Annotated in this window: 58 protein-coding genes and 1 pseudogene (1 of these 59 cut by a window edge); 30 read left to right on the top strand and 29 right to left on the bottom strand. The window is 34.6% G+C overall.

Annotated features, from left to right (window positions below):
* Both CRO00_RS04970 and CRO00_RS04965 read right to left on the bottom strand, forming a co-directional pair.
* Positions 1-848 carry the 5' end (the start) of an McrB family protein gene (locus tag CRO00_RS04970; RefSeq protein WP_097072564.1) on the bottom strand. 1,138 nt of this gene lie to the left of the window's left edge, so 848 of the gene's 1,986 nt are visible here — the first part of the coding sequence; its start codon is at positions 846-848; the stop codon falls past the left edge of the window.
* 1 nt (position 849) lies between these two features.
* Entirely contained in the window at positions 850-1,974 is a 1,125-nt protein-coding gene (locus CRO00_RS04965; RefSeq protein WP_097072563.1) for a hypothetical protein, read from the bottom strand.
* A gap of 196 nt (positions 1,975-2,170) precedes the next feature.
* Between CRO00_RS04965 and CRO00_RS04960 the strand changes: the two genes are divergently transcribed.
* From CRO00_RS04960 to CRO00_RS04950, 3 genes are read left to right on the top strand one after another with little or no spacing between them, the layout of a single operon-like run.
* Positions 2,171-2,785 (top strand): TetR/AcrR family transcriptional regulator, encoded by a 615-nt coding sequence (locus tag CRO00_RS04960; protein WP_097072562.1) that lies wholly within the window; start codon positions 2,171-2,173, stop codon positions 2,783-2,785.
* Between the two features lie 16 nt (positions 2,786-2,801).
* The gene (locus CRO00_RS04955; RefSeq protein WP_097072561.1) at positions 2,802-3,626 is read left to right on the top strand and encodes a CPBP family intramembrane glutamic endopeptidase; all 825 of its coding nucleotides are present in this window, start codon (positions 2,802-2,804) and stop codon (positions 3,624-3,626) included.
* Between the two features lie 50 nt (positions 3,627-3,676).
* Positions 3,677-4,552 carry an alpha/beta fold hydrolase gene (locus tag CRO00_RS04950; RefSeq protein ID WP_161946616.1) on the top strand — a complete coding sequence of 292 codons (876 nt, stop codon included), beginning with the start codon at positions 3,677-3,679 and terminating at the stop codon, positions 4,550-4,552.
* A 39-nt stretch (positions 4,553-4,591) separates the two neighbouring features.
* Here the strand turns inward: CRO00_RS04950 and phoU are convergent, their stop codons facing one another.
* The 5 genes from phoU to CRO00_RS04925 form a co-directional block, all read right to left on the bottom strand.
* Positions 4,592-5,251 carry a phosphate signaling complex protein PhoU gene (gene phoU / locus CRO00_RS04945; RefSeq protein WP_097072559.1) on the bottom strand — a complete coding sequence of 220 codons (660 nt, stop codon included), beginning with the start codon at positions 5,249-5,251 and terminating at the stop codon, positions 4,592-4,594.
* A gap of 14 nt (positions 5,252-5,265) precedes the next feature.
* Positions 5,266-6,039 (bottom strand): phosphate ABC transporter ATP-binding protein PstB, encoded by a 774-nt coding sequence (pstB, locus tag CRO00_RS04940; protein ID WP_237658335.1) that lies wholly within the window; start codon positions 6,037-6,039, stop codon positions 5,266-5,268.
* 86 nt (positions 6,040-6,125) lie between these two features.
* Complete coding sequence (gene pstA, locus CRO00_RS04935; RefSeq protein ID WP_097072558.1) at positions 6,126-6,953, bottom strand: phosphate ABC transporter permease PstA; 828 nt, start codon at positions 6,951-6,953, stop codon at positions 6,126-6,128.
* 1 nt (position 6,954) lies between these two features.
* Entirely contained in the window at positions 6,955-7,860 is a 906-nt protein-coding gene (pstC, locus tag CRO00_RS04930; protein WP_097072557.1) for a phosphate ABC transporter permease subunit PstC, read from the bottom strand.
* 43 nt (positions 7,861-7,903) lie between these two features.
* The gene (locus tag CRO00_RS04925) at positions 7,904-8,746 is read right to left on the bottom strand and encodes a phosphate ABC transporter substrate-binding protein (protein WP_097072556.1); all 843 of its coding nucleotides are present in this window, start codon (positions 8,744-8,746) and stop codon (positions 7,904-7,906) included.
* 363 nt (positions 8,747-9,109) lie between these two features.
* Between CRO00_RS04925 and CRO00_RS04920 the strand changes: the two genes are divergently transcribed.
* From CRO00_RS04920 to CRO00_RS04900, 5 genes are all read left to right on the top strand, one after another.
* A complete protein-coding gene (locus CRO00_RS04920) occupies positions 9,110-9,610 on the top strand; it encodes an Lrp/AsnC family transcriptional regulator (RefSeq protein WP_097072555.1) in 501 nt (166 codons plus the stop codon).
* Positions 9,610-10,779, top strand: a complete 1,170-nt coding sequence (locus tag CRO00_RS04915) for an aminotransferase (RefSeq protein WP_097072554.1) — start codon at positions 9,610-9,612, stop codon at positions 10,777-10,779. The genes CRO00_RS04920 and CRO00_RS04915 overlap by 1 nt, the downstream gene beginning before the upstream one ends.
* A gap of 189 nt (positions 10,780-10,968) precedes the next feature.
* Complete coding sequence (sstT, locus tag CRO00_RS04910; RefSeq protein WP_097072553.1) at positions 10,969-12,183, top strand: serine/threonine transporter SstT; 1,215 nt, start codon at positions 10,969-10,971, stop codon at positions 12,181-12,183.
* A gap of 122 nt (positions 12,184-12,305) precedes the next feature.
* Positions 12,306-12,842: a ribonuclease H-like YkuK family protein gene (locus CRO00_RS04905; protein ID WP_097072552.1), complete on the top strand. Its 537-nt coding sequence runs from the start codon at positions 12,306-12,308 to the stop codon at positions 12,840-12,842.
* Between the two features lie 71 nt (positions 12,843-12,913).
* On the top strand, positions 12,914-14,158 hold the full coding sequence (locus CRO00_RS04900; RefSeq protein WP_097072551.1) for an aminopeptidase: 1,245 nt from the start codon (positions 12,914-12,916) through the stop codon (positions 14,156-14,158).
* A 46-nt stretch (positions 14,159-14,204) separates the two neighbouring features.
* On the opposite strand, the gene CRO00_RS04895 is transcribed toward CRO00_RS04900, so the two are convergent.
* From CRO00_RS04895 to CRO00_RS04885, 3 genes are all read right to left on the bottom strand, one after another.
* The gene (locus tag CRO00_RS04895) at positions 14,205-14,936 is read right to left on the bottom strand and encodes an alpha/beta fold hydrolase (RefSeq protein ID WP_097072550.1); all 732 of its coding nucleotides are present in this window, start codon (positions 14,934-14,936) and stop codon (positions 14,205-14,207) included.
* An 86-nt stretch (positions 14,937-15,022) separates the two neighbouring features.
* Entirely contained in the window at positions 15,023-15,373 is a 351-nt protein-coding gene (locus CRO00_RS04890) for a hypothetical protein (protein ID WP_097072549.1), read from the bottom strand.
* Positions 15,374-15,564: 191 nt separating this feature from the next.
* Complete coding sequence (locus CRO00_RS04885) at positions 15,565-15,960, bottom strand: VOC family protein (RefSeq protein ID WP_097072548.1); 396 nt, start codon at positions 15,958-15,960, stop codon at positions 15,565-15,567.
* 198 nt (positions 15,961-16,158) lie between these two features.
* On the opposite strand from CRO00_RS04885, the gene CRO00_RS20085 reads away from it, so the two are divergent.
* The 5 genes from CRO00_RS20085 (at position 16,159) to CRO00_RS04865 (ending at position 19,773) form a co-directional block, all read left to right on the top strand.
* Positions 16,159-16,314, top strand: coding sequence for a hypothetical protein (locus CRO00_RS20085; RefSeq protein ID WP_161946615.1), 156 nt, complete (start codon positions 16,159-16,161; stop codon positions 16,312-16,314).
* A gap of 14 nt (positions 16,315-16,328) precedes the next feature.
* A complete protein-coding gene (locus tag CRO00_RS04880) occupies positions 16,329-16,796 on the top strand; it encodes a cytochrome c oxidase subunit II (protein ID WP_097072547.1) in 468 nt (155 codons plus the stop codon).
* An 18-nt stretch (positions 16,797-16,814) separates the two neighbouring features.
* Positions 16,815-18,512: a cbb3-type cytochrome c oxidase subunit I gene (locus CRO00_RS04875; RefSeq protein WP_097072546.1), complete on the top strand. Its 1,698-nt coding sequence runs from the start codon at positions 16,815-16,817 to the stop codon at positions 18,510-18,512.
* Between the two features lie 71 nt (positions 18,513-18,583).
* On the top strand, positions 18,584-19,216 hold the full coding sequence (locus CRO00_RS04870) for an SCO family protein (RefSeq protein ID WP_097072545.1): 633 nt from the start codon (positions 18,584-18,586) through the stop codon (positions 19,214-19,216).
* A complete protein-coding gene (locus CRO00_RS04865; RefSeq protein WP_097072544.1) occupies positions 19,216-19,773 on the top strand; it encodes a hypothetical protein in 558 nt (185 codons plus the stop codon). Before CRO00_RS04870 ends, CRO00_RS04865 begins: the two co-directional genes overlap by 1 nt.
* Before the next feature lie 30 nt (positions 19,774-19,803).
* Here the strand turns inward: CRO00_RS04865 and CRO00_RS04860 are convergent, their stop codons facing one another.
* Positions 19,804-20,496 (bottom strand): Crp/Fnr family transcriptional regulator, encoded by a 693-nt coding sequence (locus CRO00_RS04860; RefSeq protein ID WP_202615621.1) that lies wholly within the window; start codon positions 20,494-20,496, stop codon positions 19,804-19,806.
* Positions 20,497-20,628: 132 nt separating this feature from the next.
* Here CRO00_RS04860 and CRO00_RS04855 point away from each other — a divergent pair, with 132 nt between their 5' ends.
* Complete coding sequence (locus tag CRO00_RS04855) at positions 20,629-20,856, top strand: DUF2249 domain-containing protein (RefSeq protein ID WP_097072543.1); 228 nt, start codon at positions 20,629-20,631, stop codon at positions 20,854-20,856.
* A 157-nt stretch (positions 20,857-21,013) separates the two neighbouring features.
* On the top strand, positions 21,014-21,748 hold the full coding sequence (locus tag CRO00_RS04850) for a nuclease-related domain-containing protein (RefSeq protein ID WP_161946614.1): 735 nt from the start codon (positions 21,014-21,016) through the stop codon (positions 21,746-21,748).
* 574 nt (positions 21,749-22,322) lie between these two features.
* Here CRO00_RS04850 and CRO00_RS04845 read toward each other — a convergent pair.
* Both CRO00_RS04845 and CRO00_RS04840 read right to left on the bottom strand, forming a co-directional pair.
* Positions 22,323-23,942, bottom strand: coding sequence for a flavin-containing monooxygenase (locus tag CRO00_RS04845; RefSeq protein WP_097072541.1), 1,620 nt, complete (start codon positions 23,940-23,942; stop codon positions 22,323-22,325).
* Between the two features lie 14 nt (positions 23,943-23,956).
* Positions 23,957-24,889, bottom strand: coding sequence for an alpha/beta hydrolase (locus tag CRO00_RS04840; RefSeq protein ID WP_237658327.1), 933 nt, complete (start codon positions 24,887-24,889; stop codon positions 23,957-23,959).
* A gap of 182 nt (positions 24,890-25,071) precedes the next feature.
* Between CRO00_RS04840 and CRO00_RS04835 the strand changes: the two genes are divergently transcribed.
* Complete coding sequence (locus CRO00_RS04835) at positions 25,072-25,761, top strand: response regulator transcription factor (RefSeq protein WP_097072539.1); 690 nt, start codon at positions 25,072-25,074, stop codon at positions 25,759-25,761.
* Between the two features lie 231 nt (positions 25,762-25,992).
* Here CRO00_RS04835 and CRO00_RS04830 read toward each other — a convergent pair whose 3' ends face one another.
* From CRO00_RS04830 to CRO00_RS04810, 5 genes and pseudogenes are all read right to left on the bottom strand, one after another.
* Positions 25,993-26,418 (bottom strand): alpha/beta hydrolase fold domain-containing protein, encoded by a 426-nt coding sequence (locus CRO00_RS04830; RefSeq protein ID WP_237658326.1) that lies wholly within the window; start codon positions 26,416-26,418, stop codon positions 25,993-25,995.
* 154 nt (positions 26,419-26,572) lie between these two features.
* Positions 26,573-27,328 carry a GntR family transcriptional regulator gene (locus CRO00_RS04825; RefSeq protein WP_097072538.1) on the bottom strand — a complete coding sequence of 252 codons (756 nt, stop codon included), beginning with the start codon at positions 27,326-27,328 and terminating at the stop codon, positions 26,573-26,575.
* Positions 27,325-27,917: pseudogene (locus CRO00_RS04820) on the bottom strand (CoA-transferase). Before CRO00_RS04820 ends, CRO00_RS04825 begins: the two are co-directional and overlap by 4 nt.
* Positions 27,918-28,548: 631 nt before the next feature.
* Positions 28,549-29,073: a YehS family protein gene (locus CRO00_RS04815; RefSeq protein WP_097072537.1), complete on the bottom strand. Its 525-nt coding sequence runs from the start codon at positions 29,071-29,073 to the stop codon at positions 28,549-28,551.
* Between the two features lie 208 nt (positions 29,074-29,281).
* On the bottom strand, positions 29,282-30,838 hold the full coding sequence (locus CRO00_RS04810) for a sensor domain-containing diguanylate cyclase (RefSeq protein ID WP_097072536.1): 1,557 nt from the start codon (positions 30,836-30,838) through the stop codon (positions 29,282-29,284).
* 318 nt (positions 30,839-31,156) lie between these two features.
* Between CRO00_RS04810 and CRO00_RS04805 the strand changes: the two genes are divergently transcribed.
* From CRO00_RS04805 to CRO00_RS04780, 6 genes are read left to right on the top strand one after another with little or no spacing between them, the layout of a single operon-like run.
* Positions 31,157-32,155 carry a beta-ketoacyl-ACP synthase III gene (locus tag CRO00_RS04805; protein WP_097072535.1) on the top strand — a complete coding sequence of 333 codons (999 nt, stop codon included), beginning with the start codon at positions 31,157-31,159 and terminating at the stop codon, positions 32,153-32,155.
* Positions 32,145-33,284 (top strand): ATP-grasp domain-containing protein, encoded by a 1,140-nt coding sequence (locus CRO00_RS04800; RefSeq protein ID WP_161946613.1) that lies wholly within the window; start codon positions 32,145-32,147, stop codon positions 33,282-33,284. The genes CRO00_RS04805 and CRO00_RS04800 overlap by 11 nt, the downstream gene beginning before the upstream one ends.
* Position 33,285: 1 nt before the next feature.
* Positions 33,286-34,272 carry an NAD-dependent epimerase/dehydratase family protein gene (locus CRO00_RS04795; protein ID WP_097072689.1) on the top strand — a complete coding sequence of 329 codons (987 nt, stop codon included), beginning with the start codon at positions 33,286-33,288 and terminating at the stop codon, positions 34,270-34,272.
* Positions 34,269-35,117, top strand: a complete 849-nt coding sequence (locus CRO00_RS04790) for an MBL fold metallo-hydrolase (protein WP_161946612.1) — start codon at positions 34,269-34,271, stop codon at positions 35,115-35,117. Before CRO00_RS04795 ends, CRO00_RS04790 begins: the two co-directional genes overlap by 4 nt.
* Position 35,118: 1 nt before the next feature.
* Entirely contained in the window at positions 35,119-36,432 is a 1,314-nt protein-coding gene (locus CRO00_RS04785; protein ID WP_097072532.1) for a F390 synthetase-related protein, read from the top strand.
* Positions 36,422-37,570 carry a hypothetical protein gene (locus tag CRO00_RS04780; RefSeq protein WP_097072531.1) on the top strand — a complete coding sequence of 383 codons (1,149 nt, stop codon included), beginning with the start codon at positions 36,422-36,424 and terminating at the stop codon, positions 37,568-37,570. Before CRO00_RS04785 ends, CRO00_RS04780 begins: the two co-directional genes overlap by 11 nt.
* A gap of 31 nt (positions 37,571-37,601) precedes the next feature.
* Here CRO00_RS04780 and CRO00_RS04775 read toward each other — a convergent pair whose 3' ends face one another.
* Positions 37,602-38,498: a fumarylacetoacetate hydrolase family protein gene (locus CRO00_RS04775; protein WP_097072530.1), complete on the bottom strand. Its 897-nt coding sequence runs from the start codon at positions 38,496-38,498 to the stop codon at positions 37,602-37,604.
* Positions 38,499-38,691: 193 nt separating this feature from the next.
* Here CRO00_RS04775 and CRO00_RS04770 point away from each other — a divergent pair, with 193 nt between their 5' ends.
* The gene (locus CRO00_RS04770) at positions 38,692-40,119 is read left to right on the top strand and encodes an anion permease (protein WP_097072529.1); all 1,428 of its coding nucleotides are present in this window, start codon (positions 38,692-38,694) and stop codon (positions 40,117-40,119) included.
* 45 nt (positions 40,120-40,164) lie between these two features.
* On the opposite strand, the gene CRO00_RS04765 is transcribed toward CRO00_RS04770, so the two are convergent.
* A complete protein-coding gene (locus CRO00_RS04765; RefSeq protein WP_097072528.1) occupies positions 40,165-40,380 on the bottom strand; it encodes a YdbC family protein in 216 nt (71 codons plus the stop codon).
* A gap of 190 nt (positions 40,381-40,570) precedes the next feature.
* On the opposite strand from CRO00_RS04765, the gene CRO00_RS04760 reads away from it, so the two are divergent.
* Both CRO00_RS04760 and CRO00_RS20410 read left to right on the top strand, forming a co-directional pair.
* Positions 40,571-41,452 carry an ADP-ribosylglycohydrolase family protein gene (locus CRO00_RS04760; RefSeq protein ID WP_097072527.1) on the top strand — a complete coding sequence of 294 codons (882 nt, stop codon included), beginning with the start codon at positions 40,571-40,573 and terminating at the stop codon, positions 41,450-41,452.
* Between the two features lie 204 nt (positions 41,453-41,656).
* Positions 41,657-42,115 (top strand): hypothetical protein, encoded by a 459-nt coding sequence (locus CRO00_RS20410; protein WP_237658325.1) that lies wholly within the window; start codon positions 41,657-41,659, stop codon positions 42,113-42,115.
* A 399-nt stretch (positions 42,116-42,514) separates the two neighbouring features.
* Here CRO00_RS20410 and CRO00_RS04750 read toward each other — a convergent pair whose 3' ends face one another.
* A complete protein-coding gene (locus tag CRO00_RS04750) occupies positions 42,515-43,078 on the bottom strand; it encodes a DUF4256 domain-containing protein (RefSeq protein ID WP_097072526.1) in 564 nt (187 codons plus the stop codon).
* Between the two features lie 116 nt (positions 43,079-43,194).
* Here CRO00_RS04750 and CRO00_RS04745 point away from each other — a divergent pair, with 116 nt between their 5' ends.
* Entirely contained in the window at positions 43,195-43,821 is a 627-nt protein-coding gene (locus tag CRO00_RS04745) for a TetR/AcrR family transcriptional regulator (RefSeq protein ID WP_097072525.1), read from the top strand.
* A 33-nt stretch (positions 43,822-43,854) separates the two neighbouring features.
* Here the strand turns inward: CRO00_RS04745 and CRO00_RS04740 are convergent, their stop codons facing one another.
* The 3 genes from CRO00_RS04740 to ltaS form a co-directional block, all read right to left on the bottom strand.
* Complete coding sequence (locus CRO00_RS04740; RefSeq protein WP_097072524.1) at positions 43,855-44,307, bottom strand: SRPBCC family protein; 453 nt, start codon at positions 44,305-44,307, stop codon at positions 43,855-43,857.
* A 25-nt stretch (positions 44,308-44,332) separates the two neighbouring features.
* Positions 44,333-46,063, bottom strand: coding sequence for an FAD-dependent oxidoreductase (locus CRO00_RS04735; RefSeq protein ID WP_161946611.1), 1,731 nt, complete (start codon positions 46,061-46,063; stop codon positions 44,333-44,335).
* Between the two features lie 133 nt (positions 46,064-46,196).
* Positions 46,197-48,149 carry a lipoteichoic acid synthase gene (gene ltaS / locus CRO00_RS04730; RefSeq protein WP_097072522.1) on the bottom strand — a complete coding sequence of 651 codons (1,953 nt, stop codon included), beginning with the start codon at positions 48,147-48,149 and terminating at the stop codon, positions 46,197-46,199.
* A gap of 314 nt (positions 48,150-48,463) precedes the next feature.
* On the opposite strand from ltaS, the gene CRO00_RS04725 reads away from it, so the two are divergent.
* Both CRO00_RS04725 and CRO00_RS04720 read left to right on the top strand, forming a co-directional pair.
* Positions 48,464-49,207, top strand: a complete 744-nt coding sequence (locus tag CRO00_RS04725; protein ID WP_097072521.1) for an ABC transporter ATP-binding protein — start codon at positions 48,464-48,466, stop codon at positions 49,205-49,207.
* Positions 49,185-50,231, top strand: a complete 1,047-nt coding sequence (locus CRO00_RS04720; RefSeq protein WP_097072520.1) for an ABC transporter permease — start codon at positions 49,185-49,187, stop codon at positions 50,229-50,231. Before CRO00_RS04725 ends, CRO00_RS04720 begins: the two co-directional genes overlap by 23 nt.
* Positions 50,232-50,301: 70 nt before the next feature.
* Here CRO00_RS04720 and CRO00_RS04715 read toward each other — a convergent pair whose 3' ends face one another.
* The 4 genes from CRO00_RS04715 to CRO00_RS04705 form a co-directional block, all read right to left on the bottom strand.
* The gene (locus CRO00_RS04715; protein ID WP_101918857.1) at positions 50,302-50,919 is read right to left on the bottom strand and encodes an MMPL family transporter; all 618 of its coding nucleotides are present in this window, start codon (positions 50,917-50,919) and stop codon (positions 50,302-50,304) included.
* Between the two features lie 8 nt (positions 50,920-50,927).
* Complete coding sequence (locus tag CRO00_RS19945; protein WP_101918856.1) at positions 50,928-51,335, bottom strand: MMPL family transporter; 408 nt, start codon at positions 51,333-51,335, stop codon at positions 50,928-50,930.
* A gap of 14 nt (positions 51,336-51,349) precedes the next feature.
* Complete coding sequence (locus CRO00_RS04710) at positions 51,350-51,859, bottom strand: MarR family winged helix-turn-helix transcriptional regulator (RefSeq protein WP_097072519.1); 510 nt, start codon at positions 51,857-51,859, stop codon at positions 51,350-51,352.
* 155 nt (positions 51,860-52,014) lie between these two features.
* A complete protein-coding gene (locus CRO00_RS04705) occupies positions 52,015-52,530 on the bottom strand; it encodes a hypothetical protein (protein ID WP_097072518.1) in 516 nt (171 codons plus the stop codon).
* Positions 52,531-53,067: 537 nt separating this feature from the next.
* Between CRO00_RS04705 and CRO00_RS04700 the strand changes: the two genes are divergently transcribed.
* On the top strand, positions 53,068-54,828 hold the full coding sequence (locus tag CRO00_RS04700; RefSeq protein WP_097072517.1) for a methyl-accepting chemotaxis protein: 1,761 nt from the start codon (positions 53,068-53,070) through the stop codon (positions 54,826-54,828).
* Positions 54,829-55,190: 362 nt separating this feature from the next.
* Here the strand turns inward: CRO00_RS04700 and CRO00_RS04695 are convergent, their stop codons facing one another.
* Entirely contained in the window at positions 55,191-55,457 is a 267-nt protein-coding gene (locus tag CRO00_RS04695) for a hypothetical protein (protein ID WP_097072516.1), read from the bottom strand.
* A gap of 442 nt (positions 55,458-55,899) precedes the next feature.
* Here CRO00_RS04695 and CRO00_RS04690 point away from each other — a divergent pair, with 442 nt between their 5' ends.
* The gene (locus CRO00_RS04690; protein ID WP_097072515.1) at positions 55,900-57,291 is read left to right on the top strand and encodes an MDR family MFS transporter; all 1,392 of its coding nucleotides are present in this window, start codon (positions 55,900-55,902) and stop codon (positions 57,289-57,291) included.
* Positions 57,292-57,671 lie beyond the last annotated feature (380 nt).

Here is a 57,671-nt window from a genome sequence, read left to right as displayed (position 1 = left end):
GAAGATTCTACGTGAATCGTAACTGGTTCGTGTTCAATCAACTTCTTATCAGAATCCTCAACGCTACTTTTTTCCACTGTTAGAGTTTCAGGAAGTTCTTTGCTATCTTTCATCACATCAGATATTTCCTGATAAATTGATAGTGGGATGAAAATAATATCTTCTACTCCATTAATAAAATAGCATTCTTCTAACCAAGCAGTTGAAAACTCTACTCCTTTTAATTCACTGCTAAGTTCAAAGCTAAAACCACCAAATGCATATTGATGTTTTTCAAACTCTCCGAATAGTTTGTAGTGATCATCATCGTCGTATGTTTCTTTCCAAAGAATAAAGGAAGGTGTATCATCTGATTCATGAGATATCCCATCTATTCTACCTATAAACTTTTTACTAACTAATCTTTGTAGAAATTCATCAAAATCAAAATTATGCGATTGTTCACTGAAGATTGGAACTGGAATTAAACTAAGTTCATTATGAAAACTTGGTAATTTCGGTATGACTTGAACATCTTTCGCGTTAAATACTTCTTCGTGATTGTAGCGAACTCTTCGTTCAACCTTAAATACTAATAATTTATCATCAAGCCAATTTTTTAAATCCTCTTTTCTCACTTCATCGCTTGCAATATAGTCGTCTTCAAATCCCCATGGCTCTAAATCCGAATTAAAGCATGTTACTGTTTTTACATTTGGAAAGCTATCTGGGGGTCGAGAAATGATTTTCACATTAAACTGTAAGCTGTTTTGTTTATTAATAAAAACAGAATCCCATGTTGAAAAATAATCATATTGAGGTGTATCTAAAACTCCAATTAAAAATGTATCCCATATTTTTTGGCTCACTTTAAATTTTTCCCTTCTCTAAAAATATTTTCACTTTATTGAAGTCACTAAAGTTTCGAGCATTGCCTTCAAATTTTTTAATAATTTTTCGCTTTAACGGTATCGGTACAAGATAATCTAATATCCATACTTCATGAAATTGTGGAATCTCTTCTGACTCAATAATTTCTTTTGGATTAACAATAATAAACTCAGGATTTTTAGATTCTTTTACAATTTTGTTTTTAGGGTCTCCAACAATTAAAATTTTCTTGATTGTTGTTTGTGTTAATTCCTTTTCTTCTACTGCTTTTGCTTTTTGAGTAGTATCTTTATTTGTATTAATTAACCTTGCATGCAAATGAGCAATTTCTTTTTTATATTTTTTTATCTCTTCCTCCAAGGTTTGCTGATTCGTCTTAAGCTTCTCAATATCGCTTTTGGTTTTCTCATAGTTCGATTTCTCCTTTGCTATATCTTGTAACAATTGAAACTTCTCTTTAATCCACGTTTGTTTTTCATCTTTGTATTCTTTCTTTAATTTCGAAAATTTCTGTTCCCAATTGTCGAGTTGTTTTTGTAAATTTTGATTTTTAGACTCTAATTTTTTTAATACTCGCTCATTTCCCGACTCATCCTCATCATTAGTTGGTATATTTTCTTTCGTTTCTACTACATCATTAATTTCTACTTTTTTAACCACATTTTTTTTCACCAATTCATCTATCGATTGAACATTATATTTTTGGAATATAGCTTTTAAAAATTCATCCGCAGCGTTATGATGTTCTCCCTCACTACTTGTATAAAGGACTCCCAAAATAACATGTAATTTTACTCCACTTTCAAACTTTTCTATTAATTGATCATTACTTAGCTCTCTTATATTAGTAATTTCATTTACGTCATCATTATCGTCCTCCTCATTCCTCTCTTGTACTTCTGCTAACGTCTTATAAAAGGTACTGATCATCGCTAAATTATTTGCCTTTAAAGCCTCTGAAACTATTAATTTCCTTGCGACTTTTATATTGTCATTGTTAATTTTCCGGAAGCCCTTTACTTTTAGCTTCCAAACATCGGTCAGTTCAATTAACTCCTGATCTGAAATACTGTTTAATAATTCTTTGCACTTATCTTTTTCCATCAATTACACCACCTCTTATTTTTTGCAATCTTTTGAATTTAATTATACCTTATTTTAATTACTATATCTGTAAAGTATTTAAAAATCTTTCAGTTACAATCTCGGAAAAAATTTACAAAATGCATTGTAAAAAGAGAACGTTCTCGTTATTATAAAGCGAGAGAGTTCTCTTTTTAAAAAATGAAGGAGTAGGATTATGACACCAAAAGTATCTAATGAATATAAAACACAAAAAAAGAAAGAAATTTTATTACACGCAAAAAATGTTTTTAAACGTAAGGGATTTGAACCTACAACGATGAAAGACATTAAAGAAGAAGCGAACATAAGCTTTGGCGGATTATATATGTACTTTTCAAATACGGAGGAAATTTTTCTACAGTTACTCGAATTAGAGTTTGAGGCAAATGACGAAGCATTAGCGATTCACCATTCGAATTCGATTTGGGAGCAAATTCAACTTTTTTTACAACATCAAAAAGCGGATTTAAAAAACATGCGCGATACATTAATTCCTATTTCATATGAATATTTCGTTACTGCATGGAGGGAGAAACATCGAGTTCCTTTTCTCGAAAATCGATATCACGTGGCAAAAGATAAATTTACTACCCTTCTAAAGATGGGCGTTGCAAATGGAGAGTTTACACCTACGATATCAATTGAAGACTTAAGCAAATTATTAATTTCCACATTGGAAGGTTTAAATGTTAGTGCGCTCTTCCTAGAAGAAGATATAGGAGATTTCGATAAACAACTAGATGCGTTGCAAAAATTGTTAGAACTAGCTTTACAGGTACAAGAAAAATAACGGTGGAGGTAAATCGGTGTCGCTAAAAAATCATCTTTCCTCATCTTTTGGAGTCTTTTACTTATTAATCGTTTGTTTACTATTTCGGCTGTTAGATATCTTTGTATGGAAAATGGATGAAAAAATTGGGGAGATTATTTTATCGAAAACAATCGGATTGATTCTAATCATCCTTTTTCTTATTTTCACAAACAAAAGCATAAATTATATTCACCTACGTAAAATCAATTTAAAACCGAGTATAACCTTAGCCTTTCTTCTAGCAATTTTAGCGTTGCTTATGTGCTACAGCGTAAAATATATTTTTCTTTTATCTACTAAAACTGAACCTGTTATTGCTTTTAACAATCAATATACAATTTTATCCATTTTTCTTTTTGTTTTTATTGGCAATTTAATCAATACATTAATGGAAGAAGGATTGTTTAGAGGGTTAATGATACAAACCTTTATAAACAAAATGCCATTCTGGGTTGCAAATTTACTACAGTCAATTATTTTTGGATTATGGCACATTCCTTGGATAATTAAAGAATATACAACAGGGAAGATTAATATGGGTACCATGTTATCAAATAGTCTACTGTACACATTAATATCCGGTATTATGGGGTTCATCATGGGTTATATGGTTTATCGTACTAAAAATTTATGGACCTCCATTACATGGCATTTTGTATGGAATTGTACAATGAATCTTTTCATAATTAAAACTTTGTCACATTCAGAGCTTTACCAAATTTCAGATATATTATTTTGGCTTATGTTCTTGTTATTTAGCGCGCTATCTATAGTAATCACCTATTATTCAACGAGAAGAATTGAGCGTGTTGTACAATGAGGATAGGAAAAATTATTAAATCAATATTATTATCTTTTTTACTTTTATTTGTGGGGATATTTCTTTATCATTCTATTTCTAGTTATGAAAGATTACCTTTTGTTGGAGAAATGATAGATATTGGGGATTACCAACTCCATATGTATGCAACCGGAAACAAGTCAACTCTCCCAACGATTGTATTAGAATCTGGTTCAGGGACCCCCTCCTCTTTTTCTGATTGGCAATACATTCAACCTGAGCTTTCAAAAATAACGAGAGTCATTTCGTACGACCGTGCTGGCTATGGCTGGAGTGAAGGAGCGAATAATGATCGCACTGCTGAGCAAATTGTTCAAGATCTCCATAAAATGTTAGAAGTTTCAGGAGAAAAGGGTCCTTATATTCTAGTTGGACATTCCTTTGGTGGTTTTACTATGCAATTATTTGCACACGACTATCCTAAAGAAGTTGTAGGAATCGTTTTATTAGATTCATCGATTATTGATAAAGGTCCAAAAGTAACTGACTCATCCGTATTTATTCAAGGGACTTTAAGAAAGGTAGGCGTGATGAGGATTCTAGGTGAGATTGGAGCACTACCTGTTCCAGAAGCAGTGATGACGAGTGAAATATCAAGGGAGTTTTTATACCGCAATTTTTATAATGCAGATCAACAAAGTGAATTAAAACTAATGGAGACGACTGAAGAACAACTTATACCTGTTCATAACCAAGGATTAGGTACGATTCCTATTTCAATTCTTTCATCAAGAGCGGAAGAAAAGGAACATAAAGATTGGCAAGCATTACAAGATAATCTACTCCAATTATCAACGAATAGTAATAGGTTGATTGTAGAAAACAGTAGTCACTACATTCATCATGACCAGCCTGAAATTGTCATTGATAGTATTTTAGATATGCTGAATGAAACGACAAATTAAGCCAAACCCGAAATTAAACGAGTTTGGCTTTATTTTATACTATGGATTAAAATCAAACATTTGCCCTTTAATTAAAAAAGCTGTGCTCTCAGCGATATTTGTAATATGATCTGCAACTCGTTCAATATAACGATTTACAAAAAGTAATTGTACAAGCTGATTTGTTTCTTCTGGGTGTTCACTTAAATAATTAGTAAGTTTCTTATATGTTTCAATATTATATTGGTCTACCTCATCCTCTAAGTCACTCACTTCCTTAGCAAGAGCAATGTCTTCTTCCAAGAAAGATTTAAGTGACTTTTTCAACATTAAAATTGAGATATCTTTCATTTTCTCTAAATCTGTTAAATCTAATAAACTATTCGCTTTCCCAATTTTTATTGTTGATTTTGCGATGTTTACTGCAAAATCGGCAATTCGTTCAACTCCATTCGAAATCTTTAAAACACCTACAACTACTCGTAGGTCTCTCGCAACGGGTTGTTCTTTTGCCATTAACCATACTGCAAATTGATTAATTTCCAATTCTAGATTGTCAATATCAGTATCTTCTTCAATTACTTTTAACGCAATTTCAACATCTTGCGTTTGTAAAGCTGTAAAAGCTTTTTCTAAGGCGTCTATTGATAGTTCGCCCATTTCATTGATTTTTCTTTTTAGTTCTTTTAAATTATTTTCAAAGTTTTCACGAATAACCATTTGTTCCCCTCACCTTATCCGAATCGACCTGTTACATAGTCTTCAGTTCTCTGATCACTTGGCGTTGAAAAAATCGTATCGGTATCGTCAAATTCCACCACTTCACCATTTAAGAAAAATGCCGTTTTATCAGAGATACGTGCAGCTTGTTGCATGTTGTGAGTTACAATTACAATCGTATAATCTTTTTTCATATTTGTTATTAATTCTTCAACTTTTAATGTTGAGATTGGGTCTAGTGCTGAAGTAGGCTCATCCATAAGAATGACGTCTGGTTTCATTGCAATTGCACGAGCAATACAAACTCTTTGCTGCTGACCACCTGATAAACCAAGAGCGGATGATTTAAGACGATCTTTTACCTCATCCCAGATGGCTGCCCCTTTTAAACTTTCTTCTACAATTTGATTTAGCTCTTTTTTATTTTTAATTCCTTGCATTCTAGGACCATAAGCAACATTATCATAAATTGACATTGGGAAAAGATTTGGCTTTTGGAAGACCATTCCTACCTTTGTACGCAATTTAATTACATCATTGTTTTTGTATACATTTTCACGGTCAATCATAATATCACCAGTAATTTTCACACCATCGATTAGGTCATTCATTCGATTTAATGTTCTTAAAAAGGTTGATTTACCACACCCAGAAGGACCGATTAATGCCGTGACCTCTTTTTCACGTATATTCAGAGATACTCCATATAATGCTTGTTTCTCACCATAAAATAAGTTCAAATCTTTTACAGTTATTTTTGATGCTTTCTCTTCTCTTTTTATCTCCATCTGTGATTGCACCTTTACTGTTTGATTTTCTTCCATCACCAATGATTCACTACGTTCCATTACTGCGGTACTCATAAATGCACTCCTTATTTATTGGTTGCTTTGTTAAGTTTTTTTGAAATCAATGTCGCCGAAATATTTATTCCTAAAATAATCACTATTAATACAATCCCAACAGCTGCCGCTAGCTCAATATCACCTGACTCTTGTGTAACTAAATATGAGTGAACAGTTAGTGTTCGAGCCGATGAAAATAGACTTTCAGGTAAAGCCGCTACAGTACCTGCTGTTAAAAAGATTGCAGCAGATTCCCCAACAATACGTCCTATGGAAAGAATAATTCCCGATAAAATACCGGGCATTGCACTTGGTAAGATTACTTTATACAAAGTTTGTAGCTTCGTTGTTCCTAGAGCTAAGGACCCTTCACGATAAGATTGTGGTACTGTTTTTAATGCTTCTTCTGTTGTTCTAATAATTACAGGTAAAACAATAATCGTTAAGGTTAGAGATGCAGCGATAATGGACATGCCCATTTTTAATGTTGTGACAAAAAACACCGCTCCAAACAACCCATAGATAATGGATGGTATGCCTGTTAAACTTTCTGTTGCAAAACGAATTAACTTTACTAGTCGACCTTGTTTTGCATATTCTTGTAAATACAATGCTGCCAGTATTCCGATTGGGGTAGCAATAACTAATGAGATGATGATTGTATAAATGGTCGTTACAATCATTGGCCAAATTCCTCCACCTCCAGTAGGTGAATAATCGCCAAAAATAAATTCGAAACTTATCAAATTCATACCTTTTACGAAAATATAGCCAACAATCATGACCAGAACGGCAACAGAAAGTAGAACTGAAAGCCATAATAATCCACGTAATACGTAATCCTTCAGTTGTCTCAATTTAGTTACCACCCTTCGCACTGATTTTTGCTAATACAAAGTTTAAGATTAATATAAACGAGAATAAAACGATTCCTGTCGCAAATAACATCTCTTGGTGTGTACCTGCTGCATAACCCATTTCAAGGGCAATATTCGTCGTTAGCGGTCGCACACTGTCAGTTAAACTTGTAGGGACAATTAAACTATTTCCTGCTACTAATATGACCGCCATCGTTTCACCAATTGCACGGCCTAAACCTAATACAATGGCCGTCATGATTCCCGATTTAGCTGCTGGAACGACCACTTTAAAAATGGTTCCAATTTGCGATACGCCAAGTGCTAAAGAACCTTCACGATATGTGTTAGGTACAGCACGAATTGCCGTTTCTGCTACTGTTACTATGGTTGGTAACATCATAATAGCTAGTACTAGTATTACCGCTAATAAACTTTGTCCCTTTGCCAATCCAAATGTATTTTGTAAAAACGGGACAATGATTGCTAATCCAAAAACACCGTATAATACTGATGGAATTCCGGCCAACAATTGGATGGCGGGAGAAATGATTTTTGCTAATCTTTTTGATGCAATTTCTGCTAAGAAAATCGCTGTAAATAAACCAACCGGCACACCTATGATCAATGCTCCAATTGTTGCAAAAATTGAAGCAACTATCATTGGGAAAATACCGAACTTATCTTCACTCGGTACCCAATCCGTACCAAAGATAAAATCTATAAAGCTATAGCCCTCGACTAAAAATGGATGTGATCCTTTATAAAATACAAATCCAATGATTAACAATAAACTGATGACGGAGAGAAGTGCACAAATCAAGAAAACTCTTGATGATACTTTCTCTAAAAAATACTTTCTCTTATTCGCCTTACCAATCTCTACGCTGTTTGTTTGGATAGACACTTTTGTTTTCCTCCACGTTATATATTAAAATTGTTTTGTCTTCTTACTTTACTGGGATTGCCCCTGCTTCTGCTGCTATTCGTTGTCCATCTTCACTTAAAATAAAATCTATAAAATTCTGACCTGCATCCGTTAATTTCCCTTCTTTATAAACAAATAAGAAAGGCCTTGATAATTTATAATTTTGTTCCAATACGTTCTCTGCCGTTGCTTTTACACCATTAATATCAATGGTCGAAATGGTTTCGTCAATATATTCAAATGATATAAACCCAACCGCATGTTTATTGTTTGCAACTGTTGTTTTTATGTTTCCGTTACCACTCGCTATAATGGAACTTTTCACTAATTCACCCGAACTATAATCAACAATTTCTTGGAAAGCATCACGAGAACCTGATCCATCCTCACGGGAAACAACTACAATTTCCATGTCATCTCCACCAAGCTCTTTCCAATTCGTCACTTCGCCAGTGAAGATTTGTTTCACTTGCTCCAACGTAAGATTTTTCACCTGATTTGTTGGATGTGTTACAACGACAATTCCATCGTATGCGATTACCACTTCTTGTAACCCACTTGCTTGTTCTTCTTCTTTTAAATCCCTCGAGGACATACCGATTTCTGACACTCCATTGATGGCATTTGTAATTCCTGCCGAAGAACCAATTTGATTTATCTCAATGTTTGCATTATCTTGCTCTGAGTATTTTGCCGCTAATTTTTCAGCAAGTGGACCTACAGATGTAGACCCTGATATAGCTATTGTTGAACCATTGTTGCCAGATGCTTGTGTACTACTATCACCATTACTTGAACATGATGATAACAAAGCTAACAAAGAAAACATCAATAACCCCATTTTGACTTTTGTTAAAATGTTCATTCGTTACCTCCGAGAAATTTGGTTTGAAACTTCTATGTCGTTTTTTGTCTTAACTGTAGAATAAACTCGCAGTGTAAATTTTCTTCTGTGTCTATGTAAAGCTTTTGTAAATTTTGAAAAAAACAATTTTGATTGTATTAAATTTTGTAAAAATTAAGAAATTAACTTAGAAATAGTAATCTACATTCTCTTTAATCAATGCATCAATTTCTTTCTAGTAACGGATTGTTTTTTCTTCAAAATTCGACAATTCTCAATTTCTAATAAAACATCTTGAGCTCCTATAAAATCACAGTTACAATCATAGAAATGGCGCTAGTTTTGGCTATAATAAAATATATAAATATTTGGAGGTCTTTTAAGTTGAAATTAACTGCAAAAGAAATGGAAATAGTTGAGATTCTAGAAAAAGACTCACGTGTCGCAGTCGAAGATATTGCAAAGATGGTTGAGCTAAGCGTGGAAGAAACGAAAGAGTCCATAAAAAGACTTGAAGAAAACAAAGTAATTGTAAAATACATCTCGATTGTCGATTGGACGAAAGTTGAGGAGCACCCAGGCGTTCGTGCTATGATCGATGTAAAAGTAACGCCAAAACGCGGTGTTGGATTTGATGAAATCGCTGAAAGAATTTATCGTTTCGATGAAGTAAATTCTGTTTATTTAATGTCAGGTACTTACGACTTATCGGTAATTGTGGAAGCTAAATCAATGAACGAAGTAGCAAACTTTGTATCTCAGAAACTGTCAACACTTGATTCAGTACTTTCTACAACAACTCACTTTATTCTTAAAAAATACAAGCATGACGGGATCATTTTTGAACCAGATAATAAAGACAAAAGAATTGTGGTGTCACCATAATGAAATCGACGAAAAGCACGTATGTTTCAAAACTAGTTAACGATTTAAAACCATCCGGCATTCGACGTTTCTTTGACCTAGCTGCAGGCATGGAAGGGGTTATTTCTTTAGGTGTAGGAGAACCTGACTTTGTTACCCCTTGGCATGTACGTGAATCTGCAATTAGCTCCTTGGAACAAGGCTATACTTCTTACACACCAAATGCTGGTTTACTTGAGCTACGAGAAGAAATTGCCTATTATATGAAAAGCCAATTCGATGTAGAGTATTCTCCGAAAGAAGAAATCATTGTTACTGTAGGTGCCAGCTCTGCTATTGATATTGCAATGAGAACAATTTTAGACCCGGGCGATGAAGTTATCGTAGTTGAGCCATGTTTCGTTGCCTATGTTCCAATGGTTGAACTAGCTGGCGGTGTTGCTGTTCAAGTTCAAGCATTAAAGGAAAATGACTTTAAAATACTACCTGATCAACTTGAAGCAGTTATTTCAGAAAAAACAAAAGCAATCATGTTATGTTCTCCGAATAACCCAACTGGTACAATGCTTAGTAAACATGAACTTGAAGATATCGCTCATTTAGCTAAAAAATATGATTTATTAATTGTTGCAGATGAAATTTACGCAGAACTCGCTTATGACGAAGAATACACAAGTATGGCAGCGATTGAAGGAATGAAGGAACGTACAATTTTAGTTTCAGGTTTCTCTAAAGGCTTTGCGATGACAGGTTGGAGACTTGGTTTTGTATGTTCAACTCCAGAAATCTCAAATGCCATGCTAAAAGTACACCAATATGCATTAATGTGTGCTTCCACAATGGCGCAATATGCTGCAATTGAAGCTTTGAAAAATGGGCGTCCTGAAGTAGATGAAATGGTAAAAAGTTATCGCCGCCGCAGAAATTATATTGTGCAATCATTTAATGAAATTGGATTAGAATGTCATAATCCTGGTGGTGCTTTCTATGCATTCCCATCTATTAAATCTACTGGATTAAACTCTCAGGAATTTGCTGAACAGCTACTACTTAAAGAAGGCGTCGCTGTAGTACCAGGAGATGTTTTTGGTGAAAGCGGAGAAGGGCATATCCGTTGTTCTTACGCAACCTCACTTGAACAACTTCAAGAAGCAGTAAAGAGAATAAAACGTTTCATTGATAGTCTATAATTAATGAGGATGTTGAGAATATTATTTCTCAACATTCTTTTTTATGGGAATTAATTATTATCTTCAGAAAATAAAAATTATTCCATAGATATTCCCTATTTTAAATAACCGTGATAAACTATTGTCCATCACAGTAATACAATTGTACATTCAACTAGTATATGTCAGGATCAACTTCGGGGGGAAAACATGAGAAACATTATACTTAAATGGAACAAATTTAGTTTAGTTCTAAGGATATTAATAGGGATTATTTTCGGGGTTTTATTAGCCGTTACTATTCCTGATTCAGCCAAAGGGGTTTCTATTTTTGGGTCCTTATTTGTAGGTGCGCTAAAAGCAGTTGCACCAATTTTAGTATTATTATTAGTGACAAATGCTATCTCTAACCATAAGAGTGGCAAAAAGACAAACATGAAAAGTATTTTAGGTCTTTATGCAATCGGTACATTTTTAGCAGGAGTAGTTGGTGTCGTTGCAAGCTTCCTATTCCCTGTTTCATTAACACTTACTTCAGGTGTAGAAGATTTAACTCCACCTGGTGGAATAATGGAAGTACTCAAGACTTTATTATTTAACATTGTTGACAATCCAGTAAATGCGTTAATGAATGCAAATTATATTGGTATCCTAACATGGGCTATCATACTTGGCTTAGTATTAAAAGGTGCAGCAGATACAACGAAAACCGTTATTTCAAACCTATCTGATGCTATAACACAAATCGTAAAATGGGTAATTGATTTAGCTCCAATCGGTATTATGGGTCTTGTCTTTGATGCAATTTCTACAAATGGCCTTTCATCATTACTTGAATACGGACAACTACTTACACTGCTACTAGGATGTATGTTCTTTGTCGCGTTAGTCATCAATCCAATAATTACATTTGTTTATACTCGTTCAAATCCGTATCCTCTTGTTTTAAGAACATTAAGAGAAAGTGGTTTGACAGCATTCTTCACACGTAGTTCAGCAGCAAATATTCCTGTAAATCTTACACTATGTAAGAAATTAGGTTTAGAGGAAGATACATATTCAGTGTCAATTCCTTTAGGTGCAACAATTAATATGGCAGGTGCCGCTGTTACAATTTCAGTTTTAACCCTATCTGCTGCACATACATTAGGAATTGAAGTAGATTTATGGACAGCCATTATTTTAATGGTAGTATCTGCAGTTTCTGCTGCGGGCGCTTCTGGTGTTGCTGGAGGATCTCTTCTACTGATTCCACTTGCATGTAGCTTATTTGGAATTTCAAATGACATAGCTATGCAAGTTGTTGGTGTAGGATTCATCATTGGGGTTTTACAGGATTCTTGTGAAACTGCTCTTAACTCTTCTTCAGATGTTCTATTTACTGCGACTGCAGATATTGCAAAAAAACGTAAAGAAGCAAGATAATCTTATTTTATTAACCTCCTTACTGTCATGTAAGGGGGTTTTTTATGCGCCCAAAACCATATTTTTTTTAGGTTAGTTGAATACAATGTATTAACAAATTAACTTTGAGAAAGGTAGGAGTAATGGGAAGCGCTAAGGAGTATAATGTCACCTTTCAAAATTTAAGCCAAAAAAACATGACTTTTGAACAAGTGTTTCAACATATAACAAATTTTATGAAGAAAGATCCTTCAGGTAAATTTCGACTTATGTTTGGTACCGATTCACAAGTTTTTAATCACTATACAAAATTCATAACTGGCATTGTTATCCAACAAGAAAGAAAGGGTGTTTGGGCCTGTATACGAAAAGTGAATGTTCCTAGACAAATGATGAATTTGCATGAACGTATCTCCTATGAAACAACTTTAACAGAAGAAATCGTTTCACTATTTACTAAAGAACATAAAGAACAATTAATAAATATTGTTTTACCAAATATTTATAGGGGTGCTAATTTTACCATTGAAGGACATATTGATATTGGTTCAGGAAAACGCAATAAAACTCGGGTATTTGTTAAAGAAATGGTAGCCCGTTTAGAATCGATAGGGTTAGAACCGAAAATAAAACCAGAATCCTTTGTTGCGAGCAGTTATGCTAATCGTTTTACAAAATGATGTGTTGCGACGTCAGTTTTTCTTCAATTATGCTAATATAGATAATTGAACCAATCAAAATTGGAGGTATCATTATGTTAGCTAACTTTGAAGAAAACTTACAAAAGTATGCAAAACTTTTAGTCGCAAAAGGAATAAACGTGCAAAAAGGCGATTGGGTAAAGATGACAATAACAGTCGATCAAGCTCCTTTAGCACGTTTAATTACAAAAGAAGCCTATGCATTAGGTGCTGAAAAAGTAATTGTTAAATGGTCTGATGATGAAATTACAAAGTTACATTATCTTCACCAACCGACAGAAGTATTAACAGATATTCCACAGTATGAAATCGAGGAATCTGAGGATCACGTATTGAACCATCGTGTAAGCCGACTTTCAATTATTTCTAGTGATCCAGGACTATTAAATGAAGTGGATCCAGCTAAGGTTGCCGCTTATCAAAATGTTTTCGGAAAAGCGTTCCATGTCCAACGTAAAGCAACTCAAAATGATGATTTAAAATGGACAGTAGCTGCTGCTGCCGGTGCAGGATGGGCGGCAAAAGTGTTCCCGCACCTTGCTACTTCAGAAGAACAAGTAGATGCACTATGGGATCAAATTTTCAAAACTTGCCGTGTTTATGAAGAAGATCCTGTAGCTGCATGGGACCTTCATAAGAAAACATTAAATGAAAAAGCGAATAAACTAAATGAAACGCAATTTGACGCTCTCCACTACACAGCACCGGGTACAGATTTAACTTTAGGATTACCTAAAAATCATATTTGGGCTTGCGCGGAAAGTTATAATCCAAAAGGTGAAGAATTTATTGCCAATATGCCAACAGAGGAAGTGTTTACAGCTCCTGACACTCGTCGCATGGATGGTATCGTTCGTAGCACAAAACCTCTAAGTTATGCAGGAACGTTAATTGAAGGTATTGAGGTTCATTTTAAAGATGGGAAAATTGTTGATATTTCAGCTGAAAAAGGCGATGAAGCTATTAAAAAGCTAGTGTTTGACAATGAAGGTGGTACTGGTCTTGGTGAAGTAGCCCTCGTTCCAGATCCGTCACCAATTTCACAATCAGGCATTACATTCTTCAATACATTATTTGATGAAAATGCATCAAACCATTTAGCAATTGGCTCCGCTTATCCGACGACAATCCAAGGTGGTACAACAATGAGCCCAGAACAATTGCGTTCAAATGGTATGAACACGTCAACTGTACACGTTGATTTCATGATTGGTTCAGCTGACATGAATATAGACGGTATTAAACAAGATGGCACAGTAGTTCCGATATTCCGCAATGGTGATTGGGCTATCTAATTTCCCAAATCAATAGTGAGCCACCTATTTGAAGAGGTGGCTTTTTTTATGCCATAAATTCACGGATTGTTCTTATAAAAGTTTGTGAATCTTCCAACATCCCTAGATGACCTGTTTTTGTCATTACTTTTTTCACATTTGGGTTGTTTGTTTCAACTGGTTTCACAACAGCATCCTCTGAACCTTCAATAACTAGGATTGGAATTTTTAATTGTTCGACTAATTCATGCTGATTCGGACGGTTTTTCATTGTTTCAAGAGCCATAACTAGACCCTCTTCTGACGCATTGTAAGCAATATTCCGCGCATAATTTACATGCTCTTCATTAGGATTTTCACTAAAAAATGCACCTAAAACGTTATTCACAAAATGTTCTACTCCATCATCAGCAATTTGTTGTTGTTGATTTGTACGCTTTTCAATTTGCTCATCTGTATCTGCTAAGTCAGAGGAATAAGCCAATATTGCCCGGTTAATTGGTGCAATTTCTTTTTCAATTGCTGCTAACACAATATAGCCACCCATGGAATGCCCTAGCCATGTCGCTTCCTTAATCTCTTCATGTGCTAATATATCCGCCACTGCTCTTGCATAATCATAGACAGAATAGCTTTCTTTTTCTAACTTACTTTCTCCATGACCTGGTAAGTCTACTGCAATGCAATCGAAGTGAGAAGAAAGTTCATCAATAACTTCACTAAAAATTTCTTTTGCTCCTAAAAAGCCATGTACAAAAACAAGCACTTCGCCAGTTCCTTTTCTTATATATTGAAGCATGGTCGTCTCCTCCTATTAATCAATAAAAAAAGACGGACGAGTATTATCATCCATCTAAATACATACTTCTCAAAAACTTAAGTTTTTTATACTTCGATTACCTCTGAATTTGCCAATCCTGCATTACGTGCAATACGACTTAATTGCATCTTAATGACTGGACTCTTCTCTATAATAAATTCTACTTTATCAAATTGAGAATCTTTATACATTTTAAAAGATGTTTCAAGAGCAGGTAACATTTCTTGAGTAATGATATTCATATTTTTACAATCTACTTTTAATGTAAAGTTGTTCGCATTAATAGATCCTACTTTACTTTGATAATCATTATGAAAATCTTTTGCTTGCTGCGGTGTAAAAGTCCCCTTTACAGACATATCAATGGTTTTTTCTGTTTGATTTACAAAAATGCTATAACTTCCTGTTTGACTCATTCTATTTATCCCCTTTTTACTAAACTCCCCAATATAGGTTATACTTACTTTTTTAACTATAGACTATTTTATTATTCTATTATTTATTTTCAATAGACTTTATACCTATTTTCTGTTTTTTCAAAAGTAAAAAATACTATTAAATAAAAAAACACAATCTAAGCATTGATTGATTGTGTTCTAAAATTTATTTACTTCGCATTCTCGTCCGGTTGATGAATTCCAAAAATATTGCCCTCTGTATCAAGATAGTAACCTTGCCATGCCATTCCTGGTAACGCATACTTAGGCAATGCCACTTTTCCACCTTGTTGAAGGATTTTCTCTTCCGTTGCATCATAATCCGCAACACCCATTGTACACACATAGCCATTTAGTGCCTGCGTCGGTTCAGGTGATGGCCCTTGTCGCTGCATTAATGCTCCGTTGATTCCTGGTTCGTCATCACTGCCTGTAACTACACCATAATAAGGCATCCCCGCATATTCAGACCAATCTTGAAACGTCCAATCGAACACTTCACCATAAAACTTTTTAGCATTTTCCATATCAGTAACGTGAATTTCGAAATGTACTAATCTCCCCATGAAAAGACCTCCCTAAAAAATTTTTACTACCTCTCAATTATAAGGATATTTTTATTAGAGTAATCAACTAATTGTAAATATTTATCATTTAGTGAGACATCCGTGTTGAAAATCACCGTCTCCCTGTGAGCTAGGTCACTTCAGAACAATTCATACAAGATTACAATACAATCATGAACAACAAAGGAGGACCTATCAATGACTACAAACAAAGAAATCGAGACAAAAAAATGCGCAGAGAAAAATGAAGATGATTCTCTAAAAGGCGCACTATTCTCTTCAGTAGTTTTTGTCGGCGGAACAATCGTTGTATTTATGGCTATTTTGCTAGCTTACTATATAGCAAGAATTTAAAGGAGTGAACATCAATGAAGATACATCGCGCAGAAGAAATATGGTTAATTATCGGTATTGCAATCATCGTAATTTCAATGGCCATTACTGGATATCAGGCATTTGCTTTAGGAATGGCACCTCCAAGTGGAATGGAACATATTGATCCACAAAAAGTAGATGATACAGCACCCTTTAATAATCCGGGTGTTTTCCAAACAGGGGAAAATGAATATGAAGTTGTTATGACTCTCCAAATTTTCTCATTCACACCAAATAAAATCGAAATTCCTGCTGGCTCAGAAGTGACATTTACTATGACTTCAAAAGATGTGGTACACGGATTCCAAGTGGCAGGTACAAATATTAATGCAATGGTCGTACCCGGTTATGTTCAAACGATTACACAAAAGTTTGATGAGCTAGGTGAATATTTAGTGTTATGTAATGAATATTGTGGCGCTGGACATCAATTAATGGCTACTACAATTATAGTGAAATAGGAAAGGTGGACATATTTTATGGCTACGATTACAAAAGAAACTGTTCCTTCACAGTCAACTGTTAAAGAAAAAATCCATGGTATGTTAGGTGTTAATCGTCAAGATGCCAAACTCTCATTAGTCCTTATCTCTATTGCTTTTATCGCATTTTTACTTGGAGGAATTCTCGGTTTAGTTCAAGGGTTAAACCGTGCCGGACTTTTTGAATTACCTTCTTGGTTAAATTATTATCAAGTGTTAACTGGTCACGGGGTATTATTAGTACTCGTCTTTAGTACCACTTTTACAATCGGATATTTCTACGCTGCATTTTCTCATACACTTGGAGGTCTTCTTCCAAAGGTGCGGAAAATGGGGTGGGCAGGCTTAGGATTAATGGTCATCGGAGTTGTATTTGTTGCAACAACAATTATCATGGGTGATGCATCGGTTATGTACACGTTCTACCCGCCAATGCAAGCATCACCGTGGTTTTATGTTGGACTAGTATTCCTTGTGTTAGGGATTTGGCTTTATGCATTTGGGGCGTTTATTAACGTTGCTCATTGGAGAAAAAATCACCGTGGCGAGCATCTACCACTACTTGCTTACTTTGGCGTTGGCGTATTCGTATTACTTTTCATTGGGAGCTTTGGAGTAACTGCAGAAGTTTTATATATCATTCCATGGGCGTTTGGATGGATTGATACAATTAATGTTATGCTCACACGTACTCTTTTCTGGAGCTTCGGGCACACGTTAGTAAACATCTGGTACTTAGCAGCCGTATCATCATGGTATGTTGCAATTCCAAAATTGATTGGTGGAAAAGTATTTAATGATTCATTAGCTCGTTTAGTTGTCATTCTATCAGTAGTCTTAAATATTACAGGTGGGTTCCATCATCAAATTATCGATCCTGGAATTAATGAGGGCATTAAATTCATGCATGTTTTTATGAGTTTATCAATCGGTTTCCCATCTATGATGACAGCATTTGCGATGTTTGCGACTTTTGAACGCACTGGTCGAAAAAAAGGAGCAAAGGGATTGTTAGGTTGGGTAAAAGTATTACCTTGGGGCGACGTTCGTTTCTTAGCACCAATGATTGCGATGATTTCCTTCATTCCGGCAGGTGCTGGTGGTATCGCCCAAACTAATAACCAACTAGACCAAGTGGTACACAATACTATGTGGATTGTCGGACATTTCCATTTAACTTTAGGAGTATCGGTTGTTGTTTCCTTCTGTGGAATTGTTTATTGGTTAGTACCTCACTTATCAAAACGCGTATTAACACCAAAAATGAACAAATTAGGAGTAATTCAGACACTCATTTGGACATTAGGAATGATCTTTATGGCAGGGTCAATGCACATTGTTGGACTAGCAGGTTCACCTAGAAGAACTTCTTACACAACTTATGGCGATAACGCAACAGCTCTAGGATGGGATCCATATTTATTCTTCCTAGCTATCGGTGGCACATTGTTAATTATCGGCTGTGTTCTAATGTTCTACATTGTATTCCATTTAATGTTCAAAGCACCTAAAGGCGAAACTGCATTCCCAATTGCCGAGCAAGAAGAAGGCGCTCATGCAACACCGTACTGGACAGAAAGATGGACTGTTTGGATTATCTTAATGCTTGCAATCGTTGCAATGGCTTACGTAATCCCATTAGTAGACATGATTTTCAATGCCCCTCCTGGATCACCGCCGTTTAGAACCTGGTAAATAATCAATTGAAAGAGGTAGTCGAGTGGCTATCTCTTTCAAATTAAAATTTGTTTAGGAAGTGATCTTTTATGGTCAAAAATAAACAGAATATCGCCATTCTTATCGTATTAATATTTGGATTCAGTTTGCTTTACTTTGGAACGGATGGATTTCAAGCATTTACAGCAGAAAAAGCGAGAGTGAATAATTTAATGAAGGACCATCCTATATTCCCAGAAGTAACTTTAGAAGATAGTGAAGGAGCGAAATATTCTTTTTCAAAGTTCGAAGGAAAATATGTACTTATGACGTTTCTTTATACAGGATGTACAGATGTTTGTCCGCAATTAGAATATAACCTAGCTCAAGTTCACGATTTAATTCCATCCCAGTATGTTGGGGAAAAAATTGAATTTTTAAGCATCAGCTTTGATCCAACACGAGACACACCTGAGACATTAAAAAAATACGCCCAATATTTTAATACAGACAGCACTGCATGGAAAATAGCGCGTATTTCCAATGAAGAAGAATTAACTTCACTTTTAAATGAATTTGGAATTATTGTCATACCAGATGACTATGGCAATTTCCAACATAACTCCGCATTTTACTTAGTTGACCCAAATGGTATTTTAATTGAAGTGTTGGACTATAAAAAAGTAGAAGAAGCAGCAACTATAGTGACAACTATTCTTGAAGAGAAAGTAGGGAGAAACTAATGAAACAAGCAATTTACGGCCTCATTTTATATGTTTTTCTAATACTCCCTCCAGTTGCTTCATTAGCTGAATCGGTAATGACTATTCATATGCATATGCAAATGCCGCTTTTAGTGGTAGTCGGATTCCTTTTCACACCATTTTTAAAACAAACATTTCCTAACTTTTTTGTACAATGGAATGCAAAAGGTGTGCCGGGCATACTCCTTTTTATGGTGATTACTGTCTATTGGATGCTACCCCGCGCAATGGATGAAGCACTAAACATACGTGCAATAGAAACCTTCAAATTTATTAGTTTACCATTTTTTGCAGGAGTACCATTACGAGATAGCTGGAGTAAGATGAATAGATTATGGAAAAGCATTACATTTATCTTCTTAACTTTGACATACGGAATGATTGGAATTTTATACATTCTAACTCCCATTCAACTTTGTAACAATTACTTAATGTTAGAGCAAAAAACGCTAGGATGGTCATCACTTGTAACCGCACTCTGCTTTTTAGCTTATTTAATACTAAATGTAACAATTGATAAATCTAAATATGAATAACTAAATCGGATATTATGTCCGATTTTTTTGTTAAAATAACTCTTCTTTTAATGCGTCTACATTGATCATCATATTTCCAACTTCATCAAGGTTCACAAGCCCTTTCTTTTTCAATTGGGTTAACGTTCTGCTCACTGTTTCTCTACTGGAGCCAATCATATTTGCCAAATCTCGATTTGTAAATTGAGTCGTGATAAGAATTGTTCCATCGACCTTATTTTTTCCGTGACTTTTTGACAATCGAATTAACAGTAAAATAATTTGCTCATAAGTAGTATTCATTATTTGCTCTTGAAGGCGGTTTTGCAAATCTACTATTTTATCCCCCAAAATTTTCATCATCTTCACACATGTTTCTGGGTGCTGAATTAGAAACTTTTCAAAACTTGGAATCGGAATATAAATTAAAGCAGTTTCTTCCAATACTTGGGCATTCGCCGGATAGTTATCATTTCGAAAAAAACCTTGATGAGGAAACATCTCACCTGGCTGGAGGACATTAATAATCTGTTCTTTTCCTTGCAAATCTGTACGGTAAACTTTGATTTTTCCTCTAGCAATAAAATAGACATTCGTTAATGGGTCACCTTGCATAAATATATGTGCTCCTTGATGGAACACTCCATTTCTAGACAGCTCTACAACAGGCTCCATTTCAGAATCGGTTAAGTTTTTAAATAGAGGAAATTTCTGAAGCAAATCTTGTATCGCATTTTTATTCAATTTGCTTTGCCTCCTTACTCAAGTGATTTAAATCATACTGAAATTGTGAATGAACTCACATAGGTCTTAAAGAAATTAAGTTATGATAATTATGACCATAATCATGGTATTAAAACATTGGAGGTTTAAAAGATGAACAGTATTAAATTACATGCACCAGATATCCCACCAAAAGTACGTCATTTTCGAATTTTTGAGGCTTTCGAAAAGTTAGACCCAGGTGAGTATTTGGAACTTACCAATGACCACGATCCAAAACCACTATATTATGTTTTCTCGATTGAAAGAGAAGGTACATTTGAATGGAGTTATTTAGAAGAAGGACCTGAGCTGTGGCGAGTAGCAATTAAAAAAATTTAGTACCTATTTGGGCTTATTTATTAGATTAAGCCCTTTTTATATGGAAAATTTTGTAGTATGTTTAATATATAATTATTTAAATAAGGGAGGCAAAAATGATAGTAAAAACTAGGTCTAAATCTACTGAATTACAAACTTTCTTCAGTGCAGTTGCCTAGTGATTAACGACTTGCTGCTTTCAACAAACAACACTACATATCAAATTGATTCGTTATTGATCATGTCCGACGCGATTTATCTTTTTGAGGTTAAAAACTTTGAGGGTGATTTTTATTATCAATCAAACCGCTTTTACATGAGACCGAAAACTGAAATAGTTGACCCCCTCATTCAATTGAAACGAACAGAATCATTGCTCAGCATGTTACTTCAAAAAATCGGATATAATATTCCCATTAACGCTTGGGTCGTTTTCATTAATTCAGAATTTACTTTATACCAATCACCTCTAGATTTACCACTGATCTTTCCAACGCAGATCAACCGTTTTTTAAAACAACTCGATACAAATACATCCAAAGTTTCGCAAAAGCATCGAGCATTGGCAGAAAAACTTTGTTCGCTTCATGTACAAGACAATCCTTATAAACAATTACCATCTTATGAGTATGATCAATTACGAAAGGGGATTGCCTGTGACATGTGCAACGGTCTCTTAGTTTTGGTTGAAGGTAAAAAATGCATCTGTACAAAATGTGGCCATCATGAAACCGTTGAATCTGCAGTATTACGGAGCGTAAAAGAATTTAAGCTCCTCTTTCCTAATGAAAGGGTGACGACTAATGCAATATTTGATTGGTGTAAAGTGGTGACATCTAAAAGGAGAATAAATAGGATACTAAGCAAGAATTATAAAATCGTCGGCACTCATCAGTGGGCTTACTACGAGTAGATGTTGTATAACTTAATTACATTCTCTTATCCTTTTTGTCCTTCAAGTTTTTGAAGGATTTTTTTATTTAGCTTCTCTTTTTCATTATGGGTATGAATGTCAATAAACACCTTATAATCCATGTCTTTCATTGCCGGTATGAACGTCACTAGAACCCTTATCCTCTGTTGTTTTGGCTTTCATCGCTGGTATGAACGCCACTAGAACCCTTATCCTCTGTTGTTTTGGGTTTCATCGCTGGTATGAACGCCACTAGAACCCTTATCCTCTGTTGTTTTGGCTTTCATCGCCGGTATGAACGTCACTAGACCCTTATCCTCTGTTGTTTTGGCTTTCATCGCTGGTATGAACGCCACTAGAACCCTTATCCTCTGTTGATTTGTCTTTCATCGCTGGTATGAACGTCACTAGAATTGTGTTTTGTCTTTCATCGAGGTTATGAACGTCACTAGAAGCTTTTATCCTTTTGATTTGGCTTTCATCACGGGTATTGACGTCACTGAGAGTTCCCTCAAGATGTTAAATTTCACAAAAAACAACCACAACAAACTACATTGTGGTTGTCGTAAACTATCTAATTTAACACTTCTGCACCCGTTAACGTGAAACCATTGTAGCTTTCGTCTGCTACTTGGTCACAAATTTTACGGTAGTTGTCTAGGCCACCTACGAAGATGACAAAGCCGCTGCGTTTTGTTCCATCTAGATTAGCACCTGTATACCAGGAATTTGTGTAAGGGAACAATGTTTGATTCGCAATATCATCACATTGTTGTGCCCACGTCTTTTCAGCTTCTTCCTGCGCTTCAATTGTTTGAATATTATTTTCCTCTAAATATTCAATACATCTGTCAATCCAATCCACATGCTGCTCAATAGCTGATGGCATGTTCGTTAATACGGATGGACTTTGTGGACCCGTAATCATAAAGAAGTTCGGGAAGTTTTGAACTGATAATCCTAAATAAGTTTTTACTACCTTGCCTTCTTCCCACTTTTCTTTTAACGGTTGTCCATCACGTCCGCGAATATCAATTCTTAATAAAGAGCCTGTCATTGAGTCATAGCCTGTAGCAAAAACAATGACGTCGCATTCAATTGAACCATTCTGCAACTCAACACCGTTTTCCACAATGCGCACAATCGGATTTTCTTTTAACGATACAACGTTCACATTGTCGCGATTAAACATTTCATAATAGTTCGTTCCAATAATTAAACGTTTTGTTGAAATATAATAGTCCGGATGCAAGGCTTTTGCCGTCGCTTCATTTTCCACAATTTCATCAATTTTATCGCGGACAAATTGGGAAACTACTAAATTCGTATCTTTATTAACTGCAACATCTGGATAAACTGAGCCTAATGCTAGTCCACCAGTTTCCCAGACATATTCTAACGTTTGCTTTTGTTCTTCTGGTGTAAATTCAGTTGCAGACTTGCCTGTTGTAAACATACGGATTCCACCAGGAGTTGTGAAGAATGCATCACGAATTTCTTCATATTTCGAGATTGCCTCATCTTGTTGTTCCTTAGTCAATGGGTGGTTTCTAGCATCAGCTACATAGTGTGGCGTACGCATTAATAACGTCAACTCACTCGCCTCTTTCGCAATAAGTGGCATTGCCTGCACACCACTAGATCCGTTCCCAATTACCACAACACGTTTCCCTGTGAAGTCAACTTTTTCATGTGGCCATCTACCTGTATGGTATTTCTCACCTTTGAATGTGTCGACTCCTTCAAATGGTGGGATATTTGTTGTCGATAAACAACCAACACCACTAATGAAATATTTGGCAACAAATTTTTCATCAGTGTCTGTTTCAATTTCCCACAGTTTTGACCCTTCATTAAAAGCAGCCTTGGTCACCCGCGTTTCAAATTGGATATCCGGACGCAACTCTAGCTCGTCTGCTACAAAATTCAAATACTCTAGAATTTCAGGTTGTGCAGCGTAACGCTCTTTCCACCGCCATTTTTTATATAAATCTTCAGAGAATGTAAAATTATAATAGATAGAATCCGAGTCACATCTAGCACCTGGGTAGCGGCTCCAATACCATGTTCCTCCTACTCCATCTGCTGTTTCAAGCACTTTAACATTTAATCCTCGTTCTCTTAACTTATATAACATGTAGAGACCTGCAAACCCTGCACCAATTACTATCGCATCATATTGTTTTGCTTCCATAAAATTCCCCCTTATTAAGAGTTGACTTTTAAAGCATTTAAGAACTGAGCGATTGCACTAACTGTTTCTTTTGTTTCATCCGCAAAAACAGCCATGTTACTAAAGAAACCATGTATGCTACCTGGTAACACGGAATACTCTACCTTCACACCTGCTTCTTTCAATTTATCACGATATTCAGCACCTTCATCGAATAATACGTCATTTTCAGCCGCTACAATGACTGCTGGAGGTAAAGCGCTTACATCTTCGCATAATAAAGGCGATACATCTACATTTTTATAATCCTCTTCACTATTAACATAGTACTCCCCGAACCATATCATTAAATCTTTATCAAGACCGAATCCTTCTGCAAATTTCTCATAGGAAGCCGTTGTGAAGTCAAGGTTTGTTACTGGGTAAATTAAAGCTTGTGCTGAAATAGATGGACCGTTATTCTCTTGGCTAAGAATTGTCATAATTGTTGCTAAGTTACCGCCAGCAGAGTCTCCACCGACCACAATATCATCTGCAATTGCATTCAACTCTTCAGCATGATCATGTGCCCAGCAAAGTGCTGCATAGCTATCTTCTACAGGTACAGGGTATTTAAATTCTGGCGCTAATCGATAATCTACAGAAACAACAACACGTTTTGTATTTTCAGCTAATAATCGGCATCCTGCGTCAGAAGTATCTAAATTACCAAGTACCCAACCGCCACCATGGTAATAAACAAATAATGGGAACGGACCATCTCCCTCTGGTGTATAAATTCGAACAGTAATCTCACCTTCATTTACAGGGATTTGACGGTTTTCAACTTTCGCAACTTGTGGTACTTCAACACCTTCTGGAACTGGAGCAATCATTGCTTGACGCACCACATCTGGAGTTAAGTCCTGAATTTTTGGCCCACTGTAAAACGCCTCTAAATACACCTTCGCACTATTTGATAAACCCATATTCTTCATCCTTTCATTCAGAAATTCGCATGCATTTGTATGCTAACTAAATACTATCAAACTATTTTTTTCTGTGTAATTCCTACTTTTAGCTATTTTCACTAACAAAATAGGTGAAATTTTTAGAATAAACACTACTTTTCGTATGATTTTCTGCATATTAAAATATAAGGGGTGATTGAATGAAACTAGATTCATGGACAATTAAAGAAGAGTTAAAAAGCATCGTACATTTACATTCACAAGAGGAGCAAATTTGTTCAATCCTTAAACTTTTTGAAAAACTATTCAAAGGTGAGAGACTTTCATTCTATCGTTTTAGTCCTATTGGTTATGTGGGTGAAGGCGTGGCACTGTTATACAACGGACAACTTCAGGCCCTCAATTATATTCGAGACGATATTCGTGGTTTGCCAGCTATTAGACAAGCTATCGAAAAGAAACAAGCTATCTATTATTCTGGACAAGATATTATTACCCAAATTACTAGTCGTTACCAACAAAACTATCAACTCAAGTCATTGCTAGTAGTCCCAATTATCGCCAATAATATAACGATTAGCTATATTTGTAGAGAGGTAATTAGTGAGGACCATAGTATTCCACCAGAACAAATCGAGGATATTTCTTTTTTTGGTAAAATAGCTGGAGAGTTACTGATTCAACCTCAGAAAACCCTGCATCCCAAACTTAGCCCCCGTGAAAACGAAATTTTAAAGGCGTTAGCAAACGGTTTCTCCACGAAGGAAATGACCAACATTCTTTTATTAAGTGAAGCAACAATCAAACAATATATAAAATCTATTTTGGTAAAACTTAATGCAAAAAATCGTGTCCATGCTGTCTCAATATACATGTCCCAGTATATGTAAGTTTTATGCAACAAAAAAAACTTGGTCTCTTTTTTAATTAGAGAACCAAGTTTTTTAAGTTTTTATACACGAACCGTTGCTTTTTCTTCTACGGAATCTAATTTAGTGTTTTTCCATTAGCCTTAGTAGTCGCTAATCTTTAACTTTAACTTTTTCGCTCGATTTTACTGAATGCATCGTGTGTAATTTGTTCGGATCTGGATTTTTCATTGTTTTGAAAATTACTTTAAACTAAGAATTTAGAAACTCATCTGTAAGTACATCTTTGTATTCATCAAGATGAGTCCATTTCCCTAAAAAACCATGTGTAACGCCATCATTTCTTTTCGCTACAACATGAACACCACATTTGCTTAAGTTCTCAGCATAAATTTCCCCTTCGTCACGCATAGGGTCAAATTCTGCAGTAATCACTAATGCTTGAGGTAAATTTTCCAAGTTTTCTTCACGAATTGGAGATACAAGTGGATGATTAGGATCTGCTCCTCCAGATAAATAGAATGAATTGTATTCTGGTAAATGAGCAGTTTCAACAAAATATTCTTTTGGGCCTTTTTTTGCTCTTTTCGCTTCACCGGAAGCAATGCCGCCTTTGCGCCCCATTTCTGCTCGTTCTTCCGGTGTCCGTTGTTCTACTGGTATGAAATTACCGTTCACGCCAATACCATTTTCAGCCCCTTTTACATCCTCCCTTCAGGCAAAATAAAAAAGCGGTTTACTTCTTCCGCTTTACGGTCTTTACTCTATTTAAACATACCCCTCCACTTCCCAATGTTTATTTTAAATAGGCAAGAGGGGGGATTAAATTATGTTAACGATTGACTGTAAATGAGAACTTATAATCATCTGCTCTATGAACTGCTCTTCTAAATCCTATTAACTGATCATTACGTGTATATAACTTTGTTTCAATCACAAGAACCGGGTCTCCGATATTAACTTCCAAGTATTGCGCATCATCCATGCTTGCACCTGAGGCATAAATTTGATGCTCTCCTCGGGAAATAATGATTCCTAGCTCTCTTTCAAGTAATACAAAAACACTTTCCGCCTCTTCAAGAGCTTGAATAGTCGGTTGGAAATCCTTGGATATAGTTAAATAGGTTTGTGTCCATACAAGATACGTATCTTTAAGCATAATTAATCTAGAAACTTTTAAATCTTTTACTTCTGAATTTAATCCTTGAGAAGTGGATACCTCTTCTGGACGGTAAACACGTTCGACACCTAGTATTGTTGAACTACAATCCATTCCTTGCTCACGGAGAAAGCCTACTAATCCGCCTAATTCAAGACCTGGAGGACGTACAGGAAGCTCATGAACTGGGAAAGTCCCCTTTGCACGCTCTCGATACACATAGCCCTCATCTGCAAGTTCCTTCAATGCTTGTCGAACAGGTGCACGACTTACATGAAAACGTTGAACAAGTTCCTGCTCTGTACTAAACGGTTTATTTGTTTGTCCGTCAGAAGCTTGTAGTTCTTCGATTAAAATTGCTTTTATTTGCTTATATAGAGGAATTGGCGAATTACGATCTATTGTATTTTTTTGTACGTATTTATTCATAGTTGTACCCCATTTACCGCTACTTGAATATCAGCGAGATTCTTTAGCTGAGCAACGGTCCGTTCTTGAACATATTCAAATGTAACATTAGGAGCTAATTCTTTTACCACTAGGCCTTCTTCTGTTACATCAATTACTGCAAGATCTATATAAATGCGATCTACACAACGCAGAGTAGTTAATGGGTAAGTACATTCCTCAACAATTTTTGCTTCACCATTTTTTGTCGTATGTTGCATACATAAATATACACGCTTACTCCCAGCAGTTAAGTCCATTGCGCCTCCAACGCGTCCTAGAGTAGCATTTGGAAGTTTCCAACTTGCAAGGTCTCCCGTTTTTGACACTTGGAATGCTCCAAGAATTGTAGCATCGACATGGCCTCCACGAATCATTGCAAATGAGTCTGCTTGTGAGAAGTAACACCCACCTGGTTTTAGTGTGATTGGCTCTTTTCCTACGTTTACTAAGTCCGGGTCTTCTTCACCGGGTGCTGGTTTTGCACCTTGCTCCACGAGTACTGAACAAGTTGTGAAGGTAATCCCCTCCCTCCAAAACCGCCAACTAATAATGTGGCACCATCTTTCATATCTGAAACCACTTGGGAAGCACTATCATACTTTTTCTGGATCATTTAGAGTCTACTCCTCTCAATGTTTCTTTTGTGTCAATTAGCTCTTGACGATAGCTATTCATCGTTACAAAAAATGCACATGGTAAATTGCGTGGATCTCCTTTATAACCAATTTCCTCTGCAATAGAGCCAAATGGTCATAATTAATAGTTCTCTAGATTTTCAAGAGAGCAATAGCTTGTTTTATAGAAGAATGGCTTGATAAAACAAAGTGTTTCAATCATCTAAAACCTCTAATAGCGAAAAACCATTTAAAGATGAGTAGTATAAATTATCTTTAGTAGTTGAAATGTTCAGTAAGAATTAGAATTACTAAAAATATACATTTTGTACACTCTTTTTCATTAGGAACATATTATAACATTGTTATACCAAAGGTCAAAACATTTTTCTGACTCCTCTAAATGTTATACGTAATTAAATATTCCTTGTACTTAAGCAGATAATAGCTGTATATAGCAGTCAATATCAGCACCCTACTACTATATTCATTTTTGAAAGTTAAATAACTTTTTAGGAATTACGCCTAATAAACGTAAAAATGCACCCCAGTTGTTCATAATACAATTGGGGTGCATTTTATTATTTATTGTTCAGGAGTACTACGATATTTGTATGTTAATCCTTTAATAAAGTTTCGGGTAAAGTTATCTCCACATTCTTTATAATTCCGATGATCCGCTTTACGTAAAATTGCTCCAAGTTCACCTTTTGATACGTTTAATCCTGCATCATAAAAGATGTCGAGCATATCTTCTGTCGTTAAGCTTAGGGCAACCTTCACGCGTTTTATGAATAGGTTATTTGGTGTATCTCTTTTAACAAACGGTGGTGTTACTTTTTCTTGACCGGGTTTTTGATCTTGTTTACCACGTTTGAAAGTTATGAATCCATTTAAAAACGCCTCAAGCATTTCGTAATCACATGGTAAAAAATTATCAGTTGGTGTTAAGTCATATTCACCATCTTCATTTTCTTCTGGCTTTGTCAAAATCTTAAGTACCTCTTCTTTTGTAAAATCCATTCCACCCAAACGAAAAATTTCTACCATGTCTGAATTCTTTATATCTAAAGCATAACGAAGCCTTATAAGTAAATCATTATTTGTCATATTTGTTCTCCTTTTATGTAAAATAATCTGTTATTCCTTATTTCAATTTTAACCACGTATCTCTTTTGTAATCCACCCACATCCAAAATGATTCAGACATACAAAGTTTATAAGCTTTCTCGCAAAAAAAGAAAGCATCTTTTATGGCAGATGCTCTCTTATTATAATGCACTAATAGGTTTATATTTCAATAGTTTGTAGTAACTTCTTATTCTTTGTAAATTGTTGTTTTATTTTTACCATCCTTTTTCGATTGATAAAGAGCTTGATCTGCTCTTTCAATGATTGTTTTTGGATGAATGTCTCCATCCTCTATACTAGTCACACCTAAGGAAACGGTAATTGGTTTTCCGGTTGGGCTTTTTGTTTGTTCAATTTTTAATCGAAGCTGCTCTGCAATATTATAAGCATCTTCTTCATTTTTATCTTTGATTAAAATTCCAAACTCTTCCCCGCCATATCTAAAGCTTAAATCATCTTCACCAGTATAGTTGTTAATGATGTTTGCTAAATATTTAATAACATCATCCCCGACTAAATGGCCGTATGTGTCATTTACTTTTTTGAAATTATCAATATCTAAAAATACAAGTGAAAAAGAATGCTTTTGCAAGGTCCATTCTTTTATTGTGGCATCAAACGTTCTTCGGTTTGCAAGTCCTGTTAATCCGTCTAGTTGCACTTCTTTTTTTAATATTACTATATGGCTTTTCACTTGACGATAAAGCTGGTTTATCTCGTAAATATGTGAACGAATATTAATAACATCTTTCCCTTTATCTATTTCATTATTAAGGATGGCTTTTTCAGAGTATAGGGCTAGTTCAGTTAACGGTCTTGTTAAATTTCTAACCAATAATGTTGCAATTATTAATAAGACAATTAATGTCGTCAATGATCTCGTAACAATTTTAATTAATAAATTATTAATTGGTTCATTAATTGTTGATGCAGGTGTAAGAGAAACGACCCCCCATCCCAAATTTTTAGTTTGTGTATAGCCAGCAAAATATTCTTGGTCTGCAATCGTTACTTTCTCAAATCCACTTTTCCCTTGTTTTAATTTCTTTACGATTGGGTTGTCGCTTATATTCTCATAAACTTTACTAGAATTAGGATGATATAAAATATGACCATTTTTATCCACTGCAAACACATAAGAACCATCATTATAGCCATGTGTACCAAGGGCCATTTTAATAGCATTTTGATTTTCTAAATAAACCGTTCCCACCATCACTCCTTTATGCTCACCTTTTTCGTCAAAAATAGGTGCCGTCACTAAAAAGAGTAAGGTTCCACTTACCGTTTTATATGGTTCAGAAATAAATGGTTTTTTCTCTGTTAACGCTCTTTTCATTATTTCTGTATCAATTTTTGTACCTGCCTTAACAGTTTTACCATCAGGGGAATTAATAACGCTTGGGCTTATTAATTGAATAACTCCATTAGTATCTGTGATGAAGATTGAATTAAAATGCTCTTTTTCAGAATTAAAAAGAATATCTAAATTACTTTGCTTTTGAAAATCGATTGAACTTGAAAGATTTGCAATTGCTATTATGTTTTTTTGTAATTCACTAGTAATATAATCTACTGCCTCAGCTAATTTCGTTGTATAGTTATGGTTACTAACAAGATAATTATTTGTTAATGATGTCTTTAAAGCATTCGTTGCAGAATATAAATTAATTAATGTAGCAAAGAAGACTACCATTACAACTAGTATACTAATTACTATATTTAGTTTAAGTTCCTTTTTCATAATAATTTAAATCACTCTTCTTTCGATTCGAAATCCTATTATAGAAGACATCAATAGTATAAATCTTCCAATATGGTTTTCAATAGTTTTTTTACAAAAAAATCCAAATAAATTTTCTGTGAATGTACAACCATATTGTTTGAATGTATTTTTAATATAATTGCATTTATCTACAATTACCTTTAAATCTACACTTTATTTACATTATTAATATTTTGCAATAATCAAATTATTATAAATTAGAGTTTACTCTTCTCGAATTGTAGAGTAAACTCTATTTTATTTTGATTTTTTGTTTCGGGAAGGCGGAAAAAATTTATGTCACAATTAAGAAACGTGAAAATTTTAGGTACAGGGAAATTTTTACCGAAGAAAAAGGTCACTTCATATGAACTTGATCATCTACTAGGTTTGAATAACGGGTGGGTTGAGCAAAAATCTGGCGTTTCTCTGCGCTCTTTCGTGGAAAATGAAACCGCTTCAGAAATGGCGGCCTTAGCGAGCATAGATGCCATTAACGCCTCTAATTTACATAAAGAAGACATAGATTGTATTGTAAGTGTCAGTGGAACAATGGAACAGCCGATTCCTTGTAATGCAAGTCTTGTACAAAAGCAATTAGGTTTAAATAACTCAAAAATACCTTGTTTTGATATTAACTCCACCTGTTTAAGTTTCGTAACAGGCTTTGATACGATTTCATACCTAGTACATAGCGGTCGGTATAAAAATGTACTTCTCGTTTCTAGTGAAATTGCATCTGTTGGACTAAATTGGAAAAATAAAGAGAATGCCATACTTTTTGGGGATGGCGCTGCAGCTGCAGTGATATCGAAAACTCCAGATACAGAAAACTCTAAAATATTGGCTGGGCATATGGAAACATTTAGCGATGGCGCTCACTTTACGGAGATTAGGGGAGGCGGAACGAAATTACATCCAAATCATCCAACTGCAAATGAGACCGATTTTTTATTTGATATGAATGGTAAGTCTGTTTTTAAATTATCGTCAAAAAATATTGTATCTTATATGGAAAAATTATTATCTCTTTCTAATTGTACAATAAATGATATTGATCTAGTTGTTCCCCATCAAGCTAGCGGAATGGCAATGAGAATTTTAAGAAATAAGCTAGGAATAGATGAAGCAAAATTTATGAATATCATTCACAATCATGGAAATACAATTGCATCTAGCATCCCAATGGCATTACATGAGGCAATTGTGCAAAATAAAATCCAGCGTGGAAATAAGGTTATGCTTATTGGGACATCTGCAGGACTTTCTATCGGAGGGGTTGTATTTGAGTATTAATATTTTACTCACAGGAGGGCGCGCCCCTGCAACATACTATTTTGCACGTCTATTAAACGAACAAGGTCATCAATTATTTATGGCAGAAAGTTTACCAAAACATTTATGTATGCGCTCTAATTTGTTCAAAAAATCTTTTCTCGTCACTGCACCTAATGAAAACCGTGATGAATTTGTACAAGATTTAATTAACATTATACAAGATAACAATATAGATTTAGTTATACCAACTTGTGAGGAAGTATTTCATGTTGCTTATGGATATGAGAAGATTTCAAAATATTGTAGTGTTTTATGTGAACCTTTAGAAAAAATAAATACATTCCACCATAAAGGATTATTCATTGAAACTTTAAATGGAAGATTTCAAGAATTTGTCCATATTCCACATACAGTAGTTATTGATACGAACTTAAACACAAGTGATACTAAGACCATCATTGAAAACCAACTATCATTAGATAATGAATATGTGTGCAAGCCAGCCTACTCTAGATTTGGAACGGAAATTGCTTTTATGAAAGGCAAGAATCTAGTTGAGTACATTTCTACAAGAAACAACATTTGGGTGGTACAAGAAAAAATTAGTGGCAAACAAATTTGTACTTACGCAATTTCAGACAAAGGCAAGATGAAATGTTACAGTGCCTATGAATCAAACGATACTGTTGGACTCGGTGCTACGATATACTTTGAACCTCTTCAAAATGAAAAATTGGAGCAGTTCGTAAAACACTATATAGAAGAATACGAATACACTGGACAAATTGCTTTTGATTTTATCATGAAAGATAACGGTGAAATTTACCCAATTGAATGTAATCCAAGAACAACAAGTGGTATCTGTATGTTCCCTCTTGCGAAATATGATGATACCTATTTAGTAGGAAGTGAAACAACGATGGTTGGTCTAGCGATGTTGCAAACATTATTCTTTAAAAACATATTCAAGCAGATCGGCAAAATGATTAAAGCAAAGGATATTATTTGGAATACGAAAGATCACATCGTATTCTTCGATCAACTAAGCAGTTTCCTCTACATGTTGAAAGAAGCTAAGAGAAGAAAAATATCTAGTTATCAAATGAGTACGATAGATATTGAATGGAATGGTGATTTAGTTGAATAATATTTTAGTAACAGGAGCAACAGGTTTTTTAGGCGGGCATGTTGTGAATCGACTTGTAAATGAAGGCTATCGTGTCACAGCAGTTGGTCGAAATAAATATATTGGAGAATCATTACCCGCAGATGTTCATTTTGTGCAAGTTTCTTTAGAAGATCGAGAAGGCATTTTAAAGGTCATGCAAAACCAGGATTTTGTTATTCATTGTGGTGCACTTTCGTCCGTTTGGGGTAATTATGAAGATTTTTATAAAAGTAATGTCATTGGTACCCAAAACATGGTTGATGCTGCGTTCTCTGCCGGAGTAAAGAGATTTGTTCATGTGTCAACGCCAAGTATCTATTTTAATTTACATGATCGCTCAAAACTAAATGTAAAAGAAAACAGTGAAATACCTAGTCCTGCAATTAACTTTTATGCTGATACGAAATGGAAAGCTGAAAAAGTTGTAGATGAAGCATATCGACAAGGACTACCTACCATTACAATAAGACCGCGCGCTTTATTTGGACCTGGTGATAATGCTATTATTCCAAGATTAATTAAAACAAACCAGAAATCAGGCATCCCGTTTATAGATGGTGGAAAAGTATTAACTGATATTACCTATGTAGAAAATGTTGTGGATGCACTCTGTCTATGCCTTCATTCCGACGAGCATACTTTCGGAAAAAAATATAACATTACAAATGGTGAGCCAATGCATTTATCGGAACTTTTAGATAAAGTTTTCAAAATGCTGAACCAACCAATGAAAAAGAAAGCAATAAAATACGATACGATTTTACAAGTTGCAAAGCTATTAGAGACAACATATCGCTTGTTCCATATTAAAAGGGAACCCATTATTACTCCTTATACAATGACGGTACTAGCACATTCTCAAACTTTAAATATTGATGCAGCGAGAAGTGAGTTAGGTTATGTGCCGCGCATTTCAATCGATGAAGGGATTAATAGATTTGCAGAATGGTGGAAAACGAAAGAATGATTACTTATAAATTATTTCAAACAGGATATTGTACACATAATGCGAAAGTTGCTTTAAAAGGTGAACCTTCATATGAAATGAAGTTCCCAGCAATGGTGGCATTGTTAAAACACCCGGTACATGGCAATATTTTGTTCGATACCGGTTATACAACTAAGTTTTATGAAGAAACAAAGAAATTTCCCTATTCTTTATACGCAAAAATTACTCCTGTTTTTGTAAAAGAAAAAGATCATATTGTTGAACAGCTTAAGAGGGAAAACATTGGTGTAAAAGAGATTAAATATATTTTTCTAAGTCATTTCCATGCTGATCATATGTGTGCGTTGAAAGACTTCCCATATAGTCAATTCATCTGTTCTAAAGAAGCCTATCTATCCGTTAAAAATAAAAAAGGGGTTCGGGCCGTCTTGTCTGCATATATTCCAACCTTGTTACCGGAAGATTTCGGTAAGAGAGTGCACTTCATTGAAGATAAAGCAACTGCTCTAATTGATAAACCTGAACTTAACACCATCCATAAAGTGTTCCAAAAACCTCTTTACGATATATGGGGTGATGGTAGTTGTCTTGCAATCAATTTATCAGGTCATGCAAAAGGGCAATATGGATTAATTTTTGAGAATGAAACAAACGAAACAATATTTCTACTAGCTGATGCTGTTTGGAGAAGTAAAGCCTTCCGTGAAAATCTTCCTCCAAGCAAATTAGCCTATATTATCATGGATAACAGTGAAGATTATAAGGAAAATTTCCAAAAGATAGTAAAGTTACATTCTATAGAGAAAAAAATTAAAATGATTCCCTCTCATTGTGAGGAACCATTTCAAGTTGTAAGAGGTTAATATGTTAAAACTAGTTACTATTCTACAAAATTATCTCAGAGTAAAAAGAATTCAAACTTACTCGCCTGATGCTTTCCGTCAGTGGCAAACAAAACAATTAAAAAAGCACCTAAAATGGATTAAACTTCATTCACCATATTTTAATAATGGACCGCTTAATTTAAGTGACTTTCCTTATATGGATAAACAAATGATGATGGACAATTTTGATTTACTTAACACCAAAGGCATAAATAAGGATGAAGCATTTGAGATTGCTCTAAGCGCAGAGGAAAATCGAGACTTTTCGCCAACAATCGGCAACATTACGGTCGGACTCTCATCTGGAACTTCGGGAAACAGAGGGATTTTCTTAGTTTCTGAAGAAGAACAAGCTGCTTGGGCAGGAACAATCTTAGCGAAATTGTTACCAAATGGATTTAAGAACAGAGAAAAAATTGCGTTTTTCCTACGTGCAAACAGTAATTTATATGAGTCTGTAAAAAGCAGAAAAATAGAATTTACATTTTTTGATTTACTTGATCACTTTGAAACACATTTAAAAAGATTGGAAGACTATCAACCGACTATTTTAGCAGCACCACCTTCCATGGTTCGTCGTATAGCAGAGACTGTGAAAGAGAAAAAGCTAACTATCCAACCGATCAAAATCATTACGATGGCTGAAGTGTTAGACCCACTCGACGAACAATTTATCGAAGGGGTATTTCAACAAAAGGTTCACCAGGTCTATCAATGTACAGAAGGCTTTTTAGGATGTACTTGTAAACATGGGACGATTCACTTGAATGAAGATATCATTTACATCGAAAAGGAGTTTTTAAATTTGGAAAAAACAAAATTTTATCCGATTATAACGGACTTTAGAAGACGAACACAACCTATTATCCGTTATCGCCTAAACGATATTTTGACAATTAAAACCGATCCATGTCCATGTGGCTCACCAATGTTAGCAATTGAACAAATTGAAGGTCGAATGGATGACTTATTTATATTAAAAAACTACCAAAACAAGATGGAGTATGTGTTCCCTGACTTTATTCGGCGAGCTTGTATTACAGCTTCCGATAACCTAAAAGAGTACAAAGTCATTCAACACAATATGAATGAAATTGAAGTTCAATGTTTAGTATTTAATGAAGATAAAAGACAGGAAACTGAACAAAGCATCCAAGCAAATTTAACCGGTTATTTAAAAGAAAATTACATCGTTCCAGGCATTACTTTTGGTCATTATCAAGAAATAGATATTTTAACGAAACTAAAACGAATTGAAAATAAGATGCAGAAGGATATTTATAATGTGGAATAAGGCAATAATTTTCACTAAAGAAAATATGGACGAATTAGATTGGAGCACTTACGAAAACGGGGACTTTTTAAAGGATTATTTTGAGGGTTTAATTGAACATACGACTACATATATCAAAAACGTGGAGACAGAAATTTGTTTTGTAGCGCTAGGAAAAAAGTTAATTCCCTGTACAGTAAATGAAGAAACCTACGAAAACTCTTATGTTTGCTCACCATATACCCATTACATCACGTATGCAAAGGAAGAATTGCGTTTTGTTTCTAATAAACTATTAAGAGTAATTTTAAAAGCTCTACTTAATAGTTTTAGTATTTTTGCGAAGAAGATTGAAATCAATAAAATATTCTATATAAACAATTATTGCTTATCGACAAATTTAATAACACCTTTAACTGCCGAAGAAGTCTATCTATTAAAGGAACTATTAATTGAACGCTTTCCAAAGCACCAACTAGGATTTCGTTCCATCAATAAAATTTGCCATAAGGATATGTTGAAGTCTTTTAAAAATGAGGGATTTGAATTATTACCAAGTCGATATATCTATATTTCTACTTCCGAACGATTACATTCACCTACAAAAAGTGAAAGAAAAAGACGAAGACAAGACGAAAAATGTCTAACTGAAGATATGACTATTGTTACAAATGAGGAATTTTCAGCAGAGGATATAGAGCGAATCGTTGAACTTTATAATCAATTGTACTTAGAAAAATATTCGAAACTGAATCCGCAATTCACTTACAAATTCATTGAAAAAATGTTGGAAAAGAATTTATTACTGTTCCAAGGTATCAAAATAAATGGACAGTTAGAAGCAATATCTGGAACTTTTGTATTAGACAATATGATGACAAACCCGATTTATGGTTACAATTTATCGTTATTCCCTCAAGCACAGCTATACCGGGTGTTAAGACATTTAAATACAAAGTTAGCCCTTGAAAATAATTACTTATACCATCAGAGTGCCGGTGCTGGGAAATTTAAGAAAGCTAGAAGCGGCATAGGAACCCCTGAATATACCGCTTTATACGTCGACCATTTGCCTTTTTATAAAAAGCATTTTTGGAAGCTTCTATCCTTCTTACTAAAAAAAATCGGCATTCCTTTAGTAGAGAAACTAGAATTGTAAAAGGCTATAGCAGTTAACTATAGCCTTTTTACTATTTTACATAATTACAAAGTTTCCCGATATGTTCTACTTCTACTTCTACAGTATCACCAGACTTCATTGGACAACTTCCTGAAGGGGAACCTGTCGCCAAAATATCTCCTGGCTCTAAGGTCATCACCTTTGATATCCAACTAATGAGGAAAGGAATAGAAAATGTCATTTGATTTGTATTCCCATCTTGAACGACTTGACCATTTAATGTTGTAACAATTCGTAAATTGGTTGGGTCAATTCCTTTTACGATACACGGCCCCAGTGGACCAAACGTATCGAAGCCTTTACCACGCGTAAACTGTGGATCCTTCTGTGTTAGATCTCTTGCTGTTACGTCATTAAAAATTGTGCAGCCAAACACATAATCTAACGCCTCTTCTTCTTTAATATTTTTACCCCGTTTTCCAATAACAAGTGCTACTTCACCTTCTAGTTCTACCTGATTTGTTAATTCTTTTGGTGGAAGAATGATTTCTCCTTGATCTGGAATAATAGAAGATTGTGGTTTTAAAAATAAAAACGGTTCATTAAGATTTTCTAATCCCCCCGTCTCTTTCGCATGGGCAGCATATGTCCAACCAAAATTAATGATTTTCGATGGGATGACTGGCTCTAAAATTTTTACCTCCGTATATTTTACTTTCGTTCCATCAAATTTTAATTCATCATTTATCACTTCATTGAAAGAACTTGATAATTGTATAATTTCATCCCCTTCGACAATGCCGTAATAAACATTATTGTCAGGATGCTTGTAGCGAACAATTTTTTGTGTTTTATGTAGTACCTTCAAATTTATATCAACTCCGTAATATTTATGAAACTGACAAAGTAGTATAATATTTCCGAAAACTAAGCCAATTTCCTTATAACAGTTTAACAGTAAAGTCATAAGAAAAGAATTAGCATTTTTAATTTTGGAAAACAGTTAAAATAGTATTTCCCTAAAATTCTTTCAATATTAGTTACGGTTTCTTACATTCTATACAAAGAACAAATACATAACTCTAAGACATTCGGGCAATTTAACTTTGTGTATAAACACTTTCTAACCTAGTTCCATTTTTGAAAGGAGTTTTACCGGTTTGAATATAAAAAAAGAAAATAAAGAAGTAAAACTTATTCCTTTACTGATTGTCTTCCTTATTGGGTTAGTGATTTGGTTTATTCCCCCACCTGAAGGCTTACAAGTACAAGCATGGCATTTATTTGCTATATTCGTTGCAACCATTATTGGATTAATTATAAAACCAATTCCAATGGGTAGTATGGCAATTTTGGCATTAACCGTAATAGCCATAACGAAAACCTTAACTTTGGAGGAAGCTTTAAGTGGTTTTCAAAACTCCACTATATGGTTAATTGTCATAGCATTTTTTATTTCTAGAGGATTTATTAAAACAGGGTTAGGCACACGTGTTGCATATATTTTTGTGCGATTGTTTGGTAAAAAAACTTTAGGATTATCTTACTCACTTATTGCAAGTGACTTAATTCTCTCACCAGCTATGCCTTCTAATACAGCTCGTGCTGGTGGGATACTGCTACCGATTATTCGATCACTCTCAGAAACATATGGTTCAAGACATGATGATGGAACAGAAAGAAGAATCGGTTCTTTTTTAACAACCGCTTCTTTCCAAGGAAATATGATTACCTCTGCAATGTTTTTGACCGCTATGGCAGCTAACCCATTAGCAGCAAAAATTTCAGAAGATGTTGCAGATACAGAAATCACATGGGTAGGTTGGATGACAGCAGCCATTGTACCAGGATTAATTAGTTTAATATTAGTGCCATTTCTCATTTATAAAGTTTATCCACCTGAAATAAAAGAAACTCCCTCTGCCACTGAAGAAGCAAAAAGGAGATTAGACGAAATGGGTCCTTTAAAACGGGAAGAGTGGTGGATGATAGGAATATTCATACTCTTACTTGTTCTTTGGATTTTCGGCTCTAACTTTAACCTTGATGCTACATCAACAGCTTTTATTGGGTTAACTTTACTCTTACTTACACATGTATTATCTTGGTCCGACATTAAGCAAGAACAAGGAGCATGGGATACATTAATATGGTTTTCAGTGTTAGTTATGATGGCGATGTTTTTAAATAGTACCGGTTTAATTCCATGGTTTAGCGACAAAATGCAAGGTTTAATCGGTGGTACGTCTTGGATATTTGCTCTCATTATTCTTGTTATCATTTACTTTTATTCCCATTACTTTTTCGCTAGTAACACTGCTCATGTAAGTGCAATGTACGGGGCATTTCTCTCTGTCTTAGTAGTTGCTGGAGCTCCCCCGCTCGTATCAGCACTTATTCTTGCGTTCTTCAGTAACTTGTTTGGATGTTTAACAAACTACGGTAGTGGACCTGCCCCAGTTTTCTTTGGAACAGGGTATGTACCACAAGATAAATGGTGGATGATTGGTTTTATGCTTTCAATTGTACACTTAGTCGTTTGGATCGTAATCGGTGGACTTTGGTGGAAAGTACTTGGGCTATGGTAAAAAGAAAGCATGCTAAAACTTACTTAGCATGCTTTTATCTTCTTATCATAATGAGTTCATTGCTTCTAATAATTTGTCCAACTCTTCTTTACTTAATGTTACACCTTTCCCCATTTTTTCATGGTTCGGTGCCCAATCACGAATGTCGTATTTCGGTTCTCGTCCATTCCAGCTAATTAAATTAAGTTCCTTTGTCCACCCTTTTGATGTTTCAGAAAAAACAGCAATCTGTTTTGTTATTTCAAATTTAATTTCTGCCATGGATTTGTCCTTCTAATTTTTTAAGTACTTGTATTAACTAATACTATCACTTTCGCCAAACTTAGCAAATTTCCTTTTTGTCCATTCGAAACAAAAAGAGTTCATTTGTCTTACATAATGAATAGTAGTTTTGTCAATTTCCATAAAATGGTATAAAATTAAGATAAGAAGATGGATTGGAGATGTTTAAATGCTTGATAAAATTCTTGGCGGTTTATTTGGTGTAGCAATTGGAGATGCATTGGGAGCAACAACTGAATTTATGTCGCAAAAAGAAATTGAAGCTGAGCACGGTATCGTAAAAGACATCATTGGAGGCGGTTGTTGGGATGTACAACCAGGAGAAACAACAGATGATACTGCTATGACGATTGCTGTTGCAAAAGGAATTATTACAAATTTTGAAGATCCTATAGAAGACATAGGAAGACAATTCTTACTGTGGAAAAATACTAACCCTATAGATATTGGTATTACCATTAGAGTTGTTTTTAAACATTTTGAAGGTAATTGGTTCGAAGCAGCAAAAAGAGCACATGACATTTTAGATGGTAGAAGTGCAGGAAATGGCAGTTTAATGCGCTGTCTACCAGTTGCATTAGCATATTACGAAATTTATAAAATGGAACAGATTTCAGTTGCCCAATCTAAAATGACCCACTTCGATGACTTAGCTAGTGAAGCGTGCATTATTTATAATCGAATTGCCCATCGATTATTAAGGAATGATGATTTAAAAACAAGTATATTAGCTGAAATAAAAAATACACGTTATGAAAAAATTTCATCTTTAAAACCAGATTGTCCAGCAGATGGATTTGTCGTAAACTCAATGAAATGGGCTTTATATTGGCTATTAAATTACGTGTCATTTGAAGAAGTTGTAATTGGAGCAACAAATATCGGTGGAGATAGTGATACAATAGCAGCTATTGCAGGTGGACTTAAAGGATTAGAAGTGGGATACAACAATTTACCAAATCACTATAAAAATAAAATATTAGATAAAGAGCAACTAGCTGATCTTGCAAATCAATTATTTGAAATAAGAGAAAGAGAAACTAACGCTTGAAGATAAATCACATAGTGCTGTCCTAAAATTGGAAAATTTAATTTTGGTGAAGAAAAATCACATCTTCTCTTCACCAAATTTTTTTGCTATTTTTAAGGGGCTATGAACTCTATTTTATCTCTATTTACCATTTGTAAAGATACAAAATTTACTTATAATAATGGTAAAGGGTTACAAAAATTTCTTTTATGAAGGTGGGTATTGATGAGCGAAGTATTGTTAAAACAGATTCTTGAGGAAATTTATTCAATGAAAAATGAAATTCACTTAATGAAAGATGACATTAATTCAATGAAAGATGAAATTCACTCAATGAAAGATGAAATTTATTCAATGAAAGATGAAATTCACTCAATGAAAGAAGACATTCACTCAATGAAAGAAGACATTCATTCATTAAAAGAAACGCAATATTTAATGATAGAACAACTCAATGAAACAAGTCAAATTGTTCTAGCAATACGTGACCGTCAAGAGGAAACCGATGCAAAACTAGACGCGCTTTCTATGGATGTGCAACAACTGCATGGTAAAGTTTCCGATCATGATGAAAGTATTAAACTATTGACAGAAATTCAAAAACAGCAACAACAACTACTCGAAACACTTTCTCTCCGTTCAATCAATCACGAAACAGAATTACGCTATTTAAAACAAGTATAGTTGGAAAATTCCACCACCTCTTTTAATCCTACTAATGGGAAGATGGATTATAGTACAAACCAACCATTCTTTAGTTTCGCATCCATTTCCCATTCAAATAAATATGAGAAAAAAAGACACCCAATTGTGGTAGGGCACTGAAAAAGTCGATTTTAATAAATTTTTATAATAAAAATACGCTCAGATCTTTTAGGAAGTGGGATTCACGAAGACTCCTACGGGAACAGCTTGAGCTGAAGACCCCGCAGGAGCTTGCGACGAGGAGGCTGAAGCCAAGCCCGTGGAAAGCGAAGTGAATCCCACCTTCTATTTAGAAGCAAATAATTACTATAAATTTTTATCGGTATTTAGTTTTTCAGTGGCTTCAATTGTGGATGTCTTCAAGTAAACTCATGTTTATTAAACTCTCAATAAACCCCGGAATCCTCTAGCTGCATAGTACGAGTCTGCACCATTGTGATACATGAAAACAGTGTCGTATCGACGATCACAAAAGATAGCTCCACCTAATTTCCGAATACTTTCAGGTGTTTTTACCCAACTTGAAGTTTTTAAATCAAATTCTCCTAGCTTCTGAAGGTCTCTGTATTGATCTTCCGTTAACAACTCAATGCCCATTTCTTTGGCCATATTCATCGCACTATTTTCTGGTTTATTTTTCTTCCTTTTTTCCAGTGCTTCATGGTCGTAACAAACACTTCTTCGCCCAGTTGGACTTTCTACTGAACAATCACAAAATATATATTCATTAATTTCCTGAATATACTCTACAACATCGGGTTCACCGCCTGTAGCTTCCATTTCATAGAGTGACCATAGTTTTTCAGGACTAGCTTCAAGCTTTTCTTGCACTTTTTCCCATTCAATCCCTACATGGCGCTCCATATTCTTTTCAAATCGCTTTTTTAATATTTTGATTAGCTCTTCTGCTTGTTCAGGTAATAACTGTTTTTTACTTGTCATGGTTGTTTCTCTCCCTATTTATATATAGTCTTTATTTTCTCTTGTAATTAGATTTTCATCAATAAAAGTCTGCCCATTATAAAAAAATTGTATAATGTAAAAGAGTAGGTGATGCAATGGATAAGAAAATGGAACGACGTAAAAGTATGATTCGAGCAGCTAGGAAATTATTTTCTCTACATGGATTTGAAAAAACAACAATGCAGAAGATTGCAGATGAATCAAATGTAGGAGTTGCAACTCTGTTTCGTCATTTTCCGAAAAAGGAACATCTAATTATTGAGGTTGTAAAGGAAGTTATTGAACAACAGGTCCCTCATTTTGAAGCAATTATTCAATCGAACAAAAAGGGTATTGAAAAAGTTGATGATATGTTAAATACATATATAAAGTATATTTTAGAAGAAGATCGAGATTCAATTAAGCTGTTAGAAACATTTGAAATGTACATTGTATTTATGCCGATTGAATCAGAGTTATTGGATGAAATTAGAAAATCTTATAAAAAAATAAGTGATATGATTCTATCCATCATAATAGAAGGCAAGGAAGATGGGAGCATCCAGCTTTCACTAAGTAACGAAATCGCCGCAAGTACCATTTTGAATATGTTTGGCACAGCGGTAAAAAAATATTCACTTTATAATATACTGCCAGAAGATGTGATAAGCCCAGTACCAAAAAAAGAACATTTAATCCTAGTTAAAGATTTATTCCTCTCGTATTTACAAGGTAAACAATAAACAGCGGCCTTTTTTAAAAAGACCGCTGTTTCATTATTTTACTAGATTAATTTCTAATAGTTTTTTCACAATGTTATCTGTGAGTTCTTGTGCTGTTTCTGGAACAAAATTCGTTAAAATTTGATTGACCATAGCACCCATCATACCACCAGCTGTGATGTCTAAATGCCCTGTCATTTTTGTATGCTCTTCATCGATCGGTTCTGCGAGGAAATATCCCCCACCGTTAAAGTTATCAGATAAACCACTTAAGTCGAATATCACCTCTTTTGGTTCATTCCACTCTTTAATATCAATCTTCAACTTTACTGTTTTTTTCATAAAACCGAGATCACCTTTAAATGCCCATGTTGATTGGCTTTCACTTAGTATTTCATGGTTAATGTAACCTGGAACAAGTGGAGCCCAGTTGTTCATATCATGGACAAACTCCCAAATCGTATTAATATTTAATGGGACTTCAACAATATGTGTTCCTTGTGGCATATTTTTCACCCTCTATTCTCTAGGTTTAATAATTAACGGCAGGCTGTTCTGCTAAATTTGCTGCATGTTGACCTGCTAAGAATCCGAATACCATTGCTGGTCCAATTGTTCCACCAGCACTTGGATATATTGGGCCTAGTGGATTAGCTGAGGCGTTACCGGCCGCATATAATCCTTTAATTGGTTCACCTTTGAAATCAACCACTTGTCCATTTTCGTTAATTTTTGGACCACCGTTCGTTCCTAGTGCTCCTAAATAGATTGGTAATGCATAAAATGGACCTTTTTCGATTTTTCCTAAATTATTTTCTGGGCTACCGCCTCCAGTAGTTAATGCTTCAAATTGTATTGTGCCACGGTGAAAATCCGGATCTTCGCCTTGTTCGCAATACTCATTCCATTTACGTATTTCATCCTCTAAACCATCCGGGTCAACACCAATTTTTTCAGCTAGTGCACGAATAGAGTCTGCTTGGTCTACCCATTCAGGCGCAGGATCACCAGGCATCATCGTGATGATTAGTTGGGAATCTTTTAATTGTTGATCAAAAATCAGCCAAACGGGTGCCTCATTAGGAAACTCCATTTTTACAGGATCAAAGTTGAAGAAGGAGCGTGGCATATCGTTATACGTAGTTCCTTCATGTACAAAACGACGACCGTACTTGTTTACAATAATAGAGTTTGGGCCATTACGACCGCTGCCTAGTTGCGCCATCACATGATCTTCGTATTCAAATGTTGGGTCCACCATAGCTGGGTACCACCAAGCTTCACTCATGTTAGCAAGAGCAGCCCCTGCTTTCATTGCCATCATCAAAGCGTCCCCTTCATTTCCTGGAGGTGTGACCGGATGGGTAATCTCTGCTTTTAGGAAAGCTTTAATTAATTGTTTATTCCATTCAAATCCACCTGACGCTAAGATTACGCCTTTACTAGCTGCAAAATGTAGAATTTCACCATCTTTAGTTTCAGCAACAACGCCAATTACTTGTCCATCATTATTGATAACTAAGTCTTTTCCAGCTGTTTCAATTAATGTTTCTACTCCTCGGTCTAAACATGCTTTAAATAAGGAAGCAACTAAAGACCTGCCCATTGTAACGATATTTTTTTGCATACGTTCAGCAACTAATTGAAAATCAATTCCTCCGACTGCTCCACCTTCTTCAAGTGTAAGTGGTGGGAAAATTGGATTTTGACGTAAAAGTGCACCCCATTCGCCAATCTCGTTAAGATCAAAGGGAGCAGGATCTAATGAGCGTGTTCCATTTTTTAATGCCTCATCCATTCGCTTGTAGTATTCCGGATAAGACAATGGAGTAGTAAATTTAACAGGGGTATTGTCATGTAAAAATTTTATAATTTCATGTCCTTTATCTACGAAAGTTTCAATCATATGATCATCCGCTCTTCCAAGAGAAAGCCTTTTGATGAAAGTAATTGCATCCTCACGATTGTCCTCAAAACCTGCCTCTTTCATATAATGATTGAGAGGAATCCATGGTACGCCACCAGAATAAGCAGTTGTCCCACCTATTTGATGTGTTTTTTCAAGAACCAATACATTCGCACCGTTTTCAGCTGCTGCAACCGCCGCAGTTAAAGCAGCACCTCCAGAACCTAGTACAATTACATCTACTTCTTTATCCCATTGAATAGAACCAGTATCAAACAAGAAATCATCCCCTTTGCGCTCTTTTGATAGCGTCACTATCATTAATTTAATTATCATGGAGAATTCTGACTTTTTCAAGTTAATTTTTATAATTTTTAGAAAATTAAAATCGAATTCCTTGTGATAATGATTTACGAACGAGAAAAAAGGCAATTCAATCAAATGGGAAGATATCTGATATCAACACATTTTCTTGAACTGCCTTTTAAATTTATTCAGTTACTACATTCGTATCATTGTTGTAATTATATTGAGAAGGGTCAACTGGAGTATATCCTGTTGGTGTATAGAATCTTAATAAATCACCGTTTACAACTTTATCCGACAATTGCAATTTATAATCCACTTCTTTTTTGATAGCGTTTGCCATCTCAACTTGGCTATCTTCTAATGGTAAACCAGTTTTGCTATCGTAAAGCTTTTCATCAATTGAATAAATTGTAGGACCTACAAAATCTCCATTTCTAAATGGAACAATATCATTATGTTCTTCTGATAATAAATCTGAACCAAATTGAACATAGTTTTGTGAATCAATTCCCAATAAATGTAACACTGTTGGAAGAAGGTCGATTTGGCCTCCGTAAGTATGGTTGTTTCCACCTTGCATTCCTGGTACGTGTATGAATAATGGTACCTTTTGTAAATTAGCATTTTCATAAGGTGTAATTTCTTTACCAATGATTTGTTCCATCGCTTTATTATGATTATCTGAGATACCATAATGGTCACCGTAAAGAACAATCATACTATTATCGTATAAACCAGATACTTTTAATTGATTAAAGAACTGTTCAATTGCTTCATCCGCATAACGTGCCGTTTGGAAATAATTATCGACACTCGCATCACCCGTATTAGCTTTCTCAATTGTTGTTAGCTCTTGATTAATTTTATAAGGATAATGATTCCCCACCGTAATAAATTTCGTGTAGAAAGGTTGCGGTAAAGTATTTAAAAGATCTGCTGATTGCTCGAAAAATGGTTTATCTAACAAACCATATTCAGCCATGTCTTCTGGTGAGCTTGTGTCATAGAAGTTGGCATCAAAGAATTTATCGTAACCAAATGATTTATAAATAACGTTTCGATTCCAGAAAGATCCTCCATTACCATGGAAAACTGCAGATGTATAACCATTGTCCTTTAATATACCAGGAGCTGCTTGGTACGTATTTTGTCCCTTTGTAATAAAAGCAGATCCTTGTGGTAATCCAAATAAAGAATTTTCTAGCATAAATTCTGCGTCCGATGTTTTACCTTGCGCTGTTTGATGGAAGAAATTATCAAAGTACAAAGTATTTTCATCTTTTGATAATGAATTTAAGAATGGTGTAACTTCTTCACCATTTAATTTATAGTTGATAATAAAGTTTTGCATTGATTCTAAATGTAAATAAATAACGTTCATGCCTTTTGCAGCACCGAAATATTCCGGATTTGGTTCTGCATAGTTTGACTTTGCATAGTTAATAACTTCTGTCATATCATCGCTATCAGCTAAAGCTCTTTGTGAAGATGCCTTAACTGTTTCAGCTGCATCATAAATTGTATAGTTATACATTCCTAAATATTTCACAATATAGTTTCGATCAAAACCACGTGTTAATAATTGAGGACGATCTGCTTCAGCTAGTCCCAAATTAACAATTGATACTGCTAACGCAAATGCAGTAATTACAATTCCTTTTCTATAACCTATTCCACTTACTTGCTTTTGTACTTTTTTTGTAAAACGCAAGTAAAATATTACAAATACGTCCACAAAGAACAAAATATCATAAGGTTTTAATAATGAAAGAACACTACCACCTAAGTCTCCAAAATTTTGTGTTTGGAAGATTGTAGGTAATGTAATGAAATCGCTAAAGAATCGGTAATAAACAACATTCGCATATAAGAGAAATGATATAAGTGCGTAAATAATAACTAGTGCAGTATATCTTCTTTTTCCTTTAAATAAAAATGAAAATCCTAGAAAAATAAGCGCTGAACCTATTGGATTAATAAATAGAAGAAATTGTTGCATGAATCCTTCTGCACCAAGTTCGAACTGTATTGTTTGAGTTAGGTATGTTTTAATCCATAACATCAGAACAGCTAGAAAGTATATCCCTAAAAATTTGTTTAATAGGTCATCTTTTGCTTTTACTAAACTAATCATTTTTACACCTACCTTTTAATAATCAGATTTATAATATATTAGCAAACTATTATTTTACAATAACTTTTTATAGCTTATATATATTATTCCTATTTTACACTTCTGTCAAGTTCATATAACGAAAGACAATTAGTTATAGTTCCTTCTAATAGATATCATTTCATTAAAATGTGATTGATTTGTGACCGACATTTCCAGCCATTGCTCAATCATCAATACAATTTTTCTTATTTATAATTTTTCTCTCATTCACCTACTAGAATGTACTACACTACAAATATCATCATTATTTTGAACAAGGAGGGTTTTACTTTATGAATCAAACCATTTCGATACAAAATGTCAGTAAAAGCTTTGGAAAAAAAGTTGTCCTAAAAGATATTAACTTCGAAATTATGGAAGGACGTATTTATGGTTTTATTGGACCTTCTGGAGCAGGAAAAACAACACTCGTTAAAATGATTGTAGGGATGGATGTTCCAGATCAAGGTTCCATTTATTTGTTAGGTGAAAAAATGCCGAATTTAAATATGTTGCAACAAATTGGCTATATGGCTCAATCTGATGCACTGTACAAAGAACTTACTGGAAAAGAGAATTTAATGTTTTTTGCTTCACTTTATCATTTAAACAAACTTGAGCGAAAAAGTCGCATTGAATATGCTGCAAAATTAGTCAATTTAACGGCGGACCTTAATAAAAAAGTATCTGCGTATTCTGGTGGGATGAGACGTCGATTATCTCTTGCAATTGCTTTAATTCAGAATCCAAAAGTACTTATTTTAGACGAACCAACAGTTGGTATCGACCCTGAATTAAGATTAAGTATTTGGAACGAACTGTTAAGACTTAAAAACGAAGAGGGCAAAACCATAATTGTAACTACTCACGTTATGGATGAGGCCGATAAATGTGATTATATTTCTATGGTTCGCGAAGGCTCTCTTATTGCAACAGGTACACCTGACCAATTGAAAGAAAAGTATAAGGCGCATAATCTTGATGAGGTATTTTTAGCAGCTGGGAGGTTAATTAATGAGAACTCTAGCGCTTATTAAAAGAATTTTATTACAAATTGTGAGAGACAAACGCACTTTAGCTTTACTATTTATCGCCCCACTTTTAATACTAACCCTTATGAACTTAGTGTTTAATGGGAAGACAGTAAAACCTATATTAGGAATTGAAAATGGTAGCCAACAATTAATTGAATCTTTCAAAGAGGTAGATATTGTTGCACAGGAATATGTTGATATTTCAGATATCGAACACGCCATATCGAAATATAATTTAGACGGCTTTTTACAAATAGACGGTACTGAAACTACGCTCACACTACTAAATGAAGATCCAACAGTAGCTAAAAGTTTAGAAATGAAAGTCAAACAAGTCATTAGTAAAGAAGTTCAGTTTAAGCTAACGGGCACAAACCAAAGCAACGATCATATACAAACAAACTATATTTATGGTAGTAGCGATACGAAAATTTTCGATACTTTTAGCCCAATACTCGTAGGATTTTTTGTGTTCTTTTTTGTGTTCTTAATTTCTGGTATTGGTTTACTAAATGAACGAACAACGGGAACTCTTGAGCGTTTAATGGCAACACCTATTCGGAGAGGCGAGATTGTTGCTGCTTATCTGATAGGTTATGGGTTACTAGCTTTCCTACAAACGGTCATTGTTGTTCTATTTTCAATCAATGTATTAGATATCATTTTAGTCGGCTCTTTTTGGAATGTTATTTTAATTAATGTCATTGTAGCCATTGTCGCATTGTCACTCGGAATATTGTTATCTTCTTTTGCTAGCTCTGAATTTCAAATGGTGCAGTTTATTCCATTAGTAATTGTTCCTCAAATCTTTTTTTCTGGTATCTTTTCGATTGAAGGAATGGCAGATTGGTTACAAGTTTTAGCGAAACTAATGCCCTTGTATTATGCAGCCGATGCGTTAAAAGGGGTCATGTATAAAGGGGCTACCTTATCTGAAATAAGCAATGACCTATATATTTTATTAGCTTTTGCCGTAGTGTTTATCATCTTAAATTTATTCGCCCTAAAAAGATATCGAAAATTGTAGTTCCCAATTAATTAATAAAAGAGCCCTTAAAAACGCAATTAGCATTTTCAAGAGCTCTTTCTTTATCTACCTATTTTTTCTCTAATACTAAATTTTCTTTCTTTTTCTTAGAAACTAAACTTGATAGTGTATCTGGTAGTGCGATTAGAGCTGGAACAAAAATCGGCAACAAAATAAAGCATAGCACGATTAAACCAGTAATAACCGCTACAGCCAACTCTATTAATAATACAATTCCTGCTGGCATAAGCGTTGCAAAAGTACCACCAAGGATAATTACGGCTGAAATGATAACTCCCCCTGTATGCTTCGAAGCTAAAACAATCGCTTCTTGAGGAGACAGGTTTGGATATTCCTTAAAGCGCATCATTAAGAAAATACTATAATCTACTCCCAACGCTACAATAATAATGAAGGAGAAAAACGGTACAAAGGAAGAAATGCCTGCATACCCTAATAAATCTAAGAAAATAAAGTTAATAATGAACATCGCTGTAAAGTAAGCTCCAACAAGTGATGCTGTAATAAACACCGGAGTCCAGAATGAACGAATTACTAAGAATAAAACAAGTAATACGCCAATAATAACGATGATTGTTGTTCTATTTAAGTCACTCGATAAAACATCGTTCATGTCTTTCGTTGCAGCCGTTGTTCCTGCTGTTCCACTTTTTGCATCTGAAAGGATAGTACCCTTTAACCCAGTTGAAAGTTATCAAGTTTATAGCTCACCATTAAGGTTGTGCCATCTTCAGAGACTAAAGAGCTTTTTGCATCAGGTATGCTAAAAGGGTCAATCATATCTGTAACTCCGAGTTCAGAGCTACTGCTACGAATTGCCTTTACCGAATCTTCAATCTTCTCCATTTCATCGTCTGATATTTTCTTTTCATCGTAAAAAACGATGAGATTGTCGCTACCTTTTGCCGTTTCCATTTTCTTCAATAGCTCACTTGCAATAACAGACGGACTATTACTACTTGTTCCTTGTTGACCTTGCTGGCGTAATATTGCATTAATGTCAGGTTGAATAACCGTTAGCAATATAGTCACAACAAGCCAAATTGAGAAAATGACCCAACGTCCTTTTATGATGCTTTTCACCTTGCATCCTCCAATTAGTTTGATTTTTTGCGTTTGTCCTTGTTAGAAAAGTATAAAATATCAATGTAATCATTGTTATCCATACCGTCTGCAATCATTTTTTCTTTAACCGCAGAAACTAATAATTTCATCCCTTTCTCCACATCCTCCTGTTCACTTGGCGATAAAAGATCTAACACACCTACTAAAGATTGATTCGTCATCTCAGAAATACTTTCATTAAGATCTTCAGCTAAACGAGGAGATAACGAAATATCAACAATTCGTTTATCCTTTTCATTAGGAGCCTTTACTAACAACCCTTTCGCTATTAATCTTTCAACAATTTCAGAAACAGTACTTTGTGTCATCTTTAAGTTTTGGCAAAGTTGTTTAATGCTTACTGTTTTATGAGCATATACATCGCCTATTACTCGTATTTGTGGAATAGTTACACCATGCTCTTCCGCTGTTTTCTGTAGACTTTTCATTGTAAAGCGATGAATAAAATTAATAGATTTTCCAATAAATTCTGCTCTATTCAATAGTTTACATCCCCTTTCACCATTACATCGGTCACGATACATCGCACACGATATATATATTATTCACAGTGGTCTATTTTGTCAATTTACAGAGACATTTTTACTAGCAAAAAAAGCACCTCCGTATCTAGAGATGCTGTTGAAAAAAATTTATATTAATAAAATTCACTGCCACTTATAGCAGAAACTGCTTTGCAAAATTTTGCCCATTTTACAGGATAGTGATTACTTCCCATTTTGATTTCACAGTAAGTGTCATATTCGATACGAACAGACCAATGACCTCCATCTAAAACATATGGTTGAATATATTCTTCAGCCCAGTTTAGAAAGTCACATTTGTATAATTCCTCTAGAAACCAATCTATCACTTCTTCCTTATCTAACTCAATCGTCACATCAAAGTATGGACCCGGGAATCCACCACTGCTTGCATAAATTTTTCTTACCATATTATATGGTTTTCTTCCTCTATATTTCTTCCAAGTATGGTGACAATCCATACAATAGTATTTGGCATTGCCTATTGTATAGGTTTCTACATATTCAACCATACATTGATATGGATTAATTTGAATTTCGGGCTCATTAGGTATTTCTGGGATTATATCGTAAGTATTATTTCTATTACATTTTGGACAAGTTGGTGTTTTTCTTCGTTGCCTCGTCAATTTGTTGCCCTCATTTCTCTATCGTTTTTTTCTACTTTTATATGAACGATCAATATTACTTCCATTCCCTGAAAACAACTCATTTTTCTTACGTCCACTATCTGGATTCTGACTTACCCTCAATCTATTTTCAAAGACTTATTGTAGAAGATTCATCCCATTTTTTTGTCCAATTATATCACGTATTCTACTGTTACCTAGAAGACAATAAAACATTATCTTCACTGTACTCATATGCTACATATAGTACTTAGTATCTAATAATCCAATTTCAGTTTACGTGTATACTATTCGTTTTTTAAATGCAGTGTTAATTAAGTCCTATAATCTTCCATTAAAAACCATTAACGATAATATATTTCGAACACAAAAAATACCTCACTTTTTACACCTTAACGTAAATATTTGCTCGAAAACGTATTGATTTTAATATAAGTTAACTCTATAATAATATATTATAAAAATAATCCAGTATATTCCAATAATACAATAAATTATTACATTTATAGTAATTTTATACCATTAGGAGGGATTTTTATGGCAACACAAAAAAGAGGGGTACCGTTTTCTATTAGAAAAAAGTTAATCACAGTTTCAATTCTCTTATTAATTATCCCGATGGCCATTTTAGGAGTTATTAGCTACCAAAAAAGTTCAGGTAGTTTAGACGAACTTGGTCGAGTAAACTTACAAAATAGTGTCAATATGACCATTGAAATGATAGATTCTCTACATAAAGAAGTTGAGAAAAATAATATTACATTAGAAGAAGCCCAGGAAAAAGTAAAAGTCGCCGTTCTTGGTGAAATGGATCAAGAAGGGAAACGTCCTATCAATTCCAACATTAATCTTGGGAAAAATGGTTACATCATGATTCATGACCAACAAGGAATTCTGGTTGCCCACCCAAGTTTAGAAGGGGAAAATACATTTGAGTTTGAAGATTCCAATGGATATAAATTTGTACAAGAAATTATTAAAGCAGGAAATGCAGGGGGAGAATATGTTTATTATGATTGGCCACTTCCTGAAAATGAAAATAAACGTGAAAAGAAAGTAGTTTATGCAAAAAATTATGATAAGTGGGGCTGGACAATAAGTGCAAGTACATATCTTTTAGATTTTAATGCTCCTGCAAAACAAATCTTAAACACAATTGCTATTATTGTAGCTTTAACCTTATTAATAGGTATAGTTATTATCTGGACATTTGCAAATAATATTTCTAATCCTATCAAGATTGTTACAGACCGTATGCACCATTTAGCTAGTGGTGATTTAAGTCAAGAATTACTTCAATTCAAAGTAAAAGATGAAGTCGGTAAATTAGCTGAAGCAATGAATAAAATGCAAATAAATATTCGAGATATGATAAGCAATATATTAAAAGATTCTCATATTATCTCGGGCCATAGCGATGAACTAACACAAGCAACGTTTGAAGTAAAACAAGGTTCCGAGCAAATTTCGATTACGATGGAAGAGTTAGCAAAGGGAGCTGATCGACAAGCAAATAGTACAAGTAACATTTCAAATATTATGGCTAGTTTTGCAGAAAAGGTTCAAATCGCACATAATTATGGGGAACGAGTTCAAAAGTCTGCAAATGAAGTATTAACGTTAACAAACGAAGGTAGTAAGTTAATGGAATCGTCCTCAGATCAAATGAAAAAGATTGATCAGATTGTACGCGAATCTGTGAATAAAGTGAACGATTTGCATGTTGAAACACAGGAAATTTCTAAATTAGTAGTTGTTATTAAGGACATTGCAGATCAAACTAATCTTTTATCATTAAATGCTGCAATCGAAGCTGCAAGAGCCGGCGAACATGGAAAAGGCTTTGCAGTTGTTGCAGATGAAGTAAAAAAACTAGCAGAACAAGTCGCAGTATCTGTAACTGATATTACTAGTATCGTATGTAATATTCAAAATGAATTTAGTAACGTAAGTGATTCGTTACAAAATGGTTATAAAGAAGTGGAGCAAGGAACAACAAAAATCGAACTGACGTATAAAACATTTAATAATATAAGTGATTCATTGAAGGAAATGGCAAATAGTATTCAAAATATATCAGCAAACTTAACAAATATTGCCTCTAGTAGCCAAGAAATGAGCAACTCCATTATAGAAGTGGCAGCAATATCCGAAGAAAATGCTGCTGGTGTAGAACAAACTGCAGCAGCATCACAACAATCCATTAGTTCGATGGATGAAATCACGAATAGCGCAGGTCAATTATCAAAACTTGCAGAGGATTTAAATGATTTAGTTTCTAAATTTAAAATTGAATAAATAAGAATTTTACCATCCGGAAAACTCACCTCTGGATGGTAACTTTTATTTTAATAAGAAGTTAATTAAGAAAGTGATGACATAAAGGAATTACGTTTGGCATACTTTTTCATTTTAATTTTACATTAAGATTTCTAACTGATCTCTAACATCTTTGTAATCTTCAATGGCCCTAGCGAATTGATCATCATATTGTCTGTAATCATTCACTTTCCCATGCCCAAAAGCCGGATGCATGGCTAGGTCCGTAATTTGAGCTTGGACTTCTTGTAATTCTTTTAATGCTTCATAGGCCTTTGCATGTTCTTCTGGCGGATTTTCTAAATTACTTAATTGTTCTTCTATCTCTTTTTGTTTCTTATCTAATTCTTCAAATTTCCCCTCTTCAATGTACTTATTGTAGACCGTACCACACTCCCAACAATTAATGAACCATATTGATTCATAAATGGGTCATTTAACGTGTTGTACCATTTGTCTATATATGACTTAACGATTGTTTCGCTTTCAATTGCAAGGTCCTCAATATTATCAAAGGTTGTATTTAAGTCCTCTTTATATTTATTTGCGGCAGCACCACAGCCAGACATTAAAATAACCATTAATATTAAAGTCGGAAAAAATCTCATAAAATAACCTCCCTGTGAAGGAAGCCACTGAAAAACTAAATACCGATAAAAATTTATAGTAATTATTTGCTTCTAAATAGAAGGTGGGATTCACTTCGCTTTCCACGGGCTTGGCTTCAGCCTCCTCGTCGCAAGCTCCTGCGGGGTCTTCAGCTCAAGCTGTTCCCGTAGGAGTCTTCGTGAATCCCACTTCCTAAAAGATCTGAGCGTATTTTTATTATAAAAATTTATTAAAATCGACTTTTTCAGTGCCCTACCGTGAAGTTCGCTTTTAGTATAATATCTCACTTGTTTTAAAAAATATTGACTACAATATTTACCTTTTAACTTTTATAATGAGGAATACTACATAGAAAAAAAAACACTATTAAATTAAATAGTATTGTCATTATGTATTGGCTTTTGAACATGATAATATTGAAAAAACAAGAAGGAGTAAAAAATGACCTCGTACCAACGTAAAATAACTGCTGCTTTACTTGTAGCAACATTTTTATCTGCAATTGAAGGAACCATTATTAGTACTGCTACACCAGCTATTGTAAAAAATCTAGGCGGACTCGATTTGATTAGTTGGGTATTTGCTATCTATTTACTTACTTCCGCCGTTACAACACCTATTTTTGGCAAATTGGCTGATCTCTTTGGACGTAAAAAGGTTTTTATCGTGGGAACTTCGATTTTTTTAGTGGGCTCTTTATTATGCGGCCTTTCACAAAATATGGGGCAACTGATATTATTTCGTGGGTTACAAGGTATCGGTGCTGGCGCCGTCATCCCTATTACCTTTACTATAATTGGCGATATATTTACTTTCGAACAACGTGCAAAAATTCAGGGACTATTCAGTTCAATTTGGGGAATTGCTGGTCTTTTTGGTCCACTAGTTGGTGGTTCACTAGTCGATTATGTTAGTTGGCATTGGATCTTTTTTATTAATCTTCCTTTTGGATTAATTTCTATATGGATTATTGGTAAACATTTAGAGGAAAACATCGAGAAACAAAAGCGGAAAATTGATTATGGTGGTGCAATTACGTTCACAATTGGGACAACTGCCATCCTTTATCTGCTTTTATCTGGACAATTTAATTCAATGTTCACCTATGTACTATTAATCGTCGCTATCCTATTTCTTGCAGTTTTTGTATTCATCCAGATTAAACATCCAGAACCAATCATCCCAATAAAACTGTTTCAATATCGAGAAATTTTGATTTCGAACATTGTTGCCTTTTTAGCAAGCGTCATTACAATCGGCCTCACAACCTATATCCCATTATGGACTCAAAGTGTGCTTCATAAAGGGGCTATGTTTTCTGGTTTTGTTTTACTACCTATGTCAATTGGTTGGCCACTTGGAGCAACATTTGGAAGTCGCCTCCTAATCAAATTTGGCCCAAAACCGATTTCGCTAATTGGCATTTTGCTTGTGACAATTGGTTCGTTCGCTTTAACGTTTATCACCATTTCATCGCCAATTTGGATGTTACTATGCATTATTTTCGTAATGGGATTAGGATTTGGGTTTTCGATGACCACATTTACAATTGTTGTTCAATCTGCTGTTGGCTGGAATCTCCGGGGAGTAGCTACATCTTCTAATACATTTGTTCGCACATTAGGACAAGCATTAGGAGTAGCTGTACTAGGAACGTACCTAAATCAACATATAGGCGTTTCAACAAGTTCAACAAGCGTATCACAAGTAGCGTCAACTTCTCTAGAAGCTGGTATTCACGGCATCTTTATTATCATGGCTGGAATTGCGTTAGCGAGCCTCATCGTAACATTCCTAGTTCCTAAGAAAAAAGAACAGGAAGAAGCGATTTGATTGAAGCAAAATAAGTACCGAAAATTTCTCGGTACTTATTTTTTAGTTCATACTTCTCATCACAAATAATTAGCTAAAACAAAAATTGTAATACAATATATATCTACTGGAATTGATATAAGCCATATTAGAATCCAGTTGCATTTTAATAATACATTTGGTGGTATCGTGTTGATTAAAGGTGTGCTTTTTTCTAGTACTTTATCTGTTTTATTAAGATTAGGATTATTATAATCACTCTCTAAAAAAGCATATTGAGCATTTTTAATCGACAATTTCCCACTCCCCTCATCAAATTCAGCTCTTTTTCCAGTATATAACTTATGAATTCAAATTATTTCAAAACCAAAAAAATTGGCTCCGGACGCATCCGGTTAAAA

It is taken from the genome of Ureibacillus xyleni, from assembly GCF_900217795.1.
In the GTDB taxonomy this organism is placed as follows: Bacteria; Bacillota; Bacilli; order Bacillales_A; family Planococcaceae; genus Ureibacillus; species Ureibacillus xyleni.
Note: the sequence above shows the minus strand (reverse complement) of the source record. Positions and strands in the feature narration are given on the sequence as shown.

Bases quoted from the DNA above. Each gene is read 5' to 3' on its own strand.
- CRO00_RS04695 (WP_097072516.1), bottom strand. From the start codon at position 55,457: ATGAGATTTTTTCCGACTTTAATATTAATGGTTATTTTAATGTCTGGC.
- CRO00_RS04905 (WP_097072552.1), top strand. From the start codon at position 12,306: ATGGGAAGCGCTAAGGAGTATAATGTCACCTTTCAAAATTTAAGCCAA.
- CRO00_RS04880 (WP_097072547.1), top strand. From the start codon at position 16,329: ATGAAGATACATCGCGCAGAAGAAATATGGTTAATTATCGGTATTGCA.
- CRO00_RS04700 (WP_097072517.1), top strand. From the start codon at position 53,068: ATGGCAACACAAAAAAGAGGGGTACCGTTTTCTATTAGAAAAAAGTTA.
- phoU (WP_097072559.1), bottom strand. From the start codon at position 5,251: ATGGTTATTCGTGAAAACTTTGAAAATAATTTAAAAGAACTAAAAAGA.
- CRO00_RS20410 (WP_237658325.1), top strand. From the start codon at position 41,657: ATGAGCGAAGTATTGTTAAAACAGATTCTTGAGGAAATTTATTCAATG.
- CRO00_RS04895 (WP_097072550.1), bottom strand. From the start codon at position 14,936: ATGCTTCAATATATAAGAAAAGGAACTGGCGAAGTGCTTGTTTTTGTA.
- CRO00_RS04870 (WP_097072545.1), top strand. From the start codon at position 18,584: ATGGTCAAAAATAAACAGAATATCGCCATTCTTATCGTATTAATATTT.
- CRO00_RS04750 (WP_097072526.1), bottom strand. From the start codon at position 43,078: ATGACAAGTAAAAAACAGTTATTACCTGAACAAGCAGAAGAGCTAATC.
- CRO00_RS04720 (WP_097072520.1), top strand. From the start codon at position 49,185: ATGAGAACTCTAGCGCTTATTAAAAGAATTTTATTACAAATTGTGAGA.
- CRO00_RS04690 (WP_097072515.1), top strand. From the start codon at position 55,900: ATGACCTCGTACCAACGTAAAATAACTGCTGCTTTACTTGTAGCAACA.
- CRO00_RS04890 (WP_097072549.1), bottom strand. From the start codon at position 15,373: ATGAGTCAAACAGGAAGTTATAGCATTTTTGTAAATCAAACAGAAAAA.
- pstB (WP_237658335.1), bottom strand. From the start codon at position 6,039: ATGGAGATAAAAAGAGAAGAGAAAGCATCAAAAATAACTGTAAAAGAT.
- sstT (WP_097072553.1), top strand. From the start codon at position 10,969: ATGAGAAACATTATACTTAAATGGAACAAATTTAGTTTAGTTCTAAGG.
- CRO00_RS04925 (WP_097072556.1), bottom strand. From the start codon at position 8,746: ATGAACATTTTAACAAAAGTCAAAATGGGGTTATTGATGTTTTCTTTG.
- CRO00_RS04780 (WP_097072531.1), top strand. From the start codon at position 36,422: ATGTGGAATAAGGCAATAATTTTCACTAAAGAAAATATGGACGAATTA.
- CRO00_RS04835 (WP_097072539.1), top strand. From the start codon at position 25,072: ATGAAACTAGATTCATGGACAATTAAAGAAGAGTTAAAAAGCATCGTA.
- CRO00_RS04790 (WP_161946612.1), top strand. From the start codon at position 34,269: ATGATTACTTATAAATTATTTCAAACAGGATATTGTACACATAATGCG.
- CRO00_RS04725 (WP_097072521.1), top strand. From the start codon at position 48,464: ATGAATCAAACCATTTCGATACAAAATGTCAGTAAAAGCTTTGGAAAA.
- CRO00_RS04915 (WP_097072554.1), top strand. From the start codon at position 9,610: ATGAAATCGACGAAAAGCACGTATGTTTCAAAACTAGTTAACGATTTA.
- CRO00_RS04740 (WP_097072524.1), bottom strand. From the start codon at position 44,307: ATGCCACAAGGAACACATATTGTTGAAGTCCCATTAAATATTAATACG.
- CRO00_RS04765 (WP_097072528.1), bottom strand. From the start codon at position 40,380: ATGGCAGAAATTAAATTTGAAATAACAAAACAGATTGCTGTTTTTTCT.
- CRO00_RS04815 (WP_097072537.1), bottom strand. From the start codon at position 29,073: ATGACAAATAATGATTTACTTATAAGGCTTCGTTATGCTTTAGATATA.
- CRO00_RS04825 (WP_097072538.1), bottom strand. From the start codon at position 27,328: ATGAATAAATACGTACAAAAAAATACAATAGATCGTAATTCGCCAATT.
- CRO00_RS04745 (WP_097072525.1), top strand. From the start codon at position 43,195: ATGGATAAGAAAATGGAACGACGTAAAAGTATGATTCGAGCAGCTAGG.
- CRO00_RS04810 (WP_097072536.1), bottom strand. From the start codon at position 30,838: ATGAAAAAGGAACTTAAACTAAATATAGTAATTAGTATACTAGTTGTA.
- CRO00_RS04845 (WP_097072541.1), bottom strand. From the start codon at position 23,942: ATGGAAGCAAAACAATATGATGCGATAGTAATTGGTGCAGGGTTTGCA.
- CRO00_RS04965 (WP_097072563.1), bottom strand. From the start codon at position 1,974: ATGGAAAAAGATAAGTGCAAAGAATTATTAAACAGTATTTCAGATCAG.
- CRO00_RS04785 (WP_097072532.1), top strand. From the start codon at position 35,119: ATGTTAAAACTAGTTACTATTCTACAAAATTATCTCAGAGTAAAAAGA.
- CRO00_RS04960 (WP_097072562.1), top strand. From the start codon at position 2,171: ATGACACCAAAAGTATCTAATGAATATAAAACACAAAAAAAGAAAGAA.
- ltaS (WP_097072522.1), bottom strand. From the start codon at position 48,149: ATGATTAGTTTAGTAAAAGCAAAAGATGACCTATTAAACAAATTTTTA.
- CRO00_RS04875 (WP_097072546.1), top strand. From the start codon at position 16,815: ATGGCTACGATTACAAAAGAAACTGTTCCTTCACAGTCAACTGTTAAA.
- CRO00_RS04775 (WP_097072530.1), bottom strand. From the start codon at position 38,498: ATGACTTTACTGTTAAACTGTTATAAGGAAATTGGCTTAGTTTTCGGA.
- CRO00_RS04885 (WP_097072548.1), bottom strand. From the start codon at position 15,960: ATGGGGAGATTAGTACATTTCGAAATTCACGTTACTGATATGGAAAAT.
- CRO00_RS04840 (WP_237658327.1), bottom strand. From the start codon at position 24,889: ATGGGTTTATCAAATAGTGCGAAGGTGTATTTAGAGGCGTTTTACAGT.
- CRO00_RS20085 (WP_161946615.1), top strand. From the start codon at position 16,159: ATGACTACAAACAAAGAAATCGAGACAAAAAAATGCGCAGAGAAAAAT.
- CRO00_RS04805 (WP_097072535.1), top strand. From the start codon at position 31,157: ATGTCACAATTAAGAAACGTGAAAATTTTAGGTACAGGGAAATTTTTA.
- CRO00_RS04855 (WP_097072543.1), top strand. From the start codon at position 20,629: ATGAACAGTATTAAATTACATGCACCAGATATCCCACCAAAAGTACGT.
- CRO00_RS04760 (WP_097072527.1), top strand. From the start codon at position 40,571: ATGCTTGATAAAATTCTTGGCGGTTTATTTGGTGTAGCAATTGGAGAT.
- CRO00_RS04865 (WP_097072544.1), top strand. From the start codon at position 19,216: ATGAAACAAGCAATTTACGGCCTCATTTTATATGTTTTTCTAATACTC.